The sequence below is a fragment of the Cryobacterium sp. MLB-32 genome, from assembly GCF_000738085.1.
In the GTDB taxonomy this organism is placed as follows: Bacteria; Actinomycetota; Actinomycetes; order Actinomycetales; family Microbacteriaceae; genus Cryobacterium.
In genome coordinates this window covers 1-45,018 of record NZ_JPRS01000052.1, presented here as the reverse complement: position 1 = coordinate 45,018, position 45,018 = coordinate 1, and the positions used below count along the sequence as shown (strand labels likewise).

Sequence of the window (45,018 nt, the reverse complement as noted above, 5' to 3'; positions counted from 1 at the left end):
GCGGTGCACGGTTACTACATCGGCTACAAGTTCCAGAAGGGCCTCGAGAAGGTCACCCAGGAGCGTCGCGACGAGATCAAGGACTACGCCTTCAACCTCGTCTTCGAGCTGTACGAGAACGAGGTGCAGTACACGCAGGACCTGTACGACGAGGTCGGCTTGACCGAAGACGTGAAGATGTTCCTGCACTACAACGCCAACAAGGCGCTGATGAACCTCGGCTACGAGGCCATCTTCCCGAAGGACGTCTGCGACGTGAACCCGGCGATCCTGTCGGCGCTCTCACCGAACGGCGACGAGAACCATGACTTCTTCAGCGGATCGGGTTCCTCGTACGTGATCGGCAAGGCCGTGGTTACCGAAGACGACGACTGGGACTTCTAGCCCGTCTCTATCAGCACGAAGGCCCCCGAGAAATCGGGGGCCTTCGTGCTGTGACGGGGAGACGGCATCCGCATAACTCCTGCAATTTCTGAACCCGGGTGAGCAGATCCGCGTAATCACAGGGGGCGGTGAAAACCCTCCCCACAGATCGCCGGAGTTATGGCGCAGCGTCGCAGACCCTTCTCATGCTCCGGGCGTGCTGGGGCGGCTAGGGTTGGGCATCTCGGGTTCAACCAGAACGGTCAGATCCCCGAACGCACGTGATTGGAAGAGCACCATGGCCCAGAACCCCAAACAGAGCAACAAGGTTGCCCGAGCGGCAAGCTCGGGTAGGAGAGACCCGCGGTTCGCCGCTGCGGCGGAGAGCGCCGCGGCGCGAGCCCGCGCCCTGGCGAAGAAGAAGCCCGCCACGTAGATTAGCGAGCTGGTCAGTCGGCGCCGCGCAGGTAGGCCAGCTGGGCGCGAACGGATGCCTCGGCGGCGAACCGCACGGCGGCATCCGTTTGGGCGTACACCACGTCCGTGATCTGGTCCACGGTCGCATCGGAACCCAGCGTGGCGAGGGCGGCGCGCACCTGGTCGAGGCGCTCGTGGCGGTGCGCGAGGTAGGCGTGGCAAATGGCCGTCAGGTCGGGGAGCACCGGGCCGTGCGCGGGCAGCACCGTGGCCGGCCCGAGCGCACGCAGCGCCTCCAGCGAGGCGAGGTAATCGGCGAGGGTACCGTCGATGATCGACGTTCCGCGGCCGAGAACGGTGTCGCCGGTGAGTACCGAACCGGTCGGGCCGTCGCCGGGCAGGTGCAGGCAGACCGAGTCGTCGGTGTGCCCCGGGGTGTGCACGACCCGGATGCGGGTGCCGGCCGCCTCGAGCAGCTCGCCGTCGATGAGAGGGTCGCCGTTCACGCAAAATGCCGGATCGAACGCCCGCACCGGGGCTCCGGTCAGTTCGGCGAAGCGAACACTCGCCGCCGTGTGGTCGGGGTGTCGGTGCGTGATGAGCACGAGCTCGACGTGGCGGGTCGCGGCGAGGGCGGCGAGGTGGCCCTCGTCCAGCGGACCCGGATCGACCACCACGATGGAGCGCGAATCGGGCGCGCCGATGAGGTAGCTGTTGGTGCCGTCGAGTGTCATCGGCCCGGCGTTCGGCGCGAGCAGGCTTCGGGTGAACGGGCTCGTGTGCTGCGGGCGGGCGATGTCATCGGGCATAGCTCGCAGCTTACGCGGGCGACGCTGGGCGGCGTTAGGGTGGGGGGAAGGTTCAGGACCCGACTGAATCAAGCGAGGACACCGCGATGACGCGAGATGCACAGACCGCCCCGGCGCCGATCGGGGTGGCCGCCACCGTGGTGTTGCTGCGCGACAGCGCGCACGGCCCCGAAGTGCTGTTGCTCGAACGGCCGCGCCACCGCGGGTCGTTTGCTGGTGCGTGGGTCTTTCCGGGCGGCGGCGTCGACCCCGAAGACCGTGTGGAGACGGATGCCGCGGCGCCCGACTCCGCTGACGGTGCCGACGACAGTGACGACGGCGAAGAGCGCGCCGCGCGCCGCGCGGCCGTGCGCGAGGTGCGCGAAGAGACCGGTCTGGAGATCTCGCCCAATTCGCTTCTGAGCACCGCGCTCTGGATCCCGCCGGCCAGCGCACCGAAGCGGCTGCGTACCTGGTTCTACGTCACGACCGCGCCGGCGGGCACAATCGTTCTCGCCGAGGACGAGGTTGTCGACCATGCGTGGCTGCGGCCGGAAGACGCACTCGAGCGGCACGCCTCCGCGTCGCTGACGCTGGTCGCGCCCACCTGGGTGACCCTGCACGGGCTGTGCGGCGTCGGTTCGGTCGCCGAGATTCTGGCGAACGCGGCGAAGCGTGGCCGAGCTCGATACGAGACCCGGCTCCGAGAGAGCGGGAGTGGCCCCGCCCTGTTCTGGGCGGGCGACGTGGCCTACGACGATGACGCGCACGTGGACGAGGCCGGCGGTCGGCACCGCCTCACTATCGGCGAGTTGCCGTGGGTGTACAGCACGAGCGGTCGGCCCTAATCCGGGCCAACCCTACTGCGTCGCAACGAAGTCCGCCAGAAGGACATCGAGTTCGGCCTTGTGCTCCTGCACGTACCGCGATTCCAGCGCGAATGTGGTCTCCAGAGCCTTCTGATCGAAGTCAACTTCTCTGATGCATTCGAGGTCGGCGACGGCCTGCGTGATCTCCGGGCCCCGCAGCGCATCCAAGGTGGCCGCGTCGGGCAGAACTGCGTCGGGCCCGGACGCAGTAGCGTACACGGCGTTGGCTTGTTCCTCGAAGGAAGCTGGCGCATCCGCTCGGGTGGCGAATAAGGGGAAGCCGGCATCGACGAGGCAGGTCGACCAGGGCACTTCGAGGGCGTGCATCTCAACGGATGATTCAACACCCTCAGAAGATGAATCCACGTGGCCCCACGCCGCGTCAACGACGGCCGTCACTCTGGCATCTTCCAGGGGCGGGGTTGCTGCCTCCGCCATGTCGATGCAGCCCGTTCCGTCAAGTGCAGGCTGCTCGGAGCCGTCTTCGTTCGGTGCAAGGAGTATCCATTGGCCGTGAAGAGTGTCGCTGTAAGCCTGCTCCCGCTCATATCCCAGGGTGTCGAGATATCCCCGGTTCGGATCGATGTACTCGTCGTCAAGGGTCAAATCCTCAAGCGTCGGAATCATCCCGTAGCCGTGAATCGCGGTCCACTCGTCTTCGTCAAGTGATTCCGAAAATGTGGAAAGGTCTGCCTGCGGGTCATCGGGGATGTAGTCGAATCCGGCGGCGGCCATGCACGCGACAACAGCAGCCGATACGGTGGCGCTGCGGGCCGCCTCGGCTTGTTCGTTGTACTCCGGAAAAAGCTCTCCGATATAGTCCATCAGCGGGCTGCCGGTGAAATCCACGGCCTCCACGGTGGGGGTGCCTGCGGCCTTGGGCGGCGCGTTGACGGCACATCCCGCGAGTGCGACAGAGAGCAGAGTGGCGACGGCAGCTGCCGCCCAGAGTGAGTGATGGCGCATGGAATTCCCCTAGTGGATGATGACCGCGACGGGCGTTTTCCACGGACGGATCGCCCCCCGATCAGTTATCAAGTTAGTGCATCATTCACATCTGTGGCGACACAGTCACGCGGCACGTGCGCTAGTACCAGTTGTTGGACTCCGAGTGGGCCCAGGCACCGCAGGGTGTGGTGTACCGCGAAGCGATGTAGCCGAGGCCCCAGCTGATCTGGGTGGCCGGATTCGTCTGCCAGTCGTCGCCGGCCGATTGCATCTTGCTGCCGGGCAGGGACTGCGGGATTCCGTAGGCGCCGCTGCTGGCGTTGTAGGCGTTCACCCGCCAGCCCGACTCGCGCTGCCACAGCGACACGAGGCAGCCCAACTCGGCTGAACTCCAGCCGCGGGCGGCCACCTGGACCGCGGCGATCTTCTGGGCCGCACCGCGGTCGACGACGCCTCCCGTCGGCGGAGGCCCCGCAGTGCCCGGAGTGCCCGGCGCCGAGGGGGAAGCTGCTGCCGCGGATGCCGCCGCGGCGGCGTTCGCGGCGGCCTGCCGTTGCTGCTCCACGAACGCCTGATGCTCGGCCACGCCGGTGCGGTATTGCCGCTCCACCTCCGTGGACGAGTTCTTGAGCGACGCGAGCTGGGCGTAGAGGGTCTCGCCGGTGGCCTGCTTCACGGCCACCTCGGCATCCGCGGCCCGTTGTGCCGTCTGCGTGGCGGCCAGGGCAGCCCGGGCTTTGTTCTGTAATCGGTCGCGTTCGCGCGTCATGACTTCGGCCTGAGCGGTGAGGGCCTCGGCCGCGTTGCGTTCGGCGTCGGCCTGCTCGGTGAGGCGGCCCGCCTGTTCGGTGAGTCGCGACATGGTGCCGAGCCGAAAGAGCAGGTCGTCGGCGTGCGCGCCGTCGAACAGGGCGCTCACCGACAGGCTGCCGCCACCGGAACGGTACAGCTGGGCGCCGAGCGCTCCCAAGCGTGTGCTGCTGGCCACCGAGCGGGCGGATGCCTCCTCCGCTCGAGCCGTCAGCACCGTGTGCCACGCGTTTGCCGTGCCGAACCGGGTCTGAGCCTCGGCGGAGAGAGAAGTTTGCGTCACGGCCACGTCGCCGAGTTCGGCCGCGCGCGCCTGCAACCCGTCGAGGGCGGACTCGATCCGCACGACCTCGGCCGCCGTCGCCGTCTCGCTCGACCTGGCCGCCTCCACGTCGGCCCAGGACGGGTACTCGTCGATGGCCGAAGCCGCTGACGTGACACCCACGCTCGAGGCCACGAGAGCGGCCGCGGTCGCCAGGCACAACACCCGCCCCCATCGACCCATATCTCAGCCCCACCTCAGAACAGCGAGCTTAGCCTCGAACCCGCGCGGTACGAAACGACCACGTGGCACCTCGGTACTACGCATGTCGCTGCCAAAACATCCCGCTGGCCGACGCCGCGAGGTCTCCGCTGGCCATAACCTGTGAGAAAGCAGCGAATGTCGGCCGCACGCGGCAGACTTCCAGACAGATGATCGTAATGGGGAAGAGGGTTCACGCCATGCCGGAGTTCACCGAAGCGGAGCCGCTCACCGAGCCGGTCGAGGCCGATGCGCAGGCGGCCCCGCCGCCCACGCCACCGGGCGACGCGGCGGCGGCGCTCTCGATCCGCGGACTGGGTAAACGTTTCGGCGAGACCGTGGCCGTGAACGGCATCAGCCTCGACGTTCCGGTGGGGTCCTTCTACGGCCTCGTCGGTCCCAACGGAGCCGGCAAAACGACCACGCTCTCGATGGCCACCGGACTGCTCCGCCCCGACGTGGGCGAGATCTGGATTCAGGGCATCGACGTGTGGAAGAACCCGCTGGAGGCGAAGCGCCTGGTGGGCATCCTCGCCGACGGAGTGCGGCTCTTCGACCGGCTCTCCGGCCAGCAACTCGTTACCTATTCGGGCCTGCTGTCGGGGATGACCCGCGAAACCGTGGCCGAGCGCGTCGCCGACCTGCTGAACCTGCTCGACCTGCAGGATGCCGCCGGCACCCTCGTGGTGGACTATTCCGCCGGCATGACCAAGAAGATCGCGCTCGCCTGTGCCCTCGTGCACGCCCCGCGGTTGCTCGTGCTCGACGAACCGTTCGAATCGGTCGACCCGGTGTCGGCCGCGAACATCCGCGATATTCTGCAGGGCTACGTGCGCTCCGGGGGCACCGTGATCGTGTCGAGCCACTCCATGGACCTGGTGCAGCGGATGTGTGACCACGTGGCCGTGATCGCCGCCGGCCGCGTTGTGGCCGCCGGCACCATCGACGAAGTGCGTAATGGATCGACGCTCGAAGACCGCTTTGTCGAACTCGTCGGCGGGCGCCACCACGCAGAGGGGCCGGCATGGTTAAACATCTCGTAACGCTGCGCCTCCTCCTGCTGCGCAACAGCCTGCGCCGCAGCCCCTGGCAACTCGTGGCCGTGATCTTCGGCGCGATTTACGGAATCGGCCTGCTCATTGGCGTGACCGTCGGCCTCTTTGCGCTCAGCAACGCCCCCGTTGACATTGGCCGAATGGTGGTCGTGCTGGCCGGTTCGGCCACGATTCTTGGCTGGCTCGTGCTCCCCATCGTGGTCTCCGGCATCGACCAGACGCTGGACACCGCGCGCCTGGTGAACTTTCCGATCCCGCTCAGCCAGTTGCTGATCGGGCTCACCCTCGCCGGTGTTCTTGGCATTCCGGGAATCGTCACGCTGCTCGCCGCGCTCGCCACTGCCGGAACGTGGTGGAAGCATCCGGTGCTCGCTCTGGTCGCTCTCGTGTGTGCCGCGCTCGCCGCCCTCACCTGCGTGGTGGGATCGCGCATGGTGACGGCCCTGAGTTCCACGCTCACCTCCGGTCGTCGGTTCCGGGAGGTGGCGGGAACGCTCATCCTGATTCCGGTGTTCCTCGCCGGGCCGATCTTCGCCGGCACCTTCAGCGGGCTCGACAGGGCTCAGGGTGCCCTGCCCGGGGCAGCCGAGACACTGTCCTGGACTCCGCTCGGCGCGCTGTGGGCGGTTCCCTCTGAACTCGCGCTCGGGCAGTACGGCGCCGCGGGGGTGAAGTTCCTGATCGGAGTCGGGACGCTCGTGGTGATGGCGCTGGTCTGGCGGAGGGCGCTGGCCATCGTGCTCGTCACGCCGGCTCGATCCGCGTCGCGCAAGGCGGCCAGGGGCAAGCTCGGCCTGTTCGCATTCGTTGCGGAGACGCCCACCGGGGCGGTGCTGGCGCGCACGCTCACCTACTGGATCCGTGACCCGCGGTATTCGAAGCAGCTGATCATCGTGCCGCTGATGCCCGCGCTCCTGTGGTTCTACAGCACCACGAATGACTCGCTCGCCTTCTTCAACGGGATGGCACCGATCGCTGCGCTGCTGCTGGCCCTCGCCATCTACACCGACCTCTCCTACGACAGCACGGCCTTCGCCCTGCACATGTCGCTGGGGGTCACCGGACGAGCAGACCGCACCGGGCGCGCGCTGGCCGTTCTGGTCTTCGCGGGCCCCATTGTGCTGATTTTCTCCGTGGTGTCGGTGTGGCTCTCAGGCTCGTGGAGTCTGTTGCCCGGTCTGCTCGGCCTCTCGATCGGCATTCTGCTGAGTGGCCTCGGGCTGTCGAGCGTGTCGTCCGCCACCGTTGTGGTTCCGGTTCCGGCGCCGGGAGACAGTCCGTTCAAGTCGCCTCCCGGGGCCGGGTTCACGACCTTCGTGTCGACCCTGGTCACCTGGGGAATTCTCACGCTACTGGTCGCCCCCGAATTGACCCTGCTAATCGTGGCCGCCTCGACGGGTCAGGCGATCTTCGGCTGGCTTGGTCTCGTGCTGGGGCTCATTCTCGGTCCGGTGTTCTTCGTGGTGGGCATCCGCTGGGGCGGCGCCCGCCTCGACCGACGCGCCCCGGAGCTACTCGAGTCGCTTGCGCTGCAGCGGTAGCCACCGCTTCCGGCGGCCGATGCTCGTGCGTCTCCCGCCCCTGATGAGTGATCAGGGGCGGGAGACCTTCTCCTAGAAGGGGTAGGCGCCGGGTACTCGGCGGAGGGTGATCCAGCGGGTCTCGGTGAACGCGTCGATATTGGCCTCCGCACCACCCTGTCTCGATCCGGTGCCCGAGGAGCCGACGCCGCCGAAAGGGGTGTTTGCCTCGTCGTTGACCGTTTGGTCGTTGATGTGCACGATGCCGGAGGGGATCCGCTGCGCGAGTTCGAGGCCGCGGAGGGCGTCGGCCGTCACGATGCCGAGCGAGAGGCCGTATTCGGTCGTCGTTGCGATGCGCACGGCCTCATCGTCCGTGCTGAACGGAACGACCGAGGCGACAGGTCCGAACACCTCCTCACAAAACGCGGGCGCGTCCAGCGGCGAGTTGGCCAGGACGGTCGGTCGGTAGAACAACCCGTCGTAGGTGCCGCCGGCTTTCAGCTGCGCCCCGGCTTCGATGGAGGCCGTGACGAGGCGGTGAACCCGGTCCCGCTGGTTCTCGTCGATGATCGGACCGAGGTGTACCTGGTCGGTGGCGGGGTTGCCCACCGCCAGCGAGTCCGCTTTCGCGGCGAGCTTCTCGACATACTCGTCGAAGATGCTCTCGTGCACGAGGTGACGGCCGACCGTCATGCAGATCTGGCCCTGGTGCAGAAACGAGCCCCAGGCCGCGAGGTTGACCGCCTTGTCGACGTCCGCATCGGCGAGCACGAGGAATGCGGAGTTGCCACCGAGTTCGAGGTGGGCACGTTTCAGATATTTGCCCGCAAGCTCACCGACCGCGCGTCCGGCCCGCGTTGAGCCGGTGAAGGCAATCACGCGGATGTTGGGATCGGCGACCATGGCTTCCCCGACATCCGCGCCGCCGGTGACCAGCTGCAGGAGGCCGGCCGGAAGCCCCGCTTCCTCGAAGATGCGCACCATCATCACACCGCCGGTGACCGCGGTGCGTGGGTCGGGCTTGAGGACGACCGCGTTGCCGAGTGCGAGCGCGGGTGCGACCGCGCGGATGCCGAGGATGATCGGCACGTTGAAGGGGGAGATGACACCCACGACCCCGACAGGCACGCGCTGGGCGAACGAGAGCCTCGGCTCCTCGCTCGACAGCATCTGGCCCAGTGGATGCGACGGCAACGCGGCCGCCTCGTAGCACTCCTGGGCGCCGACGTGCAGGGCGAAGCCGGCCAGCGCGGGCACGGCGCCGACCTCGCGCACGTTCCAGTCCATGATCTCGGCGGCGTGCTGCTCGAGTAGTGCCGCGGCCCGGCGGAGCACGCCGGCGCGCACCGGGTGAGGAGTGGCGGCCCAGGCCTTCTGTGCGTCAGCGGCGTTGGCTGCGGCCGTGGTCACGTCGGTCGGGCCGGCGATTCCCACGCGACCGATCTCGGCCCCCGTCGCGGGTTCGATCACGGGAATGTGGCCGCCGGAACCGGAGACCCAGGCGCCATCGATGTAGATCCGCCCGGACCAGGCAACCGGGTCGAGGAATCGAGGGGCATCGGTATGGTTCATGGTGAGGGTCATGGGACTCCTTTGTCCTGCGAACGTGCACGGAATCTCACACTACCTATATAGATAGGCATACTTCAAGACCCGCAGACGGGTGATAACCAGGCAGGTTCGGATCGTGACCCGACCGGGCCAGGAATCGCGTCAGCGCGTGGGCAGCAGCTCCGGTGCGCGGCAGGCCTGGCCGGCCGGGTAGTTCAGGCACTCGCCGAGCACGGCCGGATACGGTGTGGAAGCGGGATCGCCGAACCACTGTTCGTAGAACGCCCAGAAATTCAGGTTGCCGTAGGTTGAGCACTCGTCGCCCGTGTCGCCGATGTTCGCCAGCGCCGCCGCGTTGGGTTGATACGGCGTGTAGTTGTAGAGGTTCGCGGTGGCCTGATTGCGAATCTGTACCGTGCTCGCGCCGCACTCGGCGTTAGGGTTGAAACCCACGTCGACCGCGCCGCGCTGGTAGGCACGGTCGGGCTCCTGGGTGTACTGCCGGAACTGCCAGGCCGCATTGTACACCTGGTTGAAGAAGCCGAAGTACTCGGCGTCGCAGTCCGCGGTATCAGGGCAGCCGTAGCCGGTGGCTCGCAGGTAGCCGCTCTCGGTGGGGCGGGTGAGCAGCGACTGCTCCTTCTGCAGTAACACGAGCAGCACCCGCGGTGAGATGGTGCAGGCCTCGGCGACTTTCGCGATGATGCGGCTGGCCTTTTCGTGGGGCGCGCCCGGATACGCGCTGCAGTGGCCGACCGCCTGGACCGGCTGATCGGTGGTGTCTTCCCGGTATTCCCAGGCGCAGGCGGCGGTATCGGTGCGCACGCAACTGCGCTCCTCAAGGAAGGTCTGGATCTCGTCCTCGGTCATGGCATCCGGATTGAAGAAGTTGTAGTCGCTGACGATCGAGCCCGGGTCGAACGGGGCCGGTTCGTCGGCCTCGGATGACGCCCGGGGCGGTGCCGCGTACGCCGGCGCGGGTGCCAGACCGGCCACGAGCGCTGTGCCGAGAAGGGCCGCAATCATCGCCAGTGCAGAGAAACGGTGGCGCGCTGCAGCGAAAGACCTCATACCAAAACCCTAGCCGGGTCTGATCCGGCCACGCTGACAGACGTCGCCGCGGCACGTGTCTGGTCGGCGGGCATTCGTTCCATCGAGTGCCGCCCACGTAAACGAGGGCCGCGAGGGCCGCGAGTCAGTCGGTGACGGCGGTGGTCGCGGCGTTCACCACCACCGTGGGGGACTGGATGTTGAGCACGAGGGAATGACTGACCGAGCCGAGCAGAAAGCGCTTGATGCCGTGCACGCCATGGTTGCCCACCACGAGCAGGGCGGCACCCCGCGCGGCCTCCAGGAGCGCCCATTGTGGGGCGCCGCGCACCAGGGACGACCGCACGCACACATCCGGGTAGCTCTCCTGAATCAGCGCAACGGACTCATCGAGAACGTTCTGGTGGATGTCTTCGAGGGACTTGAGGAATTCCATGTCGGGGATAGCCGATTCGGGCCAGACGAGCGGTTCCTGCCAGGCATGAATGGCGTGGATCTCGTCGCCTGTGCGGGCGGCTTCGGCGGCCGCGAAATGCACCGCGGCGAGGGCGGCGGCGGAACCGTCGACGCCCACGACCACGCCGACGCCCCGCGTTCCGTCGTTCTCGGGGATGATGGCGACGGGTCCGTTCGCCGCGCCGGCGAGGCGAGCCCCGACCGACCATTCATAGCGCACGGTGGGGCCGTCGCGGCGATGCGTTCCTACCACCACCAGAGCGTTCTCGGTCGAGAGGCGCTTGAGCTCCTCAATCGGGTCGCCCGGAACCACCTCCGACCGTATGCGCACGGAAGGGTGCGCTTCCTGCACGCGCCGCACATCGTTCTGGAGGGCGATCGGAGCCGTCACCGCTACCGATTCCGGCATGAAGTAGTCCGCGGACTCGCTCGTGCGGTCGACCACCCGAACCATGATGAGTTCGCTGCCGGCGGAGCGTTCGAGGGCCCAGTCCAGTGCGGCCTTCGAGGGCGGGCGGCCGTCCCAGGCAACGATCGACTTGTCAATCACGTTCTCTTCCCTCCACCGAAAAACAGGAAACGCTGCACTCCAGCGCAATGCTAGCGGGCGATGACGACCTTAAGTGCTTTAGTTTCGGCCGCGCGTCCAAACGTGTCATAGGCGTCGAGAAACTGGTCGAACGTGAAATGGTGCGTGGCGAGTTTTTCGGCCGGCAATTTGCCCTTGGCGACGAGTTTGAGCAGCATTTTGGTGGTGTTGGCGTTCACCAATCCCATGCTGATGTTGATGTTCTGGATCCATAGGTTTTCGAGGTGCAGGTCGACGGGAGCGCCGTGCACGCCCACGTTTGCCACGTTCCCGCCGGGGCGCACGATCTCGGTGGCCATGGTGAAGGTCTGCGGAATGCCCACGGCTTCGATGGCGACGTCGACCCCGGCGCCGTCGGTGAGGTTCAAGACCTGCTCTTTCCAGTCTGCGGAACCGGACACCACGACATCCGTCGCCCCGAATTCCCTGGCGCGTGCGAGGCGGTTCTCGTCGAGGTCGATCGCGATGATGGTCGCAGCGCCGTAGAGCCCGGCGGTTGCGATGGAGGCGAGGCCCACCGGGCCGGCGCCAATCACGGCAACGACGTCGCCGGGCTTGACCCGGCCGTACTGCACGCCGATTTCAAAACCTGTGGGCAGGATGTCCGAGAGCATGACCGCCTGGTCGTCGGTGACGCCCTCCGGTAGCTTGTGCACGGAGTTCTCGGCGTAGGGCACGCGCACGAACTCGGCCTGGGTGCCGTCGATCAGGTGGCCGAATACCCAGCCGATGCCCGACGCGCCCTCGTCGCCGAGGCAGTGCGAGAAGAGTTGGGCGCTGCAGTTGACGCAGTGGCCACAGGACTTGATGCAGGAGATGATGACGCGGTCGCCGACGGCGAGACTCGACACCGAGTCGCCGATCTCGGTGATGGTGCCCACTCCTTCGTGGCCGAGGATGCGCCCGACGGCCACCGCGGGCACGTCGCCTTTGAGGATGTGCAGGTCGGTTCCACAGATCGTGGTGGTGTCCACGCGCACGATGACGTCCGTGGGGTTTTCGATCTTCGGGTCGGGAACGTCGGTCCAGCTCTTCAGGCCGGGGCCGCCATAAACGAGTGCCTTCATGTTCTTCTCCTCATCGGGTCGCGGTGTGCGGTGACACCTAGAGTAGGGGGGTCGGGCGCGCAGGCCTAGGGCCGAAAGTCATAACGGCGTCCCGCCGGGACTTCCGCCCCTAGCAGTGCCGGGGCGGATGCGGGATAGTGAGCGTGGGCGGCGACTGGGCTGGCCCAACCGGGAGGCCGTCAACGACGACACCCCCTTCGAAAGATGAGGTAGAACCGTGGACCGGAAAATCATCGTCGGTGTCGATGAATTGGAACCCAGCGCGACCGCGTTGGAGTGGGCGCTGCGGAGGGCGGAGGAGCTGGACGTTCCCGTCGCCCTCGTGCACACCGTGCAGGCCGCGTGGCTGGCCGAGGGGTACGGCTACTACAACAGCATCATCGATGAGGAGCAGGGACTCGTTCGGCAGATCGAATCGCGCGCCGCTGAACTCGCCCCCACGGTGACCGCGACGGCGACGCTTCGCACCGGCACGGCACCTCACGTGCTCAGCGAGTTGTCGCACGACGCGAGCCTCGTCGTGGTGGGAACCGATCGCAAGACCGGGTACGACGGGGATTTTTTTGGCAGCGTGAGCCTGCAGATCGCGGCCCAGAGTGCCTGCCCCGTGGCCGTTATTCCGGAGCTGCCGTTCGGTGATCGATCCGGCGTGGTCGTCGGCGTTGACGGGTCGGAAGATGCGCTCGACGCCGTGGAGTTTGCCGCGGCCGAGGCCGACCGCACCGGCCAGGACCTCACGGCCGTCTATGCCGCGCGCGTTCCTACCCAGCGCGTGCTCAAATACATCCCCGAGGAGAGCATCGCCGAGCGCCTCGATGAGGAACGCGTGGTGCTGGCGGAATCGGTGGCCGGCCTCACGACGCGCTACCCCGACCTCATCGTTCATCAGATTCTCGTGACCGATTCCACCCCGGCTCGGGCGCTGCTCCATGCGGCGGTGAACGCGCAGCTTCTCGTGGTGGGCAGTCACGGTCGAGGCGCGCTGAGTCGCCTGTGGATGGGTTCGGTCAGCCACGAGGTGCTCGGTCAGGCACCCTGCCCCACCGTCATCACGCGCACGCGGCACGCGAAGTCCTGAGCGTGTGACGAGAGTGGATGCGACGGCCCGGGGTCGGCGCATCCGCTCTCGTCGGGCGGCGGATGGCGTCAGCGCTGGTTGTCCACGCGCTGTTTCACAACATAAACGGCGGCCTGGGTGCGACGCTGGAAGTCGAGCTTGGCCAGCATCGAGGACACGTAGTTCTTCACGGTTTTCTCGGCCAGGAACATGGACTGCGCGATCTCGCGGTTGGTCAGGCCTTCGCCGATCAGGTCGAGAACCTTACGCTCCTGCGGGGTGAGCGAGGCGAGGCGGGCGTCTTGCGGGTCGGCCATGCCCTGGATCACGGCCGCTCGCGTTACGGGATCAAAGAGGTTCTCTCCGGCGGCGGCTCGACGGATGGTGTCGAGCAGATCGTCGCTGCGGATCTCCTTGAGCACGTATCCGGCGGCGCCGGCGAGGATGGCCCCGCGCAGGGCGTGCTCGTCGTCGTAGCTGGTCAGGATCACGCACTGCAGGGTGGGATCGATCGAGCGCACGTCGCGGCACACTTCGATACCGGTGCCGTCGGGAAGACGTGCGTCGAGAATGGATACATCCGGTCGCAGCCCGGGGATGCGGCGCGTGGCGTCTTCGGCCAGGCCGGTGTCGCCGACGATGTCGAAGCCCTCGCCCTCGAGCAGTTCACGCAGGCCTCGGCGCACGAGGTCATGGTCGTCGAGGATGAAGACCCGCATGGGCCGGTCGACTGCACCCGGTTTTGTGCGTGTGCTGTCGGGCATCGTGCTCCTCTCGTGCCTGAGGGCGGGCACGACCCGCTTTCGGACTGTTAAGTATCTCCCGAATGGGTGACCACGTGTAGGGCCGAACGGCCGTAGACGAGGTGGGTCAGGAACGGACGAGGCGGGCGATGGCGGCCGAGGCTTCCGCGATCTTGGCATCGGCCTCGGGGCCGCCGGCCTCGGCGGCATGGCGCACGCAGTGGTTCAGGTGGTCGTCGAGGAGGCCCAGGGCCACCGACTGCAGGGCGCTGGTCATGGCGGAGACCTGCGTGAGGATGTCGATGCAGTACTTGTCATCGGTGACCATCCCCTGCAGGCCGCGGGCCTGTCCCTCGATGCGGCGGAGGCGCTTGAGGTAGTCGTCCTTGTTGGAGATATACCCGTGGGCGCCGTCGTGCGAATCGGCACCGTTCGAGTCGGCACCGTGCGAGTCGGCCGGCTTGGCGAGTGGGGCGTGCGTGCTCTCGTGCTGCATGGCGTGCATCCTTCGTGTTTGCTACCCCCGAGGGGTATGCTTAAGAATAGCCCCATCGGGGGTGATCGACAAGAACTGAGGTTAACCGATGAGTACCGTCAACACATATCACGTGACCGGCATGACCTGTGGGCACTGCGTAGCGAGTGTCACAGAAGAGATCGGCCTGATCCCGGGTGCAGAGAGCGTGAGCGTCGAACTCGTGGTGGGCGGCGAGTCCGCCGTCACGGTGACGAGTGCGCAGGATCTCGATCTTCCGGCCGTCGCGGCCGCTGTGGAGGAAGCTGGGTACCAGCTCGCCCTGCAGCACTCATGAGTGCCCAGATCGACCTCGTGGTGGGGGGCATGACCTGTACGTCGTGTGCGGCTCGCATTGAAAAGAAGCTGAACCGGATGCCCGGGGTCGAGGCCACGGTCAACTACGCCACCGAGAAGGCCACCGTGTCGATACCGGACGGCACCTCGGTGGAGGACGCTATCGCCACCATTGAGGCCACCGGGTACACCGCGACGCTGCCGTTGCCGCCGGAGGCCCCCGCTGATCGACCGGACCGTGAGCTTGACCTGCTGCGCCAGCGGCTGCTCGTGTCGGCGGCGCTGGCGCTGCCGGTGGCCCTGCTCTCGATGATCCCCCCGCTCCAGTTCGACAACTGGCAGTGGCTCGCGCTCACCCTCGCCGCTCCGGTGGCTGTCTGGGGGGCCTGGCCCTTCCACCGCGCCGCGTTCACGAATGCCCGCCACGGCGCCGCCACGATGGATACCCTCGTGAGCGTCGGAGTGCTCGCGGCCCTCGGCTGGTCTCTTTATGCCCTCTTCTTCGGCACGGCCGGCATGGTGGGAATGACCATGGGGTTCAGTTTCACCGCATCGCCGCAGGGCGGAGCCGGCGAGATCTATCTCGAGGTGGCATCCGCTGTCACGGTCTTCATTCTGGCCGGTCGCTACGCCGAAGCCCGCGCCAAGCGACGGTCGGGTGCCGCGCTGCTCGCCCTGCTCGAACTCGGTGCCAAAGAGACCACGCTGCTGCGCGACGGTGTCGAAACACGCGTCGCCACGTCGACACTCGTGGTCGGTGACCGGTTTGTGGTGCGTCCTGGCGAAAAGATCGCCACCGACGGCGACATTGTCGATGGCAACTCCGCCGTGGACGCCAGCATGCTCACCGGGGAATCCGTTCCGGTCGAGGTGGGCCCCGGCGATTCCGTGGTGGGTGCCACTCTCAATGCGGGTGGTCGGCTCGTCGTGCAGGCCACCCGGGTGGGGGCCGACACGGAACTCGCCCACATCGGCCGTCTGGTCGAGCAGGCCCAGACCGGCAAGGCCGACGTGCAGCGTCTCGCCGACCGTGTCTCGGCCATTTTCGTTCCGATTGTGATCCTTCTTGCGCTGGGCACCCTGGCTGTCTGGCTACTGGTCGGCGGCGGCGCGGAGCTCGCGTTTACCGCTGCGGTGGCAACCCTGATCATCGCGTGTCCCTGCGCGTTGGGCCTCGCCACGCCAACGGCCCTCCTCGTCGGAACCGGCCGCGGTGCCCAACTCGGCATTCTGATCAAGGGTCCGCAGGTGCTTGAATCCACCCGCCGGGTTGACACGATCGTGCTCGACAAGACCGGAACGGTCACCACCGGCAGGATGACGGTCGCCACCGTCACCGCCATCGAGTGCAGCAGCAACACCGAGCTGTTGCGATTTGCCGGCGCCGCAGAGAGCGGGTCGGAGCATCCGATCGCCGTGGCCATTGCGGCCGGGGCGGTGGCGCGCGTGGGCGAACTGCCCGTGGCCGAGTCATTCGCCTCCGAGCAGGGCCTCGGCGTGCAGGCCGTCGTCGACGGGCACCTCGTGCTCGTCGGCCGCCCCCAGTGGCTCGCCGAGTCGTGGAGCATCACGCTCCCCATCGAACTTCAGGCCGTGCTCGGCATGGCCGAAAGTCGCGGAGAGACCGCGGTCGTCGTGGCCTGGGACGGCAAGGCTCGCGGAATCGTGGGCGTCTCCGACGAGGTGAAACCCACGAGTGCCGCTGCCGTGGCGCATTTCCGCAGCCTGGGGCTGACGCCAATGCTGCTCACCGGCGACAACGAGGTGGTCGCGCGGGCGGTCGCCGACGTGGTGGGCATCACCGATGTCACATCCGGCGTGTTGCCGGCGGGCAAGGCCGACATCATCCGGGCGCTGCAGGCGAAGGGCGCCGTCGTGGCCATGGTCGGCGACGGCGTGAACGATGCCGTCGCGCTCGCCACCGCCGACCTCGGCATTGCCATGGGCACGGGAACGGATGTCGCCATCGAGGCGAGCGACCTCACGCTGGTGCGCAGCGACCTGATGGCAGCGGCGGATGCCATCCGGCTGTCCCGCAGCACGCTGCGCACGATCAAGGCCAACCTGTTCTGGGCCTTCGCGTACAACGTGGCGGCGATTCCGCTTGCCATGCTCGGCCTGCTCAACCCGCTCATCGCGGGGGCGGCGATGGCCTTCTCGTCGGTGTTCGTGGTGACGAACAGCCTGCGGCTGCGCCGGTTCCGGGCGCTCGCCCAGTAGCCCGGTCTTCTCAACCTGACGAGTGGTGGTGGTGGTCAGACCCGGGCGGGGGCGGGCTTCCGGGCGTCGTCGCCAAGGATGGCGGCGGCGCTCACGTCGGGTTGCAGGTCGAGGCGGCGCAGCAGCTGGGCGTTGAGGGCCACGACCACGGTGGATATCGACATGAGCAACGCCCCCACCGACATGGGGAGCACGAAGCCGATCGGTGCCAGCACTCCGGCGGCGAGGGGGACGGAGATCAGGTTGTAGCCGGCCGCCCACCACAGGTTCTGCGTCATCTTGCGATACGAGGCTCGAGAAAGTTCGATCACCGACAGCACGGAACGCGGGTCGTCGCTGACGAGGATGACTCCGGCCGAGGCGATGGCGACATCCGTTCCGGCGCCGATCGCGATGCCCACATCGGCCTGGGCGAGGGCCGGTGCGTCGTTGACGCCGTCGCCGACCATGGCCACCGTGCGGCCTTCGGCCTGCAGTTCGGCAACCTTCGCGGCCTTGTCATCGGGGTGCACGCCCGCGAAAACGCGATCGATGCCGAGTTCGGCGGCCACCGACTGCGCCACCGCCTCGGCGTCGCCGGTGATCATCACCACCTGGATTCCGAGCGCGTGCAGGGCGTCGACGGCCTGCCGGGATTCCTCCCGCACCTCGTCGGCGAGGGCGATCGCGCCGATCACCCGGTCGCCGTCGAGCACGTGCAACACGATCGCGCCCTCCTCGGACCAGGCGTCGGTGACCTTCACCGGCGTTGCCCCGTGGGCTCGCAGCAGACTGGGCCCGCCCACGCTGATCTTTCGGCCGCCCACGGTGGCCGTCACGCCGGTGGCGGCCTCGGTCTGAAAATCGGTCGCCCGGTCGACGGTGAGGCCGCGGGTGTCGGCGGCCGCGATGATCGCCTTCGCCAACGGATGCTCGCTGTCCGCCTCGGCGGACGCGGCGAGGCCGAGCAGTTCGTCGTCGGAGTCGTCACCCGTGGTGTGCACGTGGGTGACGACGGGCTCACCCTTGGTCAGGGTTCCGGTCTTGTCGAAGAGCACGCTGGTGACCCGGCGCATGCTCTCGAGGGCCAGTCTGTCCTTGATCAGCACGCCGCCGCGCGCGGCACGCTCGGTGGCGATGGACACCACGAGCGGGATGGCGAGCCCGAGGGCGTGTGGGCAGGCGATCACGAGAACGGTGATGGTGCGGATGACGGCGTCATCCGGGTAGCCGAGCAGGGTCCAGGCGAGGAAGGTGAGGGCTCCGGATCCCAGGGCGAACCAGAACAGCCAGCCGGCCGCCCGGTCGGCGATGCGCTGAGCGCGGCTGGACGAGGACTGCGCCTCGGCGACGAGGCGGGAGATGCCGGCGAGGGCCGTGTCGTCGCCGACCGCATCCACGCGCACCCGCAGCACGGAATCCGTGGCGACGGCACCGGCCACCACATGGTCGCCGGGCCCGCGGGACACGGGCCGGGATTCGCCGGTGAGCATGGACTCGTCGACGTCGGCCGTGCCCTCGGTGACCGTGCCGTCGGCGGGGATCCGGCCGCCCGGACGCACGATCACCACGTCGCCGAGCACCAGGTCGGCGGGCGCGACGATGACGGTCTGATCGCCGTCGATGCGCTCGGCCTCGTCGGGCAGCAGGGCGGCCAGCGATTCCAGCGCCGTGCCCGTCTGGGCCAGCGAGCGCATCTCGATCCAGTGGCCGAGCAGCATGATCACCACGAGCAGGGCGAGCTCCCACCAGAAATCGAGCGCGTGGTCGAGGATGCCGAGCGTCGCGCCCCACGAGGCGAGAAAGGCCACGGTGATGGCGAGGGCGATGAGCAGCATCATGCCGGGCGCGCGGGCCTTGAGCTCGCTGACCGCTCCGGTGAGGAACGGTTTACCGCCCCACACGTACATGACAGTGCCGAGAACGGGGGAGATGAAGGCGATTGCCGTGACGTCGGGCAGCTCGTAGCCGATGATGCTCGCGAACATGTCGCTGAACAGGATGGTGGGCACGGCGAGCACCAGCATGATCCAGAACAACCGCCGGAACTGGCCTACGTGGTCTCCGTGACCTGCGTGGCCGCCGTGACCCGCGTGGTCCATGCTGCCGTGGTCTGTGGCGCCGTGGTCCATGGTGCTGTGGTCCATCGAGCTCTGGTTCCCGTGCGTGCTGCTCATTGTTCGAGCCTAACCCCGAGAGGGGGGCAATTGACCCGGGGCGGGACGGAGACAACGGGGAAGAGGTGGATGCCTGGGGTGGCGTCAAGCATACCCCTTGGGGTATAGTTGGCGCAGGAGGTTACACATGAAGACACTTATTGTGGGCGGGGTTGCCGGTGGCATGTCCGCGGCTACCCGGCTGCGACGGCTCGACGAGACGGCCGAGATCGTGGTGTTCGAACGCGGCCAGTACGTGTCCTTCGCCAACTGCGGGCTGCCGTATTACGTGGGTGGCCTGATCGAGGACCGCGCCCAGCTGCTGCTGCAGACCCCCGAATCACTCACCGCCCGGTTCCGCCTCGACGTGCGCATCAACCACGAGGTCACGGGCATCGATCCCGTGGCGAAGACCGTCGCGGTGCGGGACACCCTGACGGGCGAGACCTCCACCGAGACGTATGACCGGCTCATTCTGGCCGCCGGCGCCGCGGCCCACGAGGGCGCCCACAACGTGGCCACCTCGACCCTGCGCACCGTCGACGACGTCGACTACATCGAGTCCGTGCTCGCGGCCAAGCCTGAGGGCGCCTCCGCCGTGGTGATCGGTGGCGGCTTCATCGGGCTCGAGGCCGTGGAGAACCTCGTGCACCGCGGCGTGCACGTCACGCTCGTGCAGCGCGGCCTGCAGGTCTTCACCCCGCTCGACCCCGAAATGGCCGCCCCCGTGCTGGCGACCCTGCGCGAGCACGGCGTCGACGTGCGGCTCGACACCACCGTGCTCGGCGCATCCGTTGACGGCGCCCTTGAGCTCAGCGACGGCACCACCGTGCCGGCCGACCTCGTGATCGACGCGAGCGGCGTGCGCCCGGCCACCGAGCTGGCCACCCGGGCCGGACTGCGCGTCGGCGCGAGTGGCGGCGTCTGGGTCGACGACACCCAGCGCACGAGCGATCCCTTCATCTACGCGGTCGGCGATGGCGTGGAGAAAACGGATGCCCTGACCGGCGAACCCCTGCTCGTCACCATGGCGGGCCTTGCCAACCGTCACGGCCGTGCGGCCGCGGACAGCATCGCCGGCGAGCCGGAACCGTCATCCCCCGCGCTCGGCACCTCGATTCTGGGGCTCTTCGGTCTCACGATCGCCCTCACCGGCTGGAGCGAGAAGCGCCTCGTGGCCGCTGGGCGAGCGCATCGGATAGCGCACACGCATCCGTCATCGCACGCCGGCTATTACCCGGGAGCCCAGGGAATGAGCATGAAACTGCTGATCGACCCGGCGACCGACGCCATTCTCGGTGCCCAGATCGTGGGCGGCGACGGTGTGGACAAGCGCATCGACGTGATCGCGACGGCCATGGTCGGCGGCCTCACGGCATCCGCCCTGACCCGCCTCGAGCTGGCCTACGCCCCGCAGTACAGCTCGGCCAAAGACCCGGTGAACCAGCTCGGCTACGTGGCCGATAACCTGCGCGCGGGCACGAGCCGCAACGTGCAGTGGCACGAGCTTGCCGCGGCGCTGGCCGCCGGTGAGGTGCTCGTGGATGTGCGCAACCCCGGCGAATTCTCGGACGGCAGCATTCCGGGAGCCATCAACGTGCCGCTAGACCAGCTGCGCGACCGACTCGCCGAGCTGCCCGACGCCGCACTCATCGTGCACTGCCAGGTTGGCCAGCGCGGCCATACGGCGGCGCGTATTCTTACCCAGCACGGCTTCGACGTGCGCAACCTCGACGGCGGCTATCGAACCTGGCTCGCCGGCGACTCGCTTCCCACTCGCTCCATCCCCCGTGAATCAGCCACCGAAGCACCCGAAAGGATCCTCGCATGAACGAGATCACCGTAACCGAACTTGCCGCCCTCGACGGAGCCGTCGTGGTCGACGTGCGTGAGAACGACGAGTACGCCGCCGCGCACGTGGCCGGCGTCACCCACATTCCGCTCGGCGAGGTCGTGGCCCGCACCGGCGAAATCCCGGAAGGCAGCCCCGTGTATGTGATCTGCGCCGCGGGCGGCCGCAGTGCTCAGGCCGCCGCGTACCTCGCCACCCAGGGGTTCGACACCGTCAACGTGGCCGGGGGAACCATCGCCTGGCAGCAGGCCGGTCTCCCCGTTCAGCAGGGTGCCTGACCATGCCTGATTCCGTCGAGTTCGATATGGCTGCCCAGCAGAAGAAGATCGTCAACCGGTTGCGCCGGGCTCAGGGGCAACTCGGCGCGGTGATCACCGCCGTCGAGGCCGGAGCGAGCTGCAAAGACGTTGTCACCCAGCTTGCCGCGGTCTCGAGTGCGCTCGACCGTGCCGGTTTTGTGATCGTCTCGACCGCGATGCGCGAGTGCATCGAGACGCCAGAGGGCAAGGATTCCCTCACCGTCGATGAACTCGAGAAGCTCTTCCTGACGCTCGCGTAGCGGCCCGTCCCTCCCGTTGCGGGCGGATGCTCGCGGGAACGTTGACGCGGCGGCTCACGCGGTCTCGTGTCTCGACCAGCTCGACAAACCGGCGCCGTAGACGGCGTTCCTCGACCAGCGGAAGGGGGGAACTGGGCGCGCGGGACCTCGTGTCTCGACCGGCGGATGATCCCTGCGCGTCACCCCATTCCGCTGGTCGAGGAGTGCGCGCTGGCGCGCGTCTCGAGACCGCGCGAGCCGATCTCGTGACGCTCCGCTCCCCGTATGTCGGACTCCCGGGAGCGTTGGCGAGTCGGCTCACGACCAGGGGAATCTGGAATGGGCGCGGGGGTCAGGAGCAGCAGGAACCGGCATCGTCGCCGGTGGAGCACACGCCCGTTTCGGGCAGCACGAGCTGCACGAGCCGGGCCGCGGCCACGTTGCCGGCGAGCTCGTCGGCGATGGAGCGCACCTGCTCATAGCCCGTCGCGAGCAGGAACGTGGGCGCCCGTCCGAAGCTCTTCATGCCGGCGATGTAGAAGTTGGGCTCGGGGTGCGTCAGCTCCACGACACCGTGCGGCGGAACCGTGCCGCAGCTGTGCAGGTTGGGGTCGATCAGCGGGGCGAGCGCGCGCGGGGCCTCGACGATCTCGTCGAGCGAGAGCCGGATCTCACGTAGCGGCGCCAGGTCTGGTCGGAACCCGGTGGCGGCCACGACCGCGTCGGCCTGCACGGTGAAGCGCTCGCCGGCGCGCAGGCCGGTCACGGTCACTCCCGCGGCGGTCGGCAGCACGTCGTCGATCTCGAAACGATCGACGAGCGTCACGGTCCCGGACCGAACCAGTGCCTGCACCTGAGCGCCGAGCGAGGCGCGGGCCGCGAGCTCGTCCTCGACGGAGCCATAGACGCGCACGGGCGTCGCCGAGCGGATGGCCCAGCTGATCCGTGTTCCCGCCGCGTCCGCGGCCAGCGAGCCGAGCGCGATGAGGGTGTTCGCGGCGGAGTGCCCCGCCCCCACGACGAGCGTGTGCCGTCCGGCGAATCGGGCGCGGTCGGTGCCGAGCACGTCGGGCAGCGCGTGCACGATCCGCTCGCTCAGCACCTCCAGGTGCGCGGGGTCCAGACCGGAGGCCAGCAGCCCATTCGGCGAAGAATACGTGCCGGAGGTGTCGATCACCGCACGGGCGTGGGCGTCGACGACACCGACATCCGTCTGCACGCGCAGCACGAAGGGGGTGCCCGCGCGGTCGCCGGAGCGGGTGCGGTCCATGCCCTGCCGGCTCACCGCGACAACGGTGGAGCCATATCGGATGCGGCCGGCCAGCTCCGGCAGAGCTGCCAACGGCAGCACGTAGCCGTCGAGCAACTGGCGGCCGGTGGGCAGATATGCCTCGTCGGGCATGCTCCAGCCGGAACGTTCGAGCAGCCGGGCGGCGGCGGAGTCCACGAGATACTGCCACGGTGTGAACAAACGCGTGTGACCCCACAGCGCGACCGCGCTGCCGGCCTGCGCCCCCGACTCGTAGACGACCGCATCGATCCCGCGCTCGAGGAGCTGGGCCGCCGCGGCGAGCCCCACCGGCCCGGCGCCGATGATGGCGACCGGCAGGCCGTCGAGGCGGCTCGACGGCACGACGGGCCGGGTGGTGAGGGTGAGGCTCGCGAGGGTCATCAGTTTCTTTCTGGGTTAGTTGTTCAGGGCCACGGGCTCGACACCGAGGGATCCGAGCATCTCGGTGACGTTGCCGCGAATCTGGTCGCGGATGCGTCGCACCTCGTCGACCGACTGGCCGGACGGATCCACGAGCTCCCAATCGACGTAGCGTTTGCCGGGGTAGATCGGGCAGGCGTCGCCGCAGCCCATGGTGATCACGACATCCGCTGCCTGTACGACATCGTCGGTCAGTGGCTTGGGGAAGGCTTCGTCGAGGGAGAGTCCGATTTCGGCCATCACCGCGACCACGGTCGGGTGCAGCTCTTTCGACGGCGCCGAACCGGCGGAGCGCACGTGCACGGCGCCGCCGGACAGGGCGTTCGCGAAGACCGCCGCCATCTGCGAGCGACCGGCATTCTGCTCGCACACGAACAGAACCTCGGGAACGGACTGGGCGATGGCGCCCTTGGCCTGGGCGAGGGCGGTCAGGCGCTCGGTCGCGAAGCGTGCGGTGCGGGTGCTGAGGTGCGCCTTCACCGTGGACGTGCGCAGCAGGGCCGTGTAGCTCTCGAGCACGTAACGCTCCACGGTCTCTGCGGCGAACACGCCGTGGAAAGAACCGCTGAGTTCGGCGGCCAGTCGCTTGAGCGACTCTTCCGGGTAGGTCAGTCCGGGCTGTACCCGACGACCGCTGAACTCGCTCATGCTCAGGCCTCGACGGGCAGGATCTCGGCGAGCAGTGCCTCGATGCGCGCCTTGATGTCGTCGCGGATGGGGCGTACCGACTCGATGCCCTGGCCTGCCGGGTCGTCGAGCTGCCAGTCTTCGTAGCGCTTGCCGGGGAAGATCGGGCAGGCGTCGCCGCAGCCCATGGTGATGACGACGTCTGAATCTTTCACGGCCTGCGTGGTGAGGATCTTCGGCACGTTGTTCGCGATGTCGATGCCGTCTTCGAGCATGGCCGCGATCGCGACCGGGTTGATCTGGTCCTTGGGCTCGGAGCCCGCGGAGAGCACGTCGACGCGGCCTCCGGAGAGGGCGGCGAGGTAGCCGGCGGCCATCTGCGAGCGGCCGGCGTTGTGCACGCAGACGAACAGGACGGTGGGTTTGTCGGTCATGAGGGTTCCTTTGATTCCGGTGAGGGTCAGACGAGGGTGCGGTCGGGGGCGACGGATGCTGCCGGCGCGGCGGCAGCATCCGTTCGAGTGGGAAAGAGGCGGGGCTTGAGCCACAGGGCCACGTAGACGAGGGCGACGAGCGCCGGTACCTCGATCAGCGGTCCGACGATGCCGGCGAGGGCCTGGCCGCTGAGGGCGCCGAAGGTTCCGATCGCCACGGCGATAGCCAGTTCGAAGTTGTTTCCAGCGGCAGTGAAAGCGAGGGTCGTCGTGCGCTCGTAGGTCATGCGGAGCAGGCGCCCGGCGACGAAGCTGACGAGGAACATCAGCAGGAAGTAGACGAGCATCGGCAGTGCGATGCGGGCCACGTCGCCCGGGTTGGCGATGACCTGGTTTCCCTGCAGGGCGAAGAGCATCACGATGGTGAACAGCAGACCCCAGAGCGCGAACGGGCCGACCTTGGGCAGGAATTTCTCTTCGTACCAGTCGCGGCCGCGGCGGGCCTCGCCGATGCGGCGGGAGAGGTAGCCGGCCAGCAGCGGGATGCCGAGGAACACCAGCACGCTCGCGGTGATGGCCCAGATGGAGAATTCGGCGCTCGTGGTGGGTAGGCCGAGCCAGCCGGGCAGCACTTGCAGGTAGAACCAGCCGAGGGCACCGAACGCGACGACCTGGAAGACCGAGTTAACGGCCACGAGGAAGGCGGCGGCTTCCCGGTCGCCGCAGGCGAGGTCGTTCCAGATGAGCACCATGGCGATGCAGCGGGCGAGGCCGACGATGATCAGGCCGGTGCGGTATTCGGGCAGGTCGGGCAGGAAGATCCAGGCCAGGGCGAACATCAGCGCGGGGCCGACCAGCCAGTTGAGCACGAGCGAGGTGACCAGCAGGCGCTTATCGCTCGCCACGGCGCGGGCATCCGTGTACCGGACCTTGGCCAGCACGGGGTACATCATGACGAGCAGGCCCACGGCGATGGGAACGCTGATCGAACCGATGGTGAACGCGTGCAGCACGTCGCCCACCGCGGGAACATACACGGCGAGGAGCAGGCCGAGGCCCATGGCCAGCAGAATCCAGATCGGGAGAAAACGGTCGGTCGTGCCCAGGCGGGTGGGGCGGGGTGCGGTGCTCACGTGTCTCCGTATATATTGATCGCTGTCGATGCCCACGCTAGGTCAATACATCGACAAATGTCAATCTATGGAGGAGACTGTTCATATGACGTTCGCTACGACTCTCCCGATCACCGACGTGACGGATGCCGCCGTGTGCTGCTCCCCGCTCGTGCAGGAGTCCATCGCGCCCGCCCAGGCCGACAATCTGGCGCGGCAGCTCAAGGCCCTCGCTGACCCGTCGCGGCTGCGGATCATCTCCATCGTTGCTGCGCACAGCGACGCCGAGGCGTGCGTCTGCGACCTCACCGAGCAGCTCGACCTGTCGCAGCCCACGATCAGCCACCACCTGAAGGTGCTCGTGGACGGCGGCTTCCTCACGCGGTCCAAGCGCGGCACCTGGTCGTACTACCGGCTCGTGCCCGGCTCGCTGGACTCCGTAGCTGGGGTGCTCGCCACGGTCTGACGGGCCTCGCGCTCCGGAAGGTGCGCTGCGGGTTCCGGAGGGTGCGCTGCGGGCGGGCGTGGCGGGGGTTGGCGCAGGTTGGGGAGGTTGGCGCACGGAGGAGCGTGCGCCGCGCTCCGGAGGGTGCGCTGCGGGTTCCGGAGGGTGCGCTGCGCTGGGGAAGGTGCGCTGCGGGTTCCGGAGGGTGCGCGGCGGGACGGTGCGGGGAGCGGATGGCGCGGCGCGGCGCGAGCCGTCGGTCTCTGGATCTGGCAGGCTGGTCGCCAGGCGGGTGAATGCGTCGAACCATCGAAAGCGGGAGTGCCATGACTGCGAAACCGACTGCTCGCGTGATCGTGGGAGTTATTCCCGGCCAGCCGGATGCCGTGGTGTTGCAGGCGGCGACCTTCGCCCGGCGTTTCAACGCGGAACTGGTGTGCGCATCCGTTGATGTGAATCGCTACATGGTCTTCGACCTCGGCGACGGCTCGATGACCAGCATCCCCCTGGATCCGGACCTTGTCGACCCGGGCGAGCCCGGATTCGAGCCGGGCCTGCTCGCGCATTTGACCGCCCTGCTCGCCGACGTGGATGTGGTCTGGTCTACGCGCTCGCTCGCCGGTGACCCGGCCCTCGCCCTCGGCGGACTCGCCGATACCCTCGGTGCCGCGATGATCGTCGTCGGTACGCGGGAGGCGACCGTGCGCGCGAGCCTGGGCGAATTCTTCAACGGTTCGGTCGCGGCGCACCTGGCGCATCGCCAACACCGGCCGGTGGTCGTGATTCCGCTCGCGCCCGTTGCCGTCGATGAGGCCCTGCCCTGGGAGCCGAGCTGACCCACGTGTAAACTGCGTGTGGGGATGGATCCCGCCGGAGCACTCAGCTCGAACAGCCCGCCCGCTAATGGTTCCTACCCTCTTCGCCCCGCGAGAACTGGTAGGTGACCCGTGCACGACAAGGCCAATCCGGTGCACCTGCGCTGGCCGTATCTGTTGCTCGTGTTTATGGGCGGCACCGTCGGAACGGCGCTGCGCGAGGCCGTTCTGCTGCTGGCGCCCTCGGGTGGATTCCCGCTGGCCACCCTCAGCATCAACGTGACCGGGGCCTTCCTGCTCGGCGCTCTGCTCGAGATGCTCGTGCTCCGGGGACCCGACGCCGGGCGGCGTCGCCAGGTCCGCGTGCTCATCGGCACCGGCGTGCTCGGCGGCTTCACCACATACAGTGCCCTCGCGACCGACACGAGCCTGCTGCTCGCCGACGGCGATGTCGGCGCTGGGCTGCTCTACGCCGGTGGCACCCTCGTGCTGGGCGCCGTCGCCACCTGGCTGGGAATCCTGCTGTCGGCCACCCTGCACCGCCGGGCCGCTGGCCACCGGGGACGGCCGGCATGAGCGCCCTCACCTTTCTCGCGGTTGCGCTCGCCGGTGGGCTCGGCGCGACCGCACGGTTCGTGTTCGACGGCCTGCTGCGCTCGCGGCTGCGCACGCCGTTCCCTTTCGGCACGACTGTGATCAACGTGTCTGGATCGCTGCTCTTGGGTCTCGTCACCGGGCTGGCGCTCGTGAACCTGGTGTCCACGGAGTGGTACCTGATTCTCGGCGGTGGTCTGCTCGGCGGGTACACGACCTTCAGCACCGCGAGCATCGAGACCGTGCGACTGCTGCAGCAACGCCGGTATCGGCCAGCGTTGACGGCCGGGCTCGGCATGCTCGTGGCATCCGTTGTCGCTGCCGGATTCGGGCTCTGGATCGGTCTCTCGCTCTGAGCATTGCCCGTACTGAGGACCTCGACGGGCTCGGTCCACGGACCTCGACGCGCTCGCTCTGACCGTTTCGTCGTCGCGCCTCGACCAGCGGGGGCAGACGCTCCCGGATCAGGCGGGGGTGGGCACGGCGAAGTACAGGTGGGCGTGCAGACGGCATCCGTCGTTGAACTCGGCGGCGCACCTCGGGCAGTGGGTCGTTGCACGGTAGGCAAGAATGCTCATCTCGAGTGCGCAGACTCCGCAGAGCATCGCCGGTTCCGACCATTCGGCTTCCGGCCATTGTGTGGCCGGATGTGACTCGCTTTCGGCGTGGCACTGGAAGCACGGGTAGTACCGTCGGCAGCAGGCGAACTTGATGGCGATCACGTCCTGTGCGGTGCGATAGTGCACGCAACGGGTCTGGTCGTCGACGACCGGGCCATGGACGTGAGGACGGGGAGGCATCTGCCCAGTCTTCCAGCTGCGCGGTTCCCCTCCAGACCGACGGCCGCTACGCTGGAGAAACCGTCCGAGCGGAATCTTTATTTCGTGGACGCAGGGGACGCACCATGGGGGAGAACGACATGAATACAGAAACAGATACTGCACCAGAGAGCACGGGACTTCAGCCCCTGGTGAGGGTGCCCTGGCGGGCCGTCACGGTGTACGTGGTTGTGGCGTGCGGGCTGGCGTGGCTCGTGGCCCTGCCGATGTGGCTCGGCGGAGACGGCCTCAGCAACCCGTTCACCGGACTGCTGCTTCCGCTGATGATGTTCACGCCCCTGATCGCGACGCTTCTCGTGGTGCTCTTCGTGCAGAAACCGCGGCCCCGACCCATCACCGAATACCTCGGCATGTGGCCGCTACGACCCGTCTGGCGCACCATCGGCATGATTCTCGCGGGAATCTTCGGCACAGCCTTGCTGGTCATCGCGGGCGTGTTCCTCGCGGCCGGCCTCGGAGTCGTGCAGCTGGACCTCGAGAACTTCTCCGGTTTCGCCGCTCTTCTACAGGCCGCGGCACCGGGAGTGGAACTGCCCATTCCGGTGGAAACCGTGATCCTGTTGCAGCTGCTGCTTATTCCGTTCGCGGCACTCGTCAACGGGGTGCTCGCCTTCGGTGAGGAGATCGGCTGGCGGGGCTGGCTGCTGCCCAGCCTGCTGCCGCTCGGCACGTGGCCGGCACTCCTGCTTTCGGGTGCGATCTGGGGACTCTGGCACAGCCCGATCATTCTGCTCGGCTACAACTTCGCGCAGCCCAACCTTTTCGGCGTGGTCATGATGATCGCCGGATGCACGGTGTACGGAGTTCTCCTCGGCTGGCTGCGCCTGCGCACCGGGTCCGTCTGGCCGGCGGTCTTCGCCCACGGCGCCTTCAACGCGGCCGGGGGATTCCTGATGCTCGTCGTGCTCGCCGACACGAGTCCGGACCCGGTGGCCTCGGGCCCGCTCGGCTGGGTGGCGTGGATCATGATGGCCGCGGTCATCATGATGCTCCTGGGATTCGGTCAGTTTCGCCGCCAGCCGAGTCTCGTGCGGCGCACGAAGCCGGCCGCCCGGTAACGGATGCCCCGTCTCACGCCTCGACCAGCGGTCCCTGCACGACGCGAGCCGTTCTTCGGACCGGGCCTGATCTCGTGCGTCGACCGTGGCTACTCGCCGCCGGTACTCGAGTCGGCGGCGGTGGTCTGAGCGGTCACGAAGGCTTCGAAGGCGGTCGCATCCGTGAGTGACCCCTGGTAGGAGACGCCGTTCACGATCACGGTCGGCGTGCCGGTCACCTTGGTGATGTCAGCATGGGGAATCGGGCCGCTCAGGGCGCGCTCCGAGGCCGCCGCGACCCAGGAGGCAAAGGTCTGGTTGGTGATGCAGTCGGCGATCTGCGGATCAGAGACGCCCGCACCCTCGATCACGTTCTGGATTTCGGCATCCGAGAGACCGGTGGAATTCTCGGCGGGTTGATTCGCGAAGAGGGCCGTGTTCACGGTCAGGAAGCTGTCGGGGTCGAAGTTTGCCACGCAGGCGGCCGCGTTCGCCGCCCGGGTGGAGTACTTCGTGCCCAGGGACGACGTGTCGAGAATTGAAATGGGGTGCAGCTCGACAGTGGCGTTTCCCGCGGTGACCCAACTGGTGATCTGGGCGGCGTTGGTGGCTTCGAACTGGCTGCAGTACGGGCAGAGGTAATCCACGTAGATGCTGATGTTCACCATGTTGGTGAGGGCCGACTGGTCGGTGGCGACCGGCGCCGCGCCGGGAGCGAGCGCGGCGGTTGTGGCGGCGGTCACGGTGGTGCCGTCGCCGCCGAGCAGTATGCCGTCGCTCGCCATGTTGAGGGGGCCGGCCGCGCTCGGACTGCTCTGGTTGGCTATCACGAGGGCAACCACCGCCACCACGGACACGAGGGCCAGACCGATCCCGCCCCGCCAGAGCACCCTGCGGCGTTGCGCTCGCTTCTTTTCCTCGTTACGCATCTGCTGAGCCTGCTCCCGGGCGTGCTCGCGCCTATCCGCCTTGGTCGGGCGAGGCTGGCCGGAAGCGTTGCTCATCATGCGCGAATTCACCGTTTCTTCAGGGGTGCAATTCGACAGTAGGGAGTGCGCCTGTGTGTGCGGCTTTCGTTGCCTGTGCGGATGCTGGGAGGTGCGAGCGCCGGAACCGGTGCCTAGAACCAGGTACTGAGGCGGGGGGTGCGCGCGGAGTGGAAGCTGGCGTCGAGGCGAACAGCGGCATCCGTTGTCTGCTCGGTCAACCGGCCGGCCCGCACGAGGTCGATGGCGTTTCCGGCGCCGAGGTAAAGCGAGCCGAGGTCGGCGACCGACATTGCCACGCGCACGGACTCGTCGGGTGCCGGCGCGGTGAGTGGATGCGCCCGGCCAACTCCGGCGGCGTCGACCGTGAGCAGGTACTCGCCCGCGGCGAAACCGAGGGCGTCCGAGATGGTCAGTGCGAATATTCCCGGAGCGGAATACGACCGCGCGGACAGTGCGGCGGGCACATCGAGGATGCGCAGCCAGAGGTGGTCGCGCTCGAGGGTCTTCCGCACGGCGCGGCGGTCGAGCACCTGCCAGGCGACGTGCTCGCTCGTGCTGCGGAGCGGGGCGCTCACCTCGGTGACGAGGTCCATGTCGATCACGAAGTGCCACAGCGCGGCGTAGGCGTCGTCGGTGGCGGCCACCAGATCGGCGAGGTTCAGGCGGGCGGGGTAGCCCTCCTCGCCGAGCACGATCGAGTACACGGCGAAGCCCTGCGCGACGCCGGATTCGTCGTCATAGCGCACGCACCGCAGGCTGCGCTTCTCGGAATCGGGATCCTGCGGCACGAGGCCGAGCGCGTGCTTCCACCAGATGTCGCGGCGGTCCACCTCGCCGGGCTCCCGCGAACGCTCGAAGATCGCCGGCCCGTCGGTGAGGAGGGACGAGGCCGTGACGAAGTGCACCCGACCGCCGGGCGTGGGCCCGATCCAGCGGGCGCGGGACGTGTCGACCTGATACTGCGTCTGGTACGCGGCGGGGCCGAAGCCGAAGCGACCGTAGATGGTGGCCTCTGACACGGTGAGCATGGCCATCGGCAGGCCGAGGGCGCGGGCATAGCGCAGCTCGGCGGGGAGCAGGGCGCGGGCGATTCCGCGGCGGCGGTGGGTGGGAGCCACGGTGACGGAGCTGATCGCCCACGCGGGGAGCGCCGCGCCGCCGGGCACGGTGAGGTCCATGGGCCAGGACCGCACGGTTGCCACGGGGGAGTCGGGGTCGGCTCCCGAGCGATCGTGCACGGCGGTCACGAGGTCGGAGGCGATCTCGCGGGTGAGCACCCCGAGGAGTTCGTCGCTGCGCGCCGGGTCGTGGAAGCCACGGGCGTCCGCTTGCAGCCACTGCCGGGCGGCGGCATCGTCACGGGGATCGAGGATGCTGAGGTCGAGGCCGGTCGCGGCGAGGGCCTGGTGGGAGTCGGCGTCGACGGGAAGGCCAGTGTGTTCGGGAAGGTCAGCGTGTACGGTCACGCTTCGAGCGTAGTCGTCGTGCGCGGCGCGGTGACGCTCCCGCATGATTAGGCGATGCGCGGCGACGACTTCAGACTGGGGTCAGTCAGTCGCATTCAAAGGAGAAGCCATGACGGTACTTTCAGACGCTCGTGCACTGGCGGGCGACATCAGGCAGCTTCGACACCGGCTGCACGAGGAGCCGGAGATCGGGTTGCACCTGCCGCGCACGCAGGAGAAGGTGCTTGAGGCACTCAGTGGGCTTCCGTACGAGATCACGCTCGGTACTGACACGACCTCCGTCACGGCCGTGTTGCGGGGAGAGGGGGAATTTTCCTCCGCCGAGAAGCCCGTGGTATTGCTGCGCGGCGATATGGACGCCCTGCCGGTGCACGAGCGCACGGGAGTCGATTTCAGCTCGCGCATTGATGGCGCGATGCACGCCTGTGGCCATGACCTCCATACCTCGATGCTGGTGGGCGCCGCAACGCTGCTCGCCCACCACCGCGACCGCCTCGCCGGGGATGTGGTGCTGATGTTCCAGCCGGGGGAGGAAGGCTATGACGGAGCGGGCGTGATGATCCGCGAGGGCGTTCTCGAGGCCGCCGGGCGTCGTGCCGACGCCGCGTACGGCATCCATGTGCTGTCCGCCGGTTCGCCCAACGGCCAGTTCGCGAGCAAGGCTGACACGCTCATGTCGGCCAGTGACGGACTCACCGTGACGGTGCACGGTGCCGGCGGGCACGGGTCCGCGCCCCATCAGGCGCAGGATCCGGTGACCGTGATCGCCGAGATGGTGACGGCCCTGCAGGTGATGATCACCCGCCAGTTCAATGTGTTTGACCCGGTGGTGCTCTCCGTGGGTGTGCTGCAGGCTGGCACGAAACGAAACATCATTCCCGAGACGGCACGCCTTGAGGCGACCATCCGCTCGTTCACCCCCGAGTCCCGCGACAAGCTCGCGCGGGTGGTGCCCCGGCTGCTTGAGGGGATCGCCGCCGCGCACGGCGTGGACGTCACGGTCGACTACGTCACCGAATACCCGCCCACGATTACGGACGAAGCCGAGACGGCGCGAGCCGAGGGCGTCGTCGGTGAACTCTTCGGCGGGGAGCGCTTCACCCGGATGGCTCAGCCGCTGAGCGGCTCGGAGGACTTCTCCCGAGTACTGCAACAGGTTCCCGGCAGCTTCGTGTTCCTCTCCGCCGTTCCCCGAGGAGCGGATGCGGCGGCCGCCGCGTTCAATCACTCGGCCTTCGCGACCTTCGACGACGACGTGCTGGCGGATGGCACAGCTCTGTACACCCAGCTGGCGCTCTCGCGCGTGGCCGAGCTCGCCTCCCGGTCCTAAAAACCTCCTTCTCGAGCTCTCAGCGGGCGCGCCGCGGCGTGCGCAAAACCGGAGATTCTGAGACACGCCGACGTAACCGGCCACGCCACACGGCGTGTCGCCAGAATCCGCGGTTTTAGACCGGCCCGGGGCGCGATGGTGTCTGCCGCGCCTCGATCATCACCGCCGAGCGGAAACCGTCAGGGTTTCGGTCCGGGGCGTTAGGGAATCGTTTGTTTCCTTCCACGCGCCGAAATTCGGGTGTCTAATCAGCTAGTGCTCCCCACGGGGACACCGCGCTGACCGAGTGTCGGCCTACGGATGGAGTTGTTCATGTTGGACCTTGTCTATGTTCTCGGCGTTGCAGCCGTGTTCGCCCTGATCGGCGTCGTGGCGTGGGGGGTGGCGAAGCTGTGATCGTGTTCGACATCGCGGCGGCGGCTCTGGCCGTGGCGGCGGTCGTTTATCTGGTGCTCGCCCTCGTGAAGCCGGAGCGGTTCTGATGGAGGTGTGGTTCGCGATCCTTCAGGTGCTCACCCTGGCTGTCGTTCTGACCGCGCTGTACCGGCCGCTGGGCGACTACATGGCGAGGATCTACACCGGCACCCGGGATCTCGGCGTCGAGCGGGCCTTCTACCGGCTGATCGGCGTGGATTCCCATGCTGAACAGACCTGGCAGTCCTACCTGCGCGGCGTGCTCGCGTTCTCGGCGATAGGGGTGTTTTTTGTCTACGCCCTCCAGCGTGCCCAGGCGATCCTGCCCTACTCACTGGGCTTCCCGGCCATCCCCGAGGGGCTCTCGTTCAATACGGCGGTATCGTTCGTCACGAACACGAACTGGCAGGCCTATTCCCCCGACGTGACCATGGGATACGCGGTGCAAATCGCCGGCCTCGCCGTGCAGAACTTCGTCTCCGCAGCTGTCGGCATCGCCGTGGCGATCGCCCTCGTGCGCGGTTTGGCCCGACGGCGCACGGGAACGATCGGTAACTTCTGGGTCGACCTGACCCGCGGCATCCTCCGGCTGTTGCTGCCGATCGCCACCGTCGCGGCGATCGTACTGCTCGTTGGTGGGGTCATCCAGAACGTCAACGGTTTCACCGATCTGACGACCCTGAGCGGCGGCACGCAGTCCATCCCCGGTGGTCCGGTCGCGTCCCAGGAGGCCATCAAGCTGCTCGGCACGAACGGCGGCGGCTTCTTCAACGCCAACTCCTCGCATCCGTTCGAGAACCCGACCGCCTGGACCAGCCTGTTCCAGATCGTCCTGATGCTGGCGATCCCGTTCAGCCTGCCCCGCACCTTCGGCACCATGGTCGGTGACAAGAGACAGGGGTACGCGATTCTCGCCACGATGGCCACCATCTTCGTGGTCTCCCTGACCGCCCTGACGATCTTCGAGCTGGCCGGCGCCGGCACCGCGCCCGGCCTGGCCAATGGAGCGATGGAGGGCAAGGAGACTCGGTTCGGTATCGCCGGCTCGACCCTTTTCGCCACGTCCACTACGCTCACCTCCACCGGCGCGGTCAACTCCATGCACGACTCCTACACGGCACTCGGCGGCATGATGCCGATGCTCAACATGATGCTGGGCGAGGTCGCCCCGGGCGGGGCCGGTTCCGGGCTCTACGGCATGCTCATTCTGGCCGTGATCGCGGTCTTCGTTGCCGGTCTCTTGGTGGGCCGCACTCCCGAGTACCTGGGCAAGAAGATCGGCCCGCGCGAGATCACACTCGCCAGCCTCTACATTCTGATCACGCCGACCCTCGTTCTCGTGGGGACCGCGCTGAGCTTTGCGATTCCTGCCGTGCGAGCGGGTGTCGAGGGAACGTCGATCTGGAATCCCGGGCTCCACGGGTTCTCCGAAGTACTGTATGCGTTCACCTCCGCGGCCAACAACAACGGCTCCGCCTTCGCGGGGCTGACCGCGAATACCCCGTGGTTCAACACCGCGCTCGGCGTGGTGATGCTCCTCGGCCGTTTCCTGCCGATCGTGTTCGTGCTGGCCCTGGCCGGCTCGCTTGCCGCCCAGGACAAGGTTCCCGCGACAGCAGGAACGCTCCCGACGAACCGACCGCAGTTCGTCGGCCTGCTCATCGGAGTCATCATCATCATCACCGCTCTGACCTATTTCCTCGTACTCGCGCTAGGACCCCTGGCGGAAGGGCTGCAGTAACACTCATGACAACTCTCACCGAAACATCCGCGTCAGCGCATCCGCCCGAACCGGGGCGCCATCGCCCCACACCGAAGGGCGCGATCAGCATCGCCCAGCTCGTCGCCGCGCTGCCCGGCGCCGTCCGCAAGCTCGACCCTCGGCAAATGTGGCACAACCCGGTCATGTTCATCGTCGAAATCGGCGCGGTTCTGACGACCGTGCTGGCCGTCGCGGAGCCTTTTCTCGGCGGCCCTCGCGACTCCGGAGGCGCTGCCGTGCCGGTGTCGTTCACCGTGGGGATCGCAGTCTGGCTGTGGCTGACCGTCGTTTTCGCCAACCTGGCGGAGTCTGTGGCCGAGGGACGGGGCAAAGCCCAGGCCGACAGTCTGCGCCAGACCCGCACGAGCACGATCGCTCATCGTGTCGACGGCTACGACCCCCAAGCGGATGCCGAGGCCGAACGGTCCGTCGTGACGGACATCTCATCCGCCGACCTCACCCTCGGGGACACGGTCGTCGTTGTGGCCGGCGAACTCGTGCCGGGAGATGGCGACATCGTGTCGGGCATCGCCTCGATCGACGAATCCGCCATCACGGGCGAGTCCGCCCCGGTGATTCGGGAATCCGGCGGCGACCGGAGCGCCGTCACCGGTGGCACCCGCGTGCTGTCGGACCGGATCGTCGTGCGGATCACGAGCAAGCCCGGCGAGACGTTCGTTGACCGGATGATCGCCCTCGTCGAGGGCGCGTCCCGGCAGAAGACGCCCAACGAGCTCGCCCTGAACATCCTGCTGGCCAGCCTGTCGATCATCTTTGTGATCGTCACCCTCACGATCAACCCCATCGCCAGCTACTCGGCCGCGGCGGTCAGCCTGCCCGTGCTCATCGCGCTGCTCGTCTGCCTGATTCCCACCACGATTGGTGCGTTGCTCTCCGCGATCGGCATCGCCGGCATGGACCGGCTGGTGCAGCGGAACGTTCTTGCCATGTCCGGCCGTGCCGTGGAGGCGGCCGGGGACGTCACCATCCTGCTGCTGGACAAGACCGGCACGATCACCTACGGCAACCGCCAGGCTCGGGAGTTCACGCCCCTGGCCGGCGTCGCCTCCGCGCAGTTGATCGCGGCGGCTGCCCTCTCCTCGCTGAGCGACCCCACCCCGGAAGGCAAATCGATCGTCGATCTCGCCGCCGAGACGGGCTTTCGTCAGGATGAGCGGCTGACCGGTGACATCGTGCCGTTCACCGCGCAAACTCGCATGAGCGGCGTGGATCTGGTGGACGGCTCGCAGATTCGCAAGGGTGCCGGATCGGCCGTGATCGCGTGGGTCCAGGAATCCGTTCCCGCCGCACCCACGGTGCTGGCCGAACTCGCCGACGAGGTCGAACGGATCTCCGGGGTGGGCGGCACCCCCCTCGTGGTCGCGTCGGGCGAGGCCGACGGCACCCGTCGCATCCTCGGCGTGGTCTACCTCAAAGACATCGTGAAGGAGGGAATCGCCGAGCGGTTCGCCGAACTCCGCGCCATGGGCATCCGCACCATCATGGTGACCGGCGACAATCCGCTCACGGCGAAGACGATCGCCGCGGAAGCCGGCGTGGACGACTTCCTCGCCGAGGCCACCCCGGAACACAAGCTCGCCCTCATTCGCCGCGAGCAGGAAGGCGGCAATCTCGTCGCGATGACCGGCGACGGCACGAACGATGCCCCGGCCCTCGCCCAGGCGGATGTCGGTGTGGCCATGAACACGGGGACGAGCGCCGCGAAAGAAGCGGGGAACATGGTCGACCTCGACTCGGACCCGACCAAACTCATTGACATCGTGCGGATCGGCAAGCAACTGCTGATCACCCGCGGAGCGCTCACGACATTCTCGATCGCGAACGACGTGGCCAAATACTTCGCGATCATTCCGGCCATGTTCGCCGGCGTCTTCCCTGGGCTCGGGGTGCTCAACGTGATGCAGCTGCATTCACCGGCCTCGGCGATCATGTCGGCGATCATCTTCAACGCCATCATCATCGTCGCGTTGATTCCGCTCGCGCTCCGCGGGGTGACGTACCGTGCGGCGTCAGCGTCGAGCATCCTGAGCCGCAACCTGCTGATTTACGGCCTCGGCGGTGTGATCGCCCCGTTCCTCGGAATCAAGCTGATCGACCTCCTGGTCGCCGTCATCCCGGGCTTCTGAGCGGAAGTCAGGACGTCATGAATCGCACCACAACGGAAACGGACACCACACCATGAGCTCGCCACGCACCATCGCCCGCCCCTACTGGGTCGCCCTCCGCGCCATGCTCGTCTTCACCGTCGTGCTCGGTCTCGGTTACCCCCTCGTCATCACGATGATCGGGCAGAGTGTCCTGCCGGCGCAGGCAAACGGATCACTCACCACCGTCGGGTCTGACATCGTCGGGTCTACCCTGATCGGGCAGTCCTTCGCCGACGCGGCGGGCAATCCGCTGCCGGAATGGTTCCAGCCACGTCCGTCGGCGGCCGGTGACGGCTATGACGCGGCAGCCTCGAGTGGCAGCAACTATGGGCCGGAGAACACCGACCTGATTCGGGCCATCACCGAGCGCACCACGGCCATCGAAGCGTCCGACGGTGCGACGGCCGGCCAGATTCCTGCCGATGCGCTGACGGCGTCAGCGTCCGGGCTTGATCCCCACATCAGCCCCGCCTACGCTGAGCTTCAGGTGAGCCGCGTGGCCGCGGAACGCGGACTTCCCGAAGCCGATGTGCGAGCGCTCGTTGACTCTCACGTTCAGGGACGCGATCTGGGTTACCTGGGCGAACCGACCGTCAACGTACTCGAATTGAACATCGCCCTGGCCGGGCTGAGGGGCTGAATGATGAAACGGGGTCGCCTTCGGGTGCTGCTCGGGGCGGCTCCCGGCGTGGGCAAGACGTACACGATGCTCGAGGAAGGCCGACGTCTGCGCGATGAGGGCAAGGATGTCGTCGTCGCCGTCGTGGAAACCCACGGACGGGCGGCCACGGCGGGGATGCTTGAGGGGCTGGAGGTGGTGCCGCGGGTCACCGTGCAACACCGTGGGGTCGAGCTGACCGACATGGACCTGGAGGCGGTGCTCGCTCGCCGGCCGGACATCGCCCTGGTCGACGAACTGGCCCACACCAATGCCCCGGGGGCGCTGTACGAGAAGCGCTTCCAGGACGTCGAGGCGATCCTGGATGCCGGGATTGACGTGATCTCGACGGTCAATATTCAGCACATCGAGTCGCTCAATGACGTCGTTCACCAGATCACGGGTGCGCCCCAACGGGAAACCCTGCCGGATGCCGCGCTGCGCAGGGCCGACCAGATTGAGGTGGTGGACCTGGCGCCGCAGGCGCTGCGGGACCGGCTGGCCCAGGGCAACATTTACCCGGCCGCCCGGATCGACGCGGCCCTGTCGAACTACTTTCGACTGGGCAACCTGACGGCCCTCCGCGAACTGGCCCTGCTCTGGCTCGCCGACGAGGTGGACAGCGCGTTGCAGACGTACCGCACCGAACACGGCATCGACAACAAGTGGGAGGCGCGCGAACGCGTCGTCGTGGCGTTGACCGGGGGGCCCGAAGGCGAGACTCTCATCAGGCGCGGCGCCCGGATCGCCGCCCGATCGGCCGGGGGAGAACTCGTTGCCGCCCACGTGATCAGCCAGGACGGCCTCCACGCTCCGCACCCGGGCGCATTGGCGGCGCAGCGCGCCCTGGTCGAAGGGCTCGGCGGGAGCTACCACCAGGTGGTCGGAAACGACCCGGCCCGCGCCCTCGTCGAGTTCGCCCGAGCCGCCAACGCCACCCAACTCGTGATCGGAGTCAGCCGGCGCGGCCGGGTCACGGCGGCACTCTCCGGACCCGGTATCGGCGCGACGATTGTGCGGGAATCGGGAGACATCGACGTTCACATCGTCACCCACTCCGCCGCCGGAGGGGCGTACACGCTGCCCCGGCTGGGTGGCGCGCTCAGCCCGCGGCGTCGGCTGGCCGGCCTGACCCTGGCCGTGATCGGAGGGCCGCTCCTGACCGTACTGCTCGTCTCCCTGCGCAGCGCCGAGGCGATCACCAGCGCCGTGCTCAGCTATCAGCTCCTCGTGGTGCTGGTTGCCCTCGTCGGCGGGCTGTGGCCGGCGCTGTTCGCCGCGTTGTTGTCGGGGCTCACGTTGGACTACTTCTTCGTCGAACCCTTGAACACGATCACCATCGCTGAGCCCCTCCATGCCGTCGCCCTCGTGCTGTACGTCGTGAACGCCGGGCTGGTCAGCTACGTCGTCGACCAGGCGGCCAGGCGTTCGCGCACCGCCCAGCGCGCGGCTGCGGAGTCCGAACTGCTGGCCACGGTGGCCGGCAGTGTGCTCAGGGGCGAGGACGCGCTGCACGCGCTCGTCACCAGAACCCGCGAGGCCTTCAGTCTCACGGCTGTGCGGCTCCTCGCCGGAACGACTGTGCTGGCCGCCGACGGCGAAACCGGCGTCGGCCCTCCCTCCACGACGGTGCCCGTCGGACGTCGCGCCGTGCTTGAGCTGTACGGGCCCGATCTGGCGGCGTCGGAGCGCCGCCTGCTGTCCGTGATCGCCATTCAGATCGACGCGTCACTCGAACACGCCGATCTCGCGCAAACGGCCAGCAAGATCGGGCCGCTCGGCGAAGTGGATCGCATGCGCAGTGCCCTCCTCGCCGCTGTCGGCCACGACCTGCGCAGACCACTCGCCGCCGCGACGGCGGCGATCAGTGGCATCCGTTCCACCGAGGTTGAGCTGTCCGAGGCTGACCGTCACGAATTGCTCGCCACGGCCGGGGAGAGCCTCGAGACGCTCTCGGACCTGGTCACCAATCTGCTCGATGTCAGCCGACTCCAGGCCGGCGCCCTGGCCATCTCTCTCGGTCCCGTCGACGTGCTCGATGTCGTTCTCACGGCGCTGGATGAACTGCACCTGGGGCCGCACAGCGTGGAACTCGATATGTCACCCGATGTCCCGCTCGTTCTCGCGGACGCGGGGCTTGTGCAGCGAGCCGTCGTGAACCTGCTGGCCAACGCCATCCGTTTCTCCCCACCCGGTAAGCCGGCACGGCTCGCTGCGAGTCAGTTCGCCGGTACCGTGCAGATTCGGGTCAGTGACCAGGGTCCCGGAATCCCCGCAGACCGGCGGGACGACGTCTTCGTGCCGTTCCAACGTCTCGGTGACACGGATAACCTGACCGGGCTGGGACTTGGGCTCGCGCTCTCCAAGGGGTTTATCGAGGGGATGCACGGCACCCTCGAAGCAGATGACACCCCCGGTGGCGGCCTGACCATGGTGATCTCTCTCCCCGCCGCCGACAACCCGACTCGCAGCGAGGAATCCCGATGAAGCTTCTGATCGCCGACGACGATCCGCAGATCCTCCGAGCCCTCCGCATCACCCTGGGGGCCCGCGGCTACGTCGTCGTCACGGCGCAAGACGGTGAGGCCGCCCTTCAGGCCGCCATCGACCACACCTTCGATCTCGTCATTCTCGACCTGGGGATGCCGCGGCTTGACGGACTTGCGGTGATCGATGCCCTCCGCGGCTGGAGCAGCGTACCCGTCCTGGTGGTTTCCGGCCGCAGCGGATCGGGGGACAAAGTCGAGGCCCTCGACCGGGGTGCCGATGACTATGTCACCAAACCGTTCTCGATCGATGAGCTCCTCGCCCGGATCCGCGCCCTCACCCGTCGTAGTGCGGGTTCGGACGATGAGCCCGTGATCGTTTTCGGGCCCATCACCGTTGATCTCTCCGCGAAACGCGTCGTGCGCACGGCGGGCGCCGTGAGCGAACCGATCCGGCTGACGCCCACGGAATGGCTCATCCTCGAGGTTCTCGTGCGCAACCCCGGCAAACTGGTCGGCAAACAGGTTCTCTCGACCGCCATTTGGGGTGCGCATGCCACGAGCGACACCGGATACCTGCGCCTGTATGTCGGGCAGCTGAGAAAGAAGCTGGAACCGGATCCCTCCAAGCCCCGCTACCTCCTCACCGAGGCCGGCATGGGATACCGCTTCGAGCCCGGAGCAGCGTCGGAGTGAGCGCAGGTGGGCTGTGCCCGGTGTCTGCGTGCTCAAACCGGAGATTCTGAGACGCGCCGACGTAACCGGCCACGGCCGGATGTGTCTCAAAACCGGAGAATCTGAGACACGCCGACGTAACCGGCCACCCCATACGGCGTGTTGCCAGAATCCCCGGTTTTAGACCGGCCCGGGTCCAGAGCCCGGCTCAACGGCGCCCGGCGCCGGGACATCCGCCGCCGGGCGCTACCGGGCGCTACCGGGCGCCGAGCAGGTGTTCCAGGGCGAGCTGCTGCAGGCGCACGAAGCCGAAACCGTGGCCGCCGAAGTAGGCATCCGTATCGAAGTCCTCGTAGGAGGCGCGGTCGGCGAGCAGGTCGTCATAGCTCTCGCCCGGGCTGAGCGTGGGCTGCGAGAGCTCGGGCACCTGGCTTGCGGCGAGCAGCTGCTGCACCTCGGGGTCGCCGCGGAACGCCGCGGCCCGCTCCTTCAGCAGCAGGTACGTGCGCATATTGGCCGACACCGAATCCCAGACGCCGGTGATGTCTTCGGTGCGTGAGGGCTTGTAGTCGAAGTGGCGCGGGCCGTCGTAGGCCTGACCACCGTTGGGGCCGCCGTTTTCGAGCAGGTCCACGAGCGAGAACGCGTTGTGCAGGTCGCCGTGGCCGAACACGAGGTCCTGGTCGTACTTGATGCCTCGCTGGCCGTTGAGGTCGATGTGGAACAGCTTGCCCTGGTACAGCGCCTGCGCGATGCCGGCGGTGAAGTTGAGCCCGGCCATCTGCTCGTGGCCGACCTCGGGGTTCACCCCGACCATCTCGGGGCGCTCAAGGGTGGTGATGAAGGCCATCGCGTGTCCGACCGTGGGCAGCAGGATGTCGCCGCGCGGCTCGTTGGGCTTGGGCTCAATGGCGAAACGGATGTCGTAGCCCTTGTCGGTCACGTACTCGCCGAGCAGGTTGACGGCCTCGCGGTAGCGCTCGAGCGCCGAGCGGATGTCTTTGGCCGCGTCGTACTCGGCGCCCTCGCGTCCGCCCCACATCACGAACGTCTTCGCGCCAAGCTCGGCGGCGAGATCGATGTTGCGCAGCACCTTGCGCATCGCGAAGCGGCGCACGGCCCGGTCGTTGGAGGTGAAACCGCCGTCCTTGAACACCGGGGCGCTGAACAGGTTGGTGGTGACCATCGGCACGATCAGGCCGGTGTCGGCGAGGGCGCCTTTCAGCCGGTCGATCTGGCTCTGGCGCGCGGCATCCGTGGAGCCGAAGGCGAACAGGTCGTCGTCGTGGAAGGTGAGCCCGTAGGCGCCGCGCTCGGCCAGGTTGGTGACGGCGTCGACCACGTCGAGGTCGGGGCGGGTCGGACCGCCGAACGGGTCAGTGCCGTTGTAGCCGATGGTCCAGAGGCCGAAGGAAAATTTGTCGTCGCGCGTGGGCTGGTTCGCCATTGAGTGCTCCCGGTTGAATCCTGATGAATTGTTCTGTTTCCAAACATATTAGCTTTCTCGGTCATGTCAACCGGGAAATCACCGTTATGTTGTTCTGAACACCTCATACTCGATCGGGCAAGGACGCGGATTGTGACCACTGAACTCAACTGGGCGGGCAACTATCGATACCGGGCTGCGACGCTCGCAGCACCCGCCGGCGTCGACGAGTTGCAGCAGCTTGTCGCCGGCGCCGACCGAGTTCGCGCACTGGGGTCACGTCATTCGTTCAACAGCATCGCCGACACCAGCGGAACCCTGGTGTCGCTGCACCGGCTCGACCCCGACATCGTCGTGGATGAGGGGGCGCTGACCGTGACGGTCGGGGGCGGCACGAAATACGGAATCCTGGCGGAGGAGCTGTCCCGCCGAGGTTTTGCCCTGCACAACCTGGCCTCCCTGCCGCACATCTCGGTGGCCGGGGCCATCGCCACGGCCACCCACGGCTCCGGCAACGGCAACGGCAACCTGGCCACCGCCGTGCGGGCACTCGAGATCGTGACTGGCTCGGGCGAACTCGTCGCCGTGTCCCGTGACACCACGCCCGACTTTGCGGGCATGGTGGTGGGACTCGGCGCCCTCGGCATCGTCACCCGGGTGACCCTCGAGATTCAGCCGATCTTCGACGTGCGCCAGGACGTCTTCGAGAACCTGCCCTGGTCGCTCGTGCTCCAGAACTTCGACGCCGTCACCTCGGCCGCCTACAGCGTGAGCCTGTTCACCGACTGGAGCGGCGACACCGTCGCGCAGGCTTGGCTGAAGAGCCGGGAGCCGTTCGCCCGGCGCACCGAGTTCTTCGGCGGCACGCCGGCCACCGAGCCGCGGCATCCGCTGCCCGGCATCTCCGGTCTGGACTGCACCGAGCAGCTCGGCGTGGTGGGGCCGTGGCACGATCGGCTGGCGCACTTTCGCCTCGCGTTCACCCCGAGCAACGGGGCCGAGCTGCAGAGCGAGTACCTGCTGCCGCGCGAGCACGCCGTGGCCGCGATTGAGGCCACGCGCGGACTGTCGAGCGTGATCACGCCGCTGCTGCTCGTGAGCGAGGTGCGCACCGTGGCCGCGGACGACCTGTGGCTGAGCGCCAACTACGGGCGCGATGGCATCGCGTTGCACTTCACCTGGAAGCCCGAGCAGGAGGCCGTGGAAAAGGTGCTGCTGCTGATGGAGGCCGCCCTCGCTCCCTTTCTTATCCGCCCGCACTGGGGCAAGCTGTTCCAGCTCGGGGCCGCGGAACTCGCGCCCCTCTACCCGAAGTTCTCCGAGTTCCGCATCCTGGCCGAGCAGATGGACCCGCAGCACACGTTCCGCAACGACTTTCTCGAACGCACGGTCTTCGGCGGCTGAGGCGGCTCGACCTGCGGGCGCAGGATTCCCCGAGTGTGGCTACCCCTGTGGCGGCATAACTCCTGCAAATCGAGATGGCCCACCCGGCCAGCCGCGCAATTCTGTGGCAGATCTGTGGCGGGCTCAGGAATTGCAGGAGTTATGCGCGGCGGCGGTGCTGTCACAGCCAGGACCGGATGCCCGTGGCCGGGCCGGCGGATGACCTGAGTTGGCCACGAGTGCGGTCCAGTTGGGGCTCACTACACGTGGTCGCGCCAGCTGTGCGTCGGGTTGAAGTCGAGCATGCGGCGAGCCTTGTCGATCGAGAGCAGGGTCTCATGCTCGCCGACCGTCTTGGTGACGCTGACGCCGGGGAAGACCTCGGCGGCCAGGCTCGCGCTCGAGCGGCTCATCACGGTGTCGGCGGCGGCGATGATGTACGCCTCAAAGCCGGGCAGCGATTTCTCAAGCGCGCGAGACACGGCCTGGGCGCCGTCCCGACCGTCGATGTAGCCCCAGAGGTTCCACTTGCGCAGGGTCGCGTCGTCGTCGAACGCGGGGAAGTCGGCGTAGTCCTCCGGGTTCATCACGTTCGAGAAGCGCAGCGCCGTGATGCTCAGCCGCGGGTCCCAGCGCACGAGTTCGATCGCCATCTGCTCCTCGAGGTGCTTCACGAGCGAGTACGTGCTTTCCGGCCGGGCCGGGTACTCCTCGTCAACGGGGATATAGGGCGGGTTCACGTCGAAGGGCAGTCCCAACACGGTCTCGCTCGAGGCGTAGACGATGCGCTTGATGCCGGCTCGGCGCGCCGCCTGGAACACGTTGTATGTGGAGAGCATGTTGTTGTGGAACGTGGCTACGTCCGCGTGCAGCCCCGGCGCGGGGATGGCGCCGAGGTGCACCACGGCATCGAAGCCGTCGGTGCGGTCGTTGATGCCGAACATCACGTCGACGACCTGGCCGTAGTCGGTCAGGTCGATCTTCGTGAAGGCCGAGCCGCGTTCGCCTGACATATCGAGGTTCGTGACGTCGTGGCCTTCGCTCGTGAGCCGCGCGACAACGCTGCGTCCGAGTTTTCCACTGCCACCGGTGACGGCAATTCTCATGGGGTACTCCTTGTTCGGGTCTGACAGGGGTGCGCAAAACCGGGGATTTTCGAGACACGCCGGGTGGTGTGGCGGGTTACCGCGGCGTGTCTCAGAGACTCCGGTTTTGTGTGGGTGTGGGTGTGGGTGTGGGTGTGGTGTGGTGTGGCGTGGTGTGGCGTGGCGTGGTGGAGCCG

General features: G+C 67.6%; 43 protein-coding genes. 24 read left to right on the top strand and 19 right to left on the bottom strand.

The features are described 5' to 3' along the window. Together JF66_RS07610 and JF66_RS22915 are read left to right on the top strand one after the other, a co-directional pair. A partial coding sequence (locus JF66_RS07610) for a ribonucleotide-diphosphate reductase subunit beta (RefSeq protein ID WP_035876731.1) occupies nt 1-384 on the top strand: 384 nt, incomplete at its 5' end. A 277-nt stretch (nt 385-661) separates the two neighbouring features. Beyond that, nucleotides 662-799, top strand: coding sequence for a hypothetical protein (locus JF66_RS22915; RefSeq protein WP_156109690.1), 138 nt, complete (start codon nt 662-664; stop codon nt 797-799). Nucleotides 800-812: 13 nt separating this feature from the next. Here the strand turns inward: JF66_RS22915 and JF66_RS07605 are convergent, their stop codons facing one another. After that, on the bottom strand, nt 813-1,589 hold the full coding sequence (locus tag JF66_RS07605) for an MBL fold metallo-hydrolase (RefSeq protein WP_035876709.1): 777 nt from the start codon (nt 1,587-1,589) through the stop codon (nt 813-815). Between the two features lie 86 nt (nt 1,590-1,675). Here JF66_RS07605 and JF66_RS21625 point away from each other — a divergent pair, with 86 nt between their 5' ends. Beyond that, nucleotides 1,676-2,416 (top strand): NUDIX domain-containing protein, encoded by a 741-nt coding sequence (locus tag JF66_RS21625; protein ID WP_051973260.1) that lies wholly within the window; start codon nt 1,676-1,678, stop codon nt 2,414-2,416. A gap of 12 nt (nt 2,417-2,428) precedes the next feature. On the opposite strand, the gene JF66_RS07595 is transcribed toward JF66_RS21625, so the two are convergent. Further along, nucleotides 2,429-3,403: a hypothetical protein gene (locus JF66_RS07595; RefSeq protein ID WP_035876708.1), complete on the bottom strand. Its 975-nt coding sequence runs from the start codon at nt 3,401-3,403 to the stop codon at nt 2,429-2,431. Between the two features lie 121 nt (nt 3,404-3,524). Next, nucleotides 3,525-4,700, bottom strand: coding sequence for a lytic transglycosylase domain-containing protein (locus JF66_RS07590; protein WP_035876707.1), 1,176 nt, complete (start codon nt 4,698-4,700; stop codon nt 3,525-3,527). Nucleotides 4,701-4,918: 218 nt separating this feature from the next. Here JF66_RS07590 and JF66_RS07585 point away from each other — a divergent pair, with 218 nt between their 5' ends. Continuing rightward, on the top strand, nt 4,919-5,761 hold the full coding sequence (locus tag JF66_RS07585) for an ABC transporter ATP-binding protein (RefSeq protein WP_081882223.1): 843 nt from the start codon (nt 4,919-4,921) through the stop codon (nt 5,759-5,761). Continuing rightward, nucleotides 5,743-7,314, top strand: coding sequence for a hypothetical protein (locus JF66_RS07580; RefSeq protein ID WP_035876705.1), 1,572 nt, complete (start codon nt 5,743-5,745; stop codon nt 7,312-7,314). The genes JF66_RS07585 and JF66_RS07580 overlap by 19 nt, the downstream gene beginning before the upstream one ends. Nucleotides 7,315-7,386: 72 nt before the next feature. Here the strand turns inward: JF66_RS07580 and JF66_RS07575 are convergent, their stop codons facing one another. From JF66_RS07575 to JF66_RS07560, 4 genes are all read right to left on the bottom strand, one after another. Beyond that, complete coding sequence (locus JF66_RS07575) at nt 7,387-8,880, bottom strand: benzaldehyde dehydrogenase (RefSeq protein ID WP_081882222.1); 1,494 nt, start codon at nt 8,878-8,880, stop codon at nt 7,387-7,389. Between the two features lie 129 nt (nt 8,881-9,009). Then, a complete protein-coding gene (locus tag JF66_RS07570; protein WP_156109689.1) occupies nt 9,010-9,918 on the bottom strand; it encodes a hypothetical protein in 909 nt (302 codons plus the stop codon). Nucleotides 9,919-10,042: 124 nt separating this feature from the next. Then, complete coding sequence (locus tag JF66_RS07565; RefSeq protein WP_035876701.1) at nt 10,043-10,903, bottom strand: universal stress protein; 861 nt, start codon at nt 10,901-10,903, stop codon at nt 10,043-10,045. A 50-nt stretch (nt 10,904-10,953) separates the two neighbouring features. After that, nucleotides 10,954-12,009: a zinc-dependent alcohol dehydrogenase family protein gene (locus tag JF66_RS07560; protein ID WP_035876700.1), complete on the bottom strand. Its 1,056-nt coding sequence runs from the start codon at nt 12,007-12,009 to the stop codon at nt 10,954-10,956. A 217-nt stretch (nt 12,010-12,226) separates the two neighbouring features. On the opposite strand from JF66_RS07560, the gene JF66_RS07555 reads away from it, so the two are divergent. Continuing rightward, the gene (locus JF66_RS07555) at nt 12,227-13,087 is read left to right on the top strand and encodes a universal stress protein (protein ID WP_035876698.1); all 861 of its coding nucleotides are present in this window, start codon (nt 12,227-12,229) and stop codon (nt 13,085-13,087) included. A 68-nt stretch (nt 13,088-13,155) separates the two neighbouring features. Here JF66_RS07555 and JF66_RS07550 read toward each other — a convergent pair whose 3' ends face one another. Next, nucleotides 13,156-13,830 carry a response regulator transcription factor gene (locus JF66_RS07550; protein ID WP_051973258.1) on the bottom strand — a complete coding sequence of 225 codons (675 nt, stop codon included), beginning with the start codon at nt 13,828-13,830 and terminating at the stop codon, nt 13,156-13,158. A gap of 106 nt (nt 13,831-13,936) precedes the next feature. Further along, nucleotides 13,937-14,305, bottom strand: a complete 369-nt coding sequence (locus JF66_RS07545) for a metal-sensitive transcriptional regulator (RefSeq protein WP_035876693.1) — start codon at nt 14,303-14,305, stop codon at nt 13,937-13,939. Nucleotides 14,306-14,393: 88 nt separating this feature from the next. Here JF66_RS07545 and JF66_RS07540 point away from each other — a divergent pair, with 88 nt between their 5' ends. Both JF66_RS07540 and JF66_RS07535 read left to right on the top strand, forming a co-directional pair. Continuing rightward, nucleotides 14,394-14,621 (top strand): heavy-metal-associated domain-containing protein, encoded by a 228-nt coding sequence (locus JF66_RS07540; protein WP_035876692.1) that lies wholly within the window; start codon nt 14,394-14,396, stop codon nt 14,619-14,621. Continuing rightward, nucleotides 14,618-16,840: a cation-translocating P-type ATPase gene (locus tag JF66_RS07535; protein ID WP_035876690.1), complete on the top strand. Its 2,223-nt coding sequence runs from the start codon at nt 14,618-14,620 to the stop codon at nt 16,838-16,840. Before JF66_RS07540 ends, JF66_RS07535 begins: the two co-directional genes overlap by 4 nt. Before the next feature lie 35 nt (nt 16,841-16,875). On the opposite strand, the gene JF66_RS07530 is transcribed toward JF66_RS07535, so the two are convergent. Continuing rightward, nucleotides 16,876-18,966: a heavy metal translocating P-type ATPase gene (locus JF66_RS07530; RefSeq protein WP_051973264.1), complete on the bottom strand. Its 2,091-nt coding sequence runs from the start codon at nt 18,964-18,966 to the stop codon at nt 16,876-16,878. Between the two features lie 157 nt (nt 18,967-19,123). Here JF66_RS07530 and JF66_RS07525 point away from each other — a divergent pair, with 157 nt between their 5' ends. From JF66_RS07525 to JF66_RS07515, 3 genes are read left to right on the top strand one after another with little or no spacing between them, the layout of a single operon-like run. Further along, on the top strand, nt 19,124-20,806 hold the full coding sequence (locus JF66_RS07525; RefSeq protein ID WP_051973257.1) for an FAD-dependent oxidoreductase: 1,683 nt from the start codon (nt 19,124-19,126) through the stop codon (nt 20,804-20,806). Then, nucleotides 20,803-21,105 (top strand): rhodanese-like domain-containing protein, encoded by a 303-nt coding sequence (locus JF66_RS07520; RefSeq protein ID WP_035876689.1) that lies wholly within the window; start codon nt 20,803-20,805, stop codon nt 21,103-21,105. The genes JF66_RS07525 and JF66_RS07520 overlap by 4 nt, the downstream gene beginning before the upstream one ends. A 2-nt stretch (nt 21,106-21,107) precedes the next feature. Next, on the top strand, nt 21,108-21,386 hold the full coding sequence (locus JF66_RS07515; protein WP_035876687.1) for a metal-sensitive transcriptional regulator: 279 nt from the start codon (nt 21,108-21,110) through the stop codon (nt 21,384-21,386). A gap of 331 nt (nt 21,387-21,717) precedes the next feature. Here the strand turns inward: JF66_RS07515 and JF66_RS07510 are convergent, their stop codons facing one another. The 4 genes from JF66_RS07510 to arsB are packed head-to-tail and all read right to left on the bottom strand — an operon-like array spanning nt 21,718 to nt 25,270. Further along, nucleotides 21,718-23,037, bottom strand: a complete 1,320-nt coding sequence (locus tag JF66_RS07510; RefSeq protein ID WP_035876685.1) for an FAD-dependent oxidoreductase — start codon at nt 23,035-23,037, stop codon at nt 21,718-21,720. A gap of 15 nt (nt 23,038-23,052) precedes the next feature. Further along, the gene (locus JF66_RS07505; RefSeq protein WP_035876684.1) at nt 23,053-23,724 is read right to left on the bottom strand and encodes an arsenate reductase ArsC; all 672 of its coding nucleotides are present in this window, start codon (nt 23,722-23,724) and stop codon (nt 23,053-23,055) included. 2 nt (nt 23,725-23,726) lie between these two features. Continuing rightward, complete coding sequence (locus JF66_RS07500; RefSeq protein WP_035876683.1) at nt 23,727-24,137, bottom strand: arsenate reductase ArsC; 411 nt, start codon at nt 24,135-24,137, stop codon at nt 23,727-23,729. Between the two features lie 26 nt (nt 24,138-24,163). Beyond that, entirely contained in the window at nt 24,164-25,270 is a 1,107-nt protein-coding gene (gene arsB, locus JF66_RS07495) for an ACR3 family arsenite efflux transporter (protein ID WP_255351516.1), read from the bottom strand. Between the two features lie 85 nt (nt 25,271-25,355). On the opposite strand from arsB, the gene JF66_RS07490 reads away from it, so the two are divergent. The 4 genes from JF66_RS07490 to crcB all read left to right on the top strand — a co-directional run bounded on the left by JF66_RS07490 (nt 25,356) and on the right by crcB (nt 27,459). Continuing rightward, nucleotides 25,356-25,715: a helix-turn-helix transcriptional regulator gene (locus JF66_RS07490; protein ID WP_035876682.1), complete on the top strand. Its 360-nt coding sequence runs from the start codon at nt 25,356-25,358 to the stop codon at nt 25,713-25,715. Between the two features lie 305 nt (nt 25,716-26,020). Next, complete coding sequence (locus tag JF66_RS07485) at nt 26,021-26,530, top strand: universal stress protein (protein WP_051973262.1); 510 nt, start codon at nt 26,021-26,023, stop codon at nt 26,528-26,530. 111 nt (nt 26,531-26,641) lie between these two features. Next, the gene (locus tag JF66_RS07480; RefSeq protein WP_231556342.1) at nt 26,642-27,085 is read left to right on the top strand and encodes a CrcB family protein; all 444 of its coding nucleotides are present in this window, start codon (nt 26,642-26,644) and stop codon (nt 27,083-27,085) included. Further along, a complete protein-coding gene (gene crcB, locus JF66_RS07475; RefSeq protein WP_035876678.1) occupies nt 27,082-27,459 on the top strand; it encodes a fluoride efflux transporter CrcB in 378 nt (125 codons plus the stop codon). The genes JF66_RS07480 and crcB overlap by 4 nt, the downstream gene beginning before the upstream one ends. Before the next feature lie 108 nt (nt 27,460-27,567). On the opposite strand, the gene JF66_RS07470 is transcribed toward crcB, so the two are convergent. Further along, nucleotides 27,568-27,903 carry a CHY zinc finger protein gene (locus JF66_RS07470; RefSeq protein ID WP_035876675.1) on the bottom strand — a complete coding sequence of 112 codons (336 nt, stop codon included), beginning with the start codon at nt 27,901-27,903 and terminating at the stop codon, nt 27,568-27,570. A 119-nt stretch (nt 27,904-28,022) separates the two neighbouring features. On the opposite strand from JF66_RS07470, the gene JF66_RS07465 reads away from it, so the two are divergent. Further along, on the top strand, nt 28,023-29,000 hold the full coding sequence (locus JF66_RS07465) for a CPBP family intramembrane glutamic endopeptidase (RefSeq protein ID WP_051973261.1): 978 nt from the start codon (nt 28,023-28,025) through the stop codon (nt 28,998-29,000). A gap of 89 nt (nt 29,001-29,089) precedes the next feature. On the opposite strand, the gene JF66_RS07460 is transcribed toward JF66_RS07465, so the two are convergent. Both JF66_RS07460 and JF66_RS07455 read right to left on the bottom strand, forming a co-directional pair. Then, nucleotides 29,090-29,986 carry a thioredoxin domain-containing protein gene (locus tag JF66_RS07460; RefSeq protein ID WP_051973256.1) on the bottom strand — a complete coding sequence of 299 codons (897 nt, stop codon included), beginning with the start codon at nt 29,984-29,986 and terminating at the stop codon, nt 29,090-29,092. 113 nt (nt 29,987-30,099) lie between these two features. Next, complete coding sequence (locus JF66_RS07455) at nt 30,100-31,434, bottom strand: GNAT family N-acetyltransferase (protein WP_035876713.1); 1,335 nt, start codon at nt 31,432-31,434, stop codon at nt 30,100-30,102. A 109-nt stretch (nt 31,435-31,543) separates the two neighbouring features. Here JF66_RS07455 and JF66_RS07450 point away from each other — a divergent pair, with 109 nt between their 5' ends. The 7 genes from JF66_RS07450 (at nt 31,544) to JF66_RS07420 (ending at nt 40,948) form a co-directional block, all read left to right on the top strand. Beyond that, nucleotides 31,544-32,764, top strand: coding sequence for a M20 family metallopeptidase (locus JF66_RS07450; protein ID WP_035876674.1), 1,221 nt, complete (start codon nt 31,544-31,546; stop codon nt 32,762-32,764). Between the two features lie 392 nt (nt 32,765-33,156). After that, on the top strand, nt 33,157-33,246 hold the full coding sequence (locus JF66_RS22910) for a potassium-transporting ATPase subunit F (protein ID WP_035876672.1): 90 nt from the start codon (nt 33,157-33,159) through the stop codon (nt 33,244-33,246). Then, on the top strand, nt 33,246-34,919 hold the full coding sequence (gene kdpA, locus JF66_RS07440) for a potassium-transporting ATPase subunit KdpA (protein ID WP_035876670.1): 1,674 nt from the start codon (nt 33,246-33,248) through the stop codon (nt 34,917-34,919). Before JF66_RS22910 ends, kdpA begins: the two co-directional genes overlap by 1 nt. 5 nt (nt 34,920-34,924) lie before the next feature. After that, on the top strand, nt 34,925-37,087 hold the full coding sequence (kdpB, locus tag JF66_RS07435; RefSeq protein WP_035876669.1) for a potassium-transporting ATPase subunit KdpB: 2,163 nt from the start codon (nt 34,925-34,927) through the stop codon (nt 37,085-37,087). Between the two features lie 52 nt (nt 37,088-37,139). Beyond that, nucleotides 37,140-37,748, top strand: a complete 609-nt coding sequence (gene kdpC / locus JF66_RS07430) for a potassium-transporting ATPase subunit KdpC (protein ID WP_035876667.1) — start codon at nt 37,140-37,142, stop codon at nt 37,746-37,748. A gap of 3 nt (nt 37,749-37,751) precedes the next feature. After that, on the top strand, nt 37,752-40,253 hold the full coding sequence (locus JF66_RS07425) for an ATP-binding protein (protein WP_035876712.1): 2,502 nt from the start codon (nt 37,752-37,754) through the stop codon (nt 40,251-40,253). Next, complete coding sequence (locus tag JF66_RS07420) at nt 40,250-40,948, top strand: response regulator (RefSeq protein ID WP_035876666.1); 699 nt, start codon at nt 40,250-40,252, stop codon at nt 40,946-40,948. The genes JF66_RS07425 and JF66_RS07420 overlap by 4 nt, the downstream gene beginning before the upstream one ends. A gap of 235 nt (nt 40,949-41,183) precedes the next feature. Here JF66_RS07420 and xylA read toward each other — a convergent pair whose 3' ends face one another. Then, nucleotides 41,184-42,374 carry a xylose isomerase gene (xylA, locus tag JF66_RS07415; protein ID WP_035876663.1) on the bottom strand — a complete coding sequence of 397 codons (1,191 nt, stop codon included), beginning with the start codon at nt 42,372-42,374 and terminating at the stop codon, nt 41,184-41,186. A gap of 132 nt (nt 42,375-42,506) precedes the next feature. Between xylA and JF66_RS07410 the strand changes: the two genes are divergently transcribed. Further along, complete coding sequence (locus tag JF66_RS07410) at nt 42,507-43,757, top strand: FAD-binding protein (RefSeq protein WP_035876662.1); 1,251 nt, start codon at nt 42,507-42,509, stop codon at nt 43,755-43,757. Between the two features lie 239 nt (nt 43,758-43,996). Here the strand turns inward: JF66_RS07410 and JF66_RS07405 are convergent, their stop codons facing one another. Further along, nucleotides 43,997-44,842, bottom strand: coding sequence for an NAD(P)-dependent oxidoreductase (locus tag JF66_RS07405; protein ID WP_035876660.1), 846 nt, complete (start codon nt 44,840-44,842; stop codon nt 43,997-43,999). Nucleotides 44,843-45,018: the final 176 nt, after the last annotated feature.

Coding starts and splice junctions, on each gene's coding strand:
- JF66_RS07460 (WP_051973256.1), bottom strand. CDS start 29,986: ATGATGAGCAACGCTTCCGGCCAGCCTCGCCCGACCAAGGCGGATAGG.
- JF66_RS07585 (WP_081882223.1), top strand. CDS start 4,919: ATGCCGGAGTTCACCGAAGCGGAGCCGCTCACCGAGCCGGTCGAGGCC.
- JF66_RS07530 (WP_051973264.1), bottom strand. CDS start 18,966: ATGGACCACAGCACCATGGACCACGGCGCCACAGACCACGGCAGCATG.
- JF66_RS07570 (WP_156109689.1), bottom strand. CDS start 9,918: ATGAGGTCTTTCGCTGCAGCGCGCCACCGTTTCTCTGCACTGGCGATG.
- JF66_RS07420 (WP_035876666.1), top strand. CDS start 40,250: ATGAAGCTTCTGATCGCCGACGACGATCCGCAGATCCTCCGAGCCCTC.
- kdpA (WP_035876670.1), top strand. CDS start 33,246: ATGGAGGTGTGGTTCGCGATCCTTCAGGTGCTCACCCTGGCTGTCGTT.
- JF66_RS07525 (WP_051973257.1), top strand. CDS start 19,124: ATGAAGACACTTATTGTGGGCGGGGTTGCCGGTGGCATGTCCGCGGCT.
- JF66_RS07560 (WP_035876700.1), bottom strand. CDS start 12,009: ATGAAGGCACTCGTTTATGGCGGCCCCGGCCTGAAGAGCTGGACCGAC.
- JF66_RS07590 (WP_035876707.1), bottom strand. CDS start 4,700: ATGGGTCGATGGGGGCGGGTGTTGTGCCTGGCGACCGCGGCCGCTCTC.
- JF66_RS07580 (WP_035876705.1), top strand. CDS start 5,743: ATGGTTAAACATCTCGTAACGCTGCGCCTCCTCCTGCTGCGCAACAGC.
- kdpC (WP_035876667.1), top strand. CDS start 37,140: ATGAGCTCGCCACGCACCATCGCCCGCCCCTACTGGGTCGCCCTCCGC.
- JF66_RS07470 (WP_035876675.1), bottom strand. CDS start 27,903: ATGCCTCCCCGTCCTCACGTCCATGGCCCGGTCGTCGACGACCAGACC.
- JF66_RS07405 (WP_035876660.1), bottom strand. CDS start 44,842: ATGAGAATTGCCGTCACCGGTGGCAGTGGAAAACTCGGACGCAGCGTT.
- xylA (WP_035876663.1), bottom strand. CDS start 42,374: ATGGCGAACCAGCCCACGCGCGACGACAAATTTTCCTTCGGCCTCTGG.
- JF66_RS07425 (WP_035876712.1), top strand. CDS start 37,752: ATGAAACGGGGTCGCCTTCGGGTGCTGCTCGGGGCGGCTCCCGGCGTG.
- JF66_RS07465 (WP_051973261.1), top strand. CDS start 28,023: ATGAATACAGAAACAGATACTGCACCAGAGAGCACGGGACTTCAGCCC.
- JF66_RS07595 (WP_035876708.1), bottom strand. CDS start 3,403: ATGCGCCATCACTCACTCTGGGCGGCAGCTGCCGTCGCCACTCTGCTC.
- kdpB (WP_035876669.1), top strand. CDS start 34,925: ATGACAACTCTCACCGAAACATCCGCGTCAGCGCATCCGCCCGAACCG.
- JF66_RS07575 (WP_081882222.1), bottom strand. CDS start 8,880: ATGACCCTCACCATGAACCATACCGATGCCCCTCGATTCCTCGACCCG.
- JF66_RS07535 (WP_035876690.1), top strand. CDS start 14,618: ATGAGTGCCCAGATCGACCTCGTGGTGGGGGGCATGACCTGTACGTCG.
- JF66_RS07550 (WP_051973258.1), bottom strand. CDS start 13,830: ATGCCCGACAGCACACGCACAAAACCGGGTGCAGTCGACCGGCCCATG.
- JF66_RS07510 (WP_035876685.1), bottom strand. CDS start 23,037: ATGACCCTCGCGAGCCTCACCCTCACCACCCGGCCCGTCGTGCCGTCG.
- JF66_RS22915 (WP_156109690.1), top strand. CDS start 662: ATGGCCCAGAACCCCAAACAGAGCAACAAGGTTGCCCGAGCGGCAAGC.
- JF66_RS07505 (WP_035876684.1), bottom strand. CDS start 23,724: ATGAGCGAGTTCAGCGGTCGTCGGGTACAGCCCGGACTGACCTACCCG.
- JF66_RS07485 (WP_051973262.1), top strand. CDS start 26,021: ATGACTGCGAAACCGACTGCTCGCGTGATCGTGGGAGTTATTCCCGGC.
- JF66_RS07450 (WP_035876674.1), top strand. CDS start 31,544: ATGACGGTACTTTCAGACGCTCGTGCACTGGCGGGCGACATCAGGCAG.
- JF66_RS21625 (WP_051973260.1), top strand. CDS start 1,676: ATGACGCGAGATGCACAGACCGCCCCGGCGCCGATCGGGGTGGCCGCC.
- JF66_RS07520 (WP_035876689.1), top strand. CDS start 20,803: ATGAACGAGATCACCGTAACCGAACTTGCCGCCCTCGACGGAGCCGTC.
- JF66_RS07515 (WP_035876687.1), top strand. CDS start 21,108: ATGCCTGATTCCGTCGAGTTCGATATGGCTGCCCAGCAGAAGAAGATC.
- JF66_RS07490 (WP_035876682.1), top strand. CDS start 25,356: ATGACGTTCGCTACGACTCTCCCGATCACCGACGTGACGGATGCCGCC.
- JF66_RS07545 (WP_035876693.1), bottom strand. CDS start 14,305: ATGCAGCACGAGAGCACGCACGCCCCACTCGCCAAGCCGGCCGACTCG.
- JF66_RS07500 (WP_035876683.1), bottom strand. CDS start 24,137: ATGACCGACAAACCCACCGTCCTGTTCGTCTGCGTGCACAACGCCGGC.
- JF66_RS07540 (WP_035876692.1), top strand. CDS start 14,394: ATGAGTACCGTCAACACATATCACGTGACCGGCATGACCTGTGGGCAC.
- crcB (WP_035876678.1), top strand. CDS start 27,082: ATGAGCGCCCTCACCTTTCTCGCGGTTGCGCTCGCCGGTGGGCTCGGC.
- JF66_RS07605 (WP_035876709.1), bottom strand. CDS start 1,589: ATGCCCGATGACATCGCCCGCCCGCAGCACACGAGCCCGTTCACCCGA.